Here is a 57671-nt window from a genome sequence, read left to right as displayed (position 1 = left end):
CTCTGTCTTACTCACTGCCTAAAGCTTGGATAGCTAAAGTAGGTGCCGTTAAGGGTGTAGACTTCTCTATTGTTGGCCGTAACCTGTGGATACTCCACAAAAACATGCCCGATGCCGACCCAGAAGATGCAGTTAGCTCCGGCAACCTCGGACAGGGTTATTCTACGGGTGCTTACCCCGCTGTTCGTACTCTCGGTGCCAACATTCGTCTTAGCTTCTAAATCATCATGAAAAAAATCCTTCTTGCTGGTGTGTCTGCCTTAGCGCTGACCGCCTCTTGTGTCGGTTCCTTAGACGACGACTACAACGTAGACCCGAAAAGCCCTACCACAGCGCCTGCTGCCGGCTTCATTGCCAATGCTGAGCGCTCCTTGACTCGGGCAGTGGTGTCGCCTAACGTGAACTCGAACCCGCTGCGCTACTTCACGCAGTATTGGGCAGCTACCGATTATCCTACGGAGGCTCGGTACGATCTTAACACCCGGAACATCCCCACAAATTTCTGGAATTCGCTTTATCGTGACTGCATTCAGGATTTGCGGGCTGCCAAAACGGCTATTCCGAATGATATAACCATTCCGGAAGCTAACAAGGCCAATGCTTTGGCGGTAGCGGAGGTATTGGAGATTTACGCTTGGGCAACGTTGGTTGAAACGTACGGAAACATCCCATACAGCGAGGCACTCGACTTTAATAAGCCGCGCCCAAAGTATGATGATCAGACTACCATCTACAACGACCTGATCAGCCGACTGGATGTTGTTATCCGTGCGTTGGATACGAATGCATCAGTGTCTACTGGCCTTGGCACAAACGATCTGATTAACGGTGGTAGCACCGTGCTGTGGACCAAGTTTGCCTACGCCATGAAATTGCGCATGGCACTCGTAATTGCTGATGTGGACAACACTAAAGCAAAAGCTATGGCCGAATCCACGGTAGCTAGTGCTGGCAAGTTGCTGGCTTCCAATGCCGACAACATCGATCTTACCTTCAACGGTACGTTCCCAAACACCAATCCGCTGTTTGAGGATCTGGTGAGAAGCGGCCGTCAGGACTTTGTGGGTGCTAACTATTTCATTGATCGTCTGAAGGGTGTTGCTGGTCCTGTAAAGGCAGTAGATCCACGCCTGAATGATTACTTCAATGCCGCTACCAGTGCCAGCTTGCCAGCAGGTAGTTTTGTAGGCGGGGTAGTAGGTACTACCAATCCAAAAACGACCATTTCGCAGCCAGGAACCAAGCTTCGGGCTCAGACTCTGCCAGGTGTTCTTATGTCTTACGCACAGGTGGAATTCCTGCTAGCTGAAGCCAGAAGCCGTGGTTATGCTGTTGGTGGCACTGCTGAGTCGCACTACAATGCTGGTGTTACTGCTTCCATTTTAGAATGGGGTGGCACGGCTGCAGAAGCAACGGCCTACCTTGCCAATCCAACGGTAGCCTATACCACTGCGCCGGGTACGGAAAAGCAGAAAATTGCTTATCAGGAATGGGTTGCTCTGTACAACCAGCCTGTAGAGTCTTGGACGACGTGGCGTCGTCTCGACTATCCTAACCTACCAATTGCCGTGCAGGCAGTTACCGATGTTATTCCGGTTCGCTACGTATATCCTGTTGTAGAACAGAATATCAATGGCGCCAACTACAGCGAAGCTGCTGCTGCCATTGGTGGTGACAAAGTAGGTACTAAGCTGTTCTGGGATAAGTTCTAAGAATAGTTGCTGCATAATAAAAAGGGCTACCCAATCGGGTAGCCCTTTTTATTTGGTCTTACAGGTGCAAAGCCAGAGGCAATTTATTACAGCCCGGAGGCAGTATTAGTCTACCTAGCTCTGCATCAGATAGCCTTTGATATACTCTTCCAGGTCGCCGTCAAGTACGTTCTGCACGTCGGTGCGCTCGATGCCGGTGCGCAGGTCCTTGATAAGCTTGTAGGGGTGGAGCACGTAGTTGCGAATCTGGGAGCCGAAGTCGATGCGCTTTTTGCCGGCTTCTACTACGTCGCGAGCAGCGTTACGCTTATCCATCTCAATCTGATAGAGGCGCGATTTGAGCATGCGCAGGGCGTGCTCCTTGTTCATAAGCTGGCTACGCTCAATCTGCACGGCGATGATGATACCGGATGGCGCGTGCGTGAGGCGTACGGCGGTTTCCACCTTGTTCACGTTCTGGCCGCCGGCCCCGCCCGCCCGGAAGGTATCCCAGCTGATGTCGGCGGAGTTGATTTCGATGTTGATGGTATCGTCAATCACTGGGTAGGCGAATACTGAGGCGAACGAGGTGTGGCGGCGGCCGCTGCTGTCGAAGGGCGACATGCGCACGAGCCGGTGCACCCCGATTTCGCTTTTCAGATAGCCATAGGCAAACTGACCGTCGATTTCGAGCGAGGCTGACTTGATGCCGGCACCCTCGCCGGGCTGGTAGCTGAGCTGGCGCACGGTAAAACCCTGCTTTTCGCCCCACATGATGTACATGCGCATGAGCATCTCGGCCCAGTCCTGGCTTTCGGTGCCGCCGGCACCAGGGTTGATGTCGATGACGGCCGAAAGCTGGTCTTCCTCGTCGGAGAGCATGCGCTTGAACTCCAGGCGCTCCACCGACTGCTCGGCGGCGGCGAATTCGCGCTGCATTTCAGCCTCGGGCACGTCGCCTTCGCGGTGGAACTCATAAAGCACCTCCACGTCATCAACCTGCTTTTCTACGGCCTCGTAATCGTCGGTCCAGACCTTTATGCCCTTCAGCTCGCGCATGGTGGCTTCGGCCTGTTTGGAGTCGTCCCAGAAACCGGCCGACGTGGTCTGGGCCTCAATTTCCTCTACCTGTTCTTTGCGGGCATCGTAGTCAAAGATACCTCCTCAGGGCCTCGGCGCGGCCCTTCAATTCCTTCACCTGGTCGTGGGTCATAGGAAAAAAAGTGTGAATTCTGAAATAGGAAAAATGCCGGCACAATGGCTGGGCAAAGGGTAAAGGTCGTGAAAATACCACCGCCGGACGCAACAGAGCCGGTCCCCGCCCGAAAGGCAGGGACCGGCTCTACGCCGAAGTAGTATCCCGGCGGAGAACTACCGAAAAAGCGGATCGGGGTTATACGCGCACCATCCAGCCGTAGGGGTCGGGGGCTTCGCCGTTGCGGATGGCGGCCAGCGCAGCAGTAGCGCGGCGCGAGAAGGCGTCGGCCGGGGGCGTGGGCAGCTCGTAGTCGTGGCCCTGGTAGCCGATAACGGCAATGGTGGCAATGGTGGCGGCCGTGCCTACCCCAAATGCTTCCTGTAGCGTGCCGTTGCGCTGGGCGTCGAGCACTTCAATGGCCGATACCTTGCGCTCCTCTACGGGCATGCCCCAGTCGCGGGCTAGCTGTAGCACGCTGCGGCGGGTGATGCCGTCGAGGATGGAGCTGCTCAGGGCGGGCGTAACCAGGTGGCCGTCGATGATGAACAGGGCGTTCATCGTGCCCGATTCCTCCACGTATTTGTGCTCCGAGGCATCAGTCCAGATGAGCTGGTTGTAGCCTTCCTGCTGGCCCAGCTTGGTGGGGTACATGGCCGCGCCGTAGTTGCCGGCGTTTTTGGCCGCGCCCGCGCCGCCCTCGGCCGAGCGCACGTAAGTTTCTTCGAAGCGCACCCGCAGCGGCTTCTGGTAGTAGAGGCCCACCGGGCAGGTGATAATCATGAAGCGGTACGACTCCGACGGACGCACGCCCAGCATGGCATCGGTGGCGAACATGAAGGGCCGGATGTAGAGGGCGCTGCCAGCGTCGGTGGGGACCCAGCCGCTGTCGAGGCGGATGAGTTGCAGCAGGCCCTGCATGAAGATATCCTCAGGCAACTCGGGCATGCACATGCGGCGGGCCGAGGCGTTGAAGCGGTGGAAATTATCGAGCGGGCGGAACAGCGCTACCTCGCCGTCGTGGTTCTTGTAGGCCTTCATGCCCTCAAAAATCGACTGGCCGTAGTGGATGGCCGAATTGGCCGGACTCACGCTCATATCGCCGTAAGGCACAATATGCGGCTCCTGCCACTGCCCGTCGTGGTAGTCGACTACCAGCATGTGGTCGGCGAAGGTTTTGCCGAATTCGAGCTGGGCAAAGTTTATCCCAGGCAAACGCGGGGCGCTGGTGCGCTGGGTTGGAATGGTGAGCGTATCGAGCATGGGGTGGGATGGATGGGTAGGTGGAGAGAATAAATCGGCCCGCTGACGGAAGCAAGGAGGGCTTCCGGATCCGGCCCGCCGCAAACTTGCGGTGAAAGGCCAGCAAGCCGACCGAACGTTTGGCGGCCAGCAGCTTACCAGCCGGATACGGCCCAAGGGCATTGGCCGGCTGAGTTAAAGATGCGAATTTTCTGCGTAAGCTGCCTAACGCCTGTTAGGCAGCTGCACTACATGCGCGGCTCCCACTTCACTTCCTCGGCACCCAGCTCGTGGGCCATCTGGCGGCTGAGCACGAACAGGTAATCGGACAGACGGTTGAGGTACATTGCCACCAGCTCGGCCACAAACTCGTCTTCGTTCAGGTGAATTACCAGCCGCTCGGCCCGGCGGCACACGCAGCGGGCCAGGTGGGCAAATGACACTGACTGATGGCCACCGGGCAGCACAAACACCCGCAGTTCGGGCAGCGTTTCGTTCATGCGGTCCATTTCCTGCTCCAGCAGCTCCACGTCCTCGGCGTGCAGGTCCGGAATCTTCATCTTCGACTTCTCGGGGTCGGAAGCCAGCGAAGCACCTACCGTAAACAGGCGGTCCTGGATTTCCTTGAGCAGCGTGCGCCGGGCTTCGTTCACGGGCTGGTCGCGCACCAGACCGATGTAGGAATTCAGCTCGTCAACGGTGCCGTAGCACTCGATGCGCAGGCTGGATTTAGGCACGCGCGTGCCGCCGATAAGCGAAGTAAGGCCCTTGTCGCCGGTTTTGGTATAGATTTTCATGCGTTGAGGAGGGGGAAATGTTAAAATGGAACGTCATTCAGAGCGAAGCGAAGAATCTTGCGTGCTGACGTCGGATGGCTATTAACAACATCAGCACGTAAGATTCTTCGCTTCGCTCTGAATGACGTTCTATTTTACCAACAAAAACCTCACTTACCCTTTCGCTAACTGGCCGCTTACCACGTTTTCATTCACCTCGTCGGTTTCCACGAGGCCATCGCGCAGGCGCACAATGCGGTGGGCGTGCATGGCAATATCCTCTTCGTGCGTTACCATGATGATGGTGTTGCCGCGCACGTAGAGGGCCTCGAACAGCTCCATGATTTCGTGGCTGGTGCGGGTGTCGAGGGCACCGGTCGGTTCGTCGGCCAGGATGATGCTGGGATTATTGACCAGGGCGCGGGCAATGGCCACGCGCTGGCGCTGGCCGCCCGACAACTCGTTGGGCTTGTGCAGGGCGCGGTCGGCCAGGCCTACGCTGCGTAGCGCTTCGCGGGCCATTTCGTGCCGCTCGCTTTTGCCGTAGCCAGCATAGATGAGGGGCAAAGCCACGTTATCGAGGGAAGTGGCGCGGGGCAGCAGGTTGAAGCTCTGGAACACGAAGCCAATTTCGCGGTTGCGCACGTCGGCCAGCTGGTTGTCGCTCATGTTGCTCACGTCGTGCCCGTTGAGCACGTAGCTGCCGCCCGAAGGCGTATCGAGGCAGCCGATGATGTTCATGAGCGTTGACTTGCCCGAGCCCGATGGTCCCATGAAGGCCACATACTCGCCCCGCTGAATGGTAATGGATACCGACTGCAGGGCGTGGATTTCCTCAGCCCCCATGCGGTACACCTTGGAAATATCATCGGTCTGGATAATAGGAGGCTGCATAGGATGAGGAGCTAAGGGTTAATTCCAGGAGGTCTTACGGGCCACCAGGGCCGCGTCGTACTCCTTGCGAAAGGTACCATAATCCGCCGCCGAAAGCAACGTGCCGAGACGGTAGAGCGGGGCCTGAGCGTATTCCATCAGGCCCACCGGCACGGCCGCCAGCACGTAGGCTTTCAGTAGCGCCACCGATTCGGGGTTGTACTCCACCCCGCGTAGCAGTACGTCGTAGGCTGCCGGAAACTCGTTGCGGCGGGCGTGGAAGGCAGCGGCGGCGACCAGCCCGTTTTCGGCGAATGGGGCCTGCTGCACCAGCCGGGCATAGAGGCGGCCAGCTTCGGCCGGCTGCTTATCGGCCTCGGCCAGCGCCGCCCGGAAATACAGCCGCTGATACGTCTCGAACCCGGTAAATGTGCCCTTCTGCGCTAGTTCGCGCAGCTGGGGCCACTGCTGCCCGCGTATGTACAGTTCGCCCCGCAACACGTTCCAGGGCGAAGCGCCCGCGGCCCCAATGGGCGGCGCGACCTGCGCCAACGTCTTGCGCACGGCATCGAGCTGGCCGGCCTCCAGCGCGCGGGGCAATTGGGCCAGTAGGGCAGTGCTTTGCAGCGGGCCCGATGTTACGGAAGTAGCCGACGGGAGCAGGGCCGGGGCCGGCAACTCGTCGCCACGTAGCACCAGGTATTGGGTTTTCACTGAATCAGATGCTAGGCTGTAAGTTTCACGCAGCTCGGGCTGCAGGGCCGCTCGTAACAGCTGGGTCGCCGCGCCGGCCGGAGCACGAGCGGCTACCTGCCGGGCCGAATCGGACTGACCGCTCAGGGCCAGTGCGTAGGCCAGGGGCAGCGCCACTAATGGGGCGCCGTTTTCGCGGGCTTCCTGGAGGCGGCTGGCGGCCGGGGCGGGCAGGCCCTGGTCGAGCAGCCACAGGCCCTGCAGCTGCTGGTAGTAAGCCGAGCCGGCTCCCGAGCCGCTGGCCAGCGGCAGCAAGGCTTGTTGAGCAGCCACCGGCCGCCGCCATAGTGTTGCGTAAAGGCCCGTAGCAGCGTTAGCTGGTCAAGAAATGGAGCGTTGTCGGGGTTGGCGGCCAGGGCAGGCAGCAGCGCCAGCAGCGTGGTATCGTGCCGGGTGGCGCGGCCTAGGGCATCGTGATAAAGCCGGGCGAAGCGGGCGTCGTTGAGCGTCCGGGTAGTGTCGGGTAGGGGCGTGGGGGCCGCGGCAGATTTGCCGGTAAGCCGGGCCAGTAGCAGGGCATTGGCCTGTAAAGCAGCATTATCTGGGTCGGTGGTGAGGGCTTCCTGTACCAGCGCGGCGGCGCCGACCCAGTCCTGCTGTCGGATGCGGTAGGCCAGTTCGTTGGCGGCCAGCATGGCATCATCGGAGCCGGTGGCGGCGGTGGCGCGGGCGCGGTAGTGCGCTACCGAATCGGCCAGGGCGGAGCGGGAGTAAAGTTGGGCCAGATCGGCGTTGAGGGCGGCATTGGTGGGATTGGCCCGCAGCCCTTCCTGCAGCACAGCCAGGCGGTCGAAAAAGTCCTGTTGCTCGTTGTAGAGAGCGGCCAGGCGCAGCGAGATGCGGGGCGAGGGCCGCCGCGCCAGTGCCCGGCGCAGGATGTTGATTTCGTTCTGGCGCTGCAAACGGAAGCGGTAGAGCGCCGCCCGGCCCAGGCTGGCTTTGTGGTTGTGCTGGTCGAGCACGTCGCTTTCGGCGTAATAGCGCTCCGCCAGCAGGGCCCGCGACATATCATCGGGCGTCAGCTCACTTTCCAGCCGGGCCAAATCACCCAGGTTATTGTAGGCGCCGGCCTGCACCTGATCGAGCACGAAGAAATTGTTGCGCATGCTCACGCCCACCACGGCCACTATCCCCAGCGCGTACATGGCATAAAACGGAAACCGCCGGGGCTGAAACACCACGCGGTAAACAGCCTTTTTCTGGCGCAGCAGCGGCCCGAAATTCAGCAACACATAGATCAAAAATGCGCCGCCCAAGCCCAGCAACGCCAGAGCCGTGAAGTCGCGACCCGCCTGCAGCAGTGGGTCGTTGGCGGTGGCTAGGGCGTAGCCGAGCGTGCCGGCGGCCAGCAGCACCAGCACCAGTAGCAGGGTGGCCGCAGCCCCCGGCGGTACCCCGGCCGGCAGCGTGGCAGCACGGCGGCTTTGGCCCAGCCAGGCCACGGCCACGGCCGGCAGCAGCAGTAGGTATGGGTCGAGCTGGATGCCGGGCAGCACCAGCAGCTGGTTTTGGTTGAGGTAGTAAAGCAGCAGAATGCTTAGGTACAGGCCGCCGGCCAGCAGGAACGCCCACAGCCCGTAGCGGCCGGCGGGTGTATCGGCCTGCGTATTGACCCAGAGCAGGCCATGTACGTTTTCGAAGGCCACCCAGAGTACCAGCAGCGCAAATGCAACCGCCCCGGCCGTGGTGAAATAGGCGCTCAGGTGCAGGGCCGTATAATCGGCGGGGTTGGGATTTTGCAGAAATACCAGCAGCCCCAGGCCCGTCACCAGGGCAGCAAACGTACCTAGCCGCGTGGTAAAAGCTGTTTCGGGCCGAAAGGCGTGGAAGTAGTAGGCCGGCCCCACCAGCAGCACCAAGCTCAGGAGCAGCACATACTGCCTGCCGGTTTCGAACACGCCCAGCAGGTCGGCGTTGAGCGACATGAGCAGGAAGATAACCAGGGCCATTGCCGCCACAAAGTACAGCCGGCTCAGGGGGCTGACGGCCGCCAGAAGATAGGCCAGCGCTACGCCCAGCACCGCCACCAGCCCCAGCGCTGCCCCGGGTCGCAGAAACGGACCGGCCACGTCGTAGGTCTGGGTAACGAGGTAGCCGTTGGCCTGCACCGGCAGCCGGGCCAGCCCCACGGCCACCTCGGCCACGGTTGTGGGCACTGGCGTCAGCTGGGCTACGGGCTGCAGGGGCTGCACGGCATTCTCGGCCGTGAAGTAGTGCCAGCCGGCCAGCCCCAGGGCCAGCGCGGCGCACAAAGCCAGCAGCAGCAGCGGCCAGGGCCAGCGGCGAGTGCTCGGGGAGGGAACAGGCGAAGTCAAGCGGAGCGGGGGAGTGGGGTGAGGTTTTCAAAACGTCATGCAGAGCGAAGCGAAGCATCTCTGCTGCACGTTGCGGTTTCGTGGGCAACGTCAGCACGCGAGATGCTTCGCTTCGCTCTGCATGACGTTCTCTTAGCTAACAGCTAACGAGGCTACTCCAGCACTTTTGGTACCCGGAAGTAGTCGGAGTCTTTGCGCGGGGCGTTGCTCAGGCCGGCGGCGTGGCCGACGGTGTTGTGGGCTTCGTCGGGGCGCAGCACGTTAATTTCCTGGCTCAGGTGCACCAGTGGCTCCACGTCGGTGGTGTCGAGCTGGCGGAGCTGGTCCACCCAGTCCAGGATCTTGTTCAGGTCGCCGAGCACCTGCTGCTCGTTAGCGGAGTCGAATTCGAGGCGGGCCAGGTGGGCCAGGCCGCGCAGAGTAGCCAGGTCGGTGCTCATGGGAGCGGGGAGTTCAAAGGTGAAAAAAGCAGTTGGTAGCCGCAAGATACGGTCCTTCGGCCGGTTGTGTCCTGCTCAGCCAACCGGTTCGGGCTGGGCGGCGGCGGCGGCAGCAGGAGCCGCTTTGGTCCGGGCCGCCTGGGGGCGCCAGCTGCCGGGGCCGGGAATGCCGCCGGCTTCGGGCCGCAGGCCACTGGTAATAACCTCGAATACGTGCTGCTGCAGGGCGGGCGCATCGGCAGCGGTAAGGCCCGCCGTGCTGATGGGCGCATGCACCACGATGGCCAGCCGGGCCCAGCGCACCCGTAGCCCGCCCACATCGGGCAGAAACCGGTGGTTGAGCGGCATGGTGATGGGCACAATGGGTACGCCCGCAGCAATTGCCAGCTGAAAGGCGCCCTCCTTGAAAGGCTCCAGCTGCCGGCCGGGCTGGCTCGAAATCTGGCCTTCGGGGAAGATGATAACCGATCGGCCGGCCGCCAGCTCCTGGCGGGCCCGCACGATGGCCCGGCCCCGGCTCACGGCACTGTTGCGGTCGACGGTAATATAGGCGCGTCCGAAAATCGGCCCCCAAAGCGGGATTTTAGCCAGCGAGCTTTTGCCCAGCACGTTCGGGCCGCCCGGCAGGGTGCAGAACAGCAGCGGAATATCAATGAGGGAGCTGTGGTTGGCCAAATACAGGCAGGGCTGGCCCGGCGGCACTGTTTCGGTAGCCCGTACGGTTTCAACCGGCACGCCCCACATCAGAATAAAGAACCGCGACCAGGCTTTGTTGAGGGCCCGCAGGTAGGGCCAGCCCGCCGGCCAGTGGCTCAGGCCCCACTGCACCGGGTAGGTAACCACAAATGGCACCATGAACCAGAAGGTAGCCCAGGTGGTGTACAGGCGCTGGCCGATGTAACGAAGCGTATGCATCATAGCCGCGAAATTAAGGCGGATAGGTGGGTAAAGAATGCACGTCATTCAGAGTGCCGCGAAGAACCTCGCTTGCTGATGTCTGTGTACCGTTCCAAGGTCAGCCCGCGAGATTCTTCGCGGCGCTCTGAATGACGTTTTTTGCCAATCCAACCACTAACCACTCTACACGCCCAGCAGGCGGCCGGCTTTCAGCAGGCCGGCCACGCTCACGGCATCGGTAATGCGGCCCTCCATCACCAATTGCACGGCTTCGGCCAGCGGAAGCTTCCACAGGCGCAGGTCTTCGGTTTCTTCGGGCTCGGTGTCGCCCTGCTCCAGTTCCTGGGCCAGAAAAACGAACCCTTCCTCATCGGTTACCGAGTTGGATGTGTGCAAGCGCATGATGTTGGTCCAGCGGCGGGCGAGCAGGCCGGTTTCCTCGCGCAACTCGCGCTGGGCCGATTCGAGTACGTCGAGCTCTACCGGCCCGCCACCCATCGGAATTTCCCAGCTGTACTCGCTTAAGGGGTAGCGGTACTGGCCCACCAGCCAGGTATTGCCCTCGGCATCGACCGGCACAATACCCAATGCCTTATTCTTCATCGTCACGACGCCGTAGATGCCAGCCGTGCCGCCGGGCGTAATCACCTGATCCTCGCGCACCCGGATCCAGGGGTTCTGGTACTTGATTTCGGTGGCCTGCAACTGCCAGGGGTTGTGCGTTTCGTCGAAATCGGCGGCAGGGTTGGCCATAGAGGAAAAGTGAGGGAGCAGAAAGGGGTAAAGATACGACGGTAGAAAAATGTGTGGCCCTCGCTTATAGCCCACCGGGTAAAAACGCTCATTGAGCGGGTGAAACTTTCTATTGGGCCAAAAAATCCATTCTGCCCACGCAGTTCGTATACTTTTGACCTACTAATTATTCAGCGCTGGTAAGGTTTATGGAAAGGAAGGCTCTTACCGCGTAGTATTGGCATCATGGCAGCAATTAGTAGGGTGGATGAATGAAACGCTGCCAGCCAGTATGATCGAAAAGGCCGCTACCCAGGGTAGCGGCTTTTTTATTGCCCTTTTTTCTTGCTGGGCCCGGCCCGGCTGGGGCTTCGGCGCGGAACCGGGGCCAACCTCCCGCCAAAGTGGTGCGTAGGCTAGTACTGTCGGCCGTTCACATTCCGCCCGGCACCATTCCCACGATGGCCAACCAACCCAATAACCAGCCCGATAACAAGCAGCCCGACAAGTCGTTGCAGGAAGGCGACCCGCTATTCAACCTCAAGCATGCCGAAGCCGAGTCGGCGCTGGCCGAGAAAAACGGCGGCCTCGGCCCCGTAACCAACGTGTACATGACGGAGGATGAGGAGTCTAACGTTGATAATGGCCCGCGCGACAGCCAGGGTTCGCGTCGTGGCGAGCAGGACCCCTCCCGCGAGGGCTCCAATGCCGGTACGCACCAGTAGCCAGCGGCTGAGCCCCGGGGCTCCGTAAAACTACACGCCTTCCAGGCGTCAGTAAGGACCTTATTCCGGGGGAACCGGCCATCTTTGCGGCCATTCCCCCGGAACAAGGTTCTTTCTGTGTCAGGAGTAGGGCCGACTTTCCCGTGGCTCTCTGCCAAACTCATCAACGCCCCCTATGCTACTGGTTTCCTATACCGGCGCGCCGCTCGAAGCGGGCCTCGATGAAGCCGGGAGAGGCTGCCTGGCCGGGCCCGTTTTTGCGGCTGCCGTGCTGCTGCCGCCCGATTTTCGGTCGCAATACCTCAACGATTCCAAGCAGCTTACGGCACGGCGGCGCGAGCTGGTACGCACCGAAATCTGCCGCGAAGCCGTAGCCTGGGCCGTGGCCGAAGCCTCGGTGGCCGAAATAGCCACGCTCAATATTGCGCAGGCCAGCTACCTAGCCATGCACCGGGCCACCGACCAGCTGCGGCCCACGCCCGTCCATCTGCTCGTCGATGGCAACCGATTCCGGCCGCATCCTACGCTTCCCCACACCTGCATAGTAGGCGGCGACGGCCTCTACCGCCATATTGCGGCGGCCTCGGTACTGGCTAAAACCTTCCGCGACGACCGGATGCGGGAGCTGGCAGTTGCTCATCCGGCCTATGGCTGGGAGCAGAATGCCGGCTATCCTACGGCCGCTCACCGTGCTGCCATTCGGGAGCATGGCCCCACCGAACACCACCGAATGGGATTCCGGCTTCTGTAAAGCAACGGCTCGTATAAAATTGGGGTTACCAAAAAGCGGCAAAGCGGCTACCAGACGTATCTGATGGCCGCTTTGCCGCTTTTCGGTGGCTTTGGCTGTTAGCTCTTGAGCTTCAGCAGATCCAAAAACAGGCTGAATCCATCGACCGTAGTACCGCCTTCGCCGAACGTATCGAAGCTCAGAGGCTTGATGATGTAGCCGCTTACGGCTAAATGCTGGGCTTTAAGACGGTCGGTTTCCAGATCGGAAGTGGTGGTGATGAACACGTTCAGGTTCTGGAACTCGGGGTCGGCGCGCAGAATTTCCAGTAGCTCCAGTCCATTCATGCGGGGCATATTCAGGTCGAGCATTACTACGTGAGGGAGCGGAATGCGCACTTGGCCGCCTTCACCGCGCAGCAGGTCGAGGGCCTCGCGGCCGTTGCGGGCCACGTGCAGCGGCACGTTCACGTTGTTCTTGCGCAGCTCGCGCTGTACGTTCATGATGTCGAGCTGGTCGTCTTCGACAAGCAGAATGGCAGGTTGTTGGGAGGAGAAAGACATGGGCAGACAGAGCAGATTAAGGCAGTGGATTACTTGGCTATACGGGCAACCGGCTCCGAAGGGGGCATCAGGCGAGTTGGTACCCGCTTTGGCCAGGTGAAAATGAAGCTGGCTCCGGCCCCTTCGGCCGACTCGACGCGGATACTACCGCCCCGCCGCTCCACAATTTTCTTAACGATGGCCAGACCTACGCCGGTGCTTTCCAGCGTGTCGCGCTCGGTCAGGGTCTGGAAGATGATAAAGATTCGCTCATGGTACTCGGGGGCAATGCCCGGCCCGTTGTCGGTTATTGAGAAGGTGTAATAATCGGGCATTTCGACGCAACCGATGGCCACCCGGCCATGAGCCGGGTCGTGGTGGTACTTGGCGGCGTTGCTGATGAGGTTGGTGAATACCTGTTCGAGCTGAATCTGGTTGGTCTGCAGCGTGGGCAGGTAAAAAGGCAGCTCCACTTCGAAACCGGCCGGTAGCTCCAGCGAATCGATGATTTCGCGCAGCAGCTGGCGCACAAATACGGCTTCGTCGGCCTGGGGTGTGCGCGCCACCCGGGCCAGGTCGAGAATGCCGGTAATAAGGTGTTCCATGCGCCGCACCCGCGTGCGCATCAGCACCAGAAACTCGCGAATATGCTCCGGGATATTCTCGCCCAAATCCTCTTCAATCCAGCGCGAGGCCGTTTCGATGCCCCGTAGCGGCGCTTTTAAATCGTGCGATACCACGTAAGCAAACTGGTCGAGCTCCTGGTTGCGGCGCTCCAGCTGTCGGATAGTGGTGTTGATGGTGTCGGTCATGGTATTGAGCGACGTGGCCAGCTTGGTCAGCTCGTCCTGTTCCGTGTCCGGAATATGGGTCGCGTAGTCGCCGCCGGCAATGCGTTGGGCCTGGCCTACCATGCCGCCGATGCGCCGCGAAAGCTGCCGCACCAGATATGCGGCATACAGCAGCCCCAAAGCAATAGTGGCGAGCGTTACGCCCACCGACAGAATGCGGGTTTCGCGGATACTTTTCTGCAGGCGCAGGCGCTGCTGGCGACGCGACAGAGCCTCCGACTGGTCGAATTCGACAAACAGCACCCGAACCTGATCCATGAGCACCTTGCCCGTAAGGTCAGAGGCCAGGTTGGCGTGCTCAAGGCCGCTGATGCCAATCTGGTCGGGGTTGCGGCGCAGGGCTTCGCGCTTCTCACCAATGAGCAGGTGCGAGTAGGAGTTCCACTGCTCGAACAGCCGCTGAGCCTGCTGCAGCCGCCGGAACTGCTGCCCGGCCACCGGCATCTCGTTGCGCAGGCTGGCAAAGCGGCCCAGCAGCCTTCGTTCGCCCTCGTAGTAAGGCGTCAGCAGCACCTCATTGTTGAGCAGCAGGTAGCCCCGAAAGCCCGCCTCCATATCGATGATGTTGCGCAGCAGCGAGGTGGCCTCGTTGGTAATTCGCTGCGAGTTGGCTACCCGCTGCGAATTGCGCAGCACAGCCCGCGAGAGCTGGTAGTTGAGAAATACCACGCCCGCGAAAAGCGCCGAAATTGCCAGAAACCCTGCAAAGAGCTTGGTAGAGAGCTTAAGTTTCATGGGGTGGGGGAGGGAACGAGGACGGGTATCCGGCGGCTTATGCTGCCCGCACCCGGGTTTCTATGGTGTGCAGCAATGCCACAATATCATCGGCGAGCTTGTTGATCTGGCTTAGTCCGGCCGTGGCCGCGTCGGGCTGGCCGGCCAGGCGCAGGTCCATCAGGCGGCTTCCTTCCACATGAATGAGCCGGTGCAGACGGTCGAGCTCGTGAGTTTCGGGCAGGTGGCCGTACGCAGGCAGGGCGCGCAGGGTTATCCACTCGCCCATGGCGCACTGCTCGGGGTCGCGGATGGGGCCCTGGGCCGTGTCGCTGCCATAAAGGAAGGAGCGCAGCTTCGACTTGAAGAGCAGGTGCCGGATGCGGGCTGCATCGAATTCTTGTTTCAGGTCGTCGTTCATTCAGGAAAAGAGGCCGCCAAGTGGTTGAACACCGGCGCGGCAGACCAGCAGCCGGGGCGGCGCTGAGCCAAAGATAGACAACCGGCGACGGACCAGCCGGCCATAATTGGCTACTTTCGCACCACCGTCGGATGGCCCCAATATGCCCCTTCCGGCCGGCTCGTTTCACCTTCCCACCTCACTTTCATGTCCGATACGCTCAAAACCGTTCCGCTCAACGACGTTCACCAGCAGCTCGGGGCCAAAATGGTGCCCTTCGCCGGCTACAACATGCCCGTGCGCTATTCCTCCGACCTCGACGAGCACCACACCGTGCGCCGGGCCGTGGGCATGTTCGACGTTTCGCACATGGGTGAGTTCCGGGTGCGCGGCCCCCAGGCCCTGGCCCTCATCCAGCGTGTTTGCAGCAACGATGCCAGCAAGCTCGTGCCCGGCAAAGCCCAGTACAGCTGCCTGCCCAACCAGACTGGCGGCGTAATCGACGATTTGCTGGTATACATGCTGGCCGAGGAAGACTACCTGCTCGTCGTTAACGCCTCCAATATCGAGAAGGACTGGAACTGGATCAAGCAGTTCAATACCGACGGCGCCGACATGCAGAATGTGTCGGATGAGCTGAGCCTGCTGGCCGTGCAGGGCCCCAAGGCCGCCGCCGCCCTGCAAAGCCTCACCGATGCCGACCTAAGCGCCATTCCGTACTACTCGTTCGTGCAGGGCACGTTTGCCGGCGCGCCGGATGTCATCATTTCGGCCACCGGCTACACTGGCGCGGGCGGCTTCGAGCTGTACGTGCCCAACGCTTACGCCAAGCAGGTGTGGGACGCCGTGATGGAAGCCGGCCAGCCTCACGGCCTGAAGCCCATCGGCCTAGGGGCCCGCGACACGTTGCGCCTCGAAATGGGCTACTGCCTCTACGGCAACGACATCACCGACGAAACCTCGCCCCTGGAAGCCGGCCTGGGCTGGATTACCAAGTTCACCAAGGAGTTCACCAACTCCGAAAACCTAAAGGCCGAAAAAGCCGCCGGCGTGGAGCGCAAGCTGGTCGGCTTCCTGATGGACGGCCCCGGCATCCCGCGCAGCCACTACCCGCTGGTGAATGAGGCCGGCGAAACTATCGGCGAAGTAACCAGCGGCACCCAGTCGCCGAGCCTGAGCAAGGGCGTGGGCCTGGGCTACGTGCAAACCGCGCTGGCCACGCCCGGCACCCCGATTTTCGTGCAGGTACGCGGCAAAAACCTGCCCGCTAAGGTGGTCAAGCTGCCCTTCGTACCCGGCACCGAGGAGGTTTAATAGTTGTCAAGAACGAAGTAGGGGCGGGGCTTGCCCCCGCCCGCCGTTGAACGATTACCGGTGCAGCGGTGCGAACGGCGGGCGGGGGCAAGCCCCGCCCCTACATCGTGCTTATATTTACAGCTGATTCATGCCTACTCTCGACATCTGTTTCTCCCCTGAACTACTGCCGCTCTATAACCTGGAAGGCAAAGTGGCGGTGGTAGTCGATGTGCTGCGGGCCACCTCCAGCATCGTAACGGCGTTGGCCGCGGGCGTAACTTCCGTGGTGCCCTTCAGCGAGCTGGACGAGTGCCGGGCCCAAGCCGCGCACGGCTACCTGACGGCTGCCGAGCGCGACGGCCGCCAAGCCGAGGGCGTGGACCTGGGCAACTCGCCCTTTGGCTATCTCGATGGGAAAGTAGCCGTGCGGGGTCGGGCCGTAGCCCTCACCACCACCAACGGCACCCGTGCCCTGCACCTGTCGGCCGCCGCCGATGAAATCGTGGTTGGCGCCTTCCTCAACCTGGGGGCCGTAGCCAACCATCTGCGCCGCCTGAACAAGGATGTCGTAGTCGTCTGCGCCGGCTGGAAAGGTCTGTTCTGCCTCGAAGACACGTTGTTCGGCGGGGCCCTGGCCGCCCGCCTCCAAGCCGATTTCGATACCACCAGCTCCGACGCCACCCTAGCTGCCCTCGACCTCTGGGCCGCCGCCGAACCCGACCTGGCCGCCTACCTGCTCCGCTCGGCCCATGTGCGCCGCCTCAACGGTCTTGAGGCTCACCAGGACATGGCCTTTTGCATCCGCCAGGACGAATACGACCTTGTGCCAGTGTTCAAAGATGGCCACATTAAATCACTGATTTTCGCTGATTAAGCGTGATTTCGCTGATTTCTGACGTTGATAGGTAAACCAAAGGGCCGCTCCTAGCCAGGAGCGGCCCTTTGGTTTAACAGATGGATTTAGCAGAACGTAAAATCAGAGAAATCACGCTTGATCAGCGAAAATCAGTGATTATTGAATTGCGCTTCCTCGGTGCTGCCGACCAGGGCGCCGGTGCTGCCGCGGCCGGCCGTTACCACGTTCTGCACGGCGTCGAAGTAGCCGGTGCCCACGAAGCTCTGGTGCTTCACGGCCTTGAACCCCTTCTTCTGGAGGGCAAACTCGCGCTCCTGGAGTTCCGAGTAGCCGGCCATGCCCCGCTCGCGGTAGGCTACGGCCAACTCGAACATGCTGGTGTTGAGGGCGTGGAAGCCGGCCAACGTGATGAACTGGAACTTGTAGCCCATGGCGGCCAACTCTTCGCGGTAGGTTTCCATTTCGGCCACGCTGAGCTTGGCGGCCCAGTTGAACGAGGGCGAGCAGTTGTAGGCCAGCAGCTTGCCGGGGAACTGGGCGTGGATGGCCTCGGCAAACTGGCGGGCCTGCTCTAGGTCGGGGTGCGAGGTTTCCATCCAGATCAGGTCGGCGTAGGGGGCGTAGGCCAGGCCGCGGGCAATGCCGGCCTCCAGGCCACAACGCACCCGGAAAAAGCCTTCCGAGGTGCGTTCGGCCTCTTCCAGCACGAAGGGCTGGTCGCGGGGGTCAATGTCGGAGGTGAGCAGGTCGGCGGCGTCGGCGTCGGTGCGGGCCACTACCAGCGTGGGCACGCCCATCACGTCGGCAGCCAGGCGGGCGGCTACCAGCTTGTTGATGGCTTCCTGGGTGGGCACGAGCACTTTGCCGCCAAGGTGGCCGCACTTCTTGGCCGACGACAGCTGATCTTCGAAATGCACGCCGGCAGCCCCGGCATCAATCATCATCTTCATCAGTTCAAACGCGTTCAGATTGCCCCCGAAACCAGCCTCCGCATCGGCCACAATGGGTACCAGCCAGTGCACGTCGCCCTCGCCCGACACACTCTGAATCTGGTCGGCGCGCAGCAGGGCGTTGTTGATGCGGCGCACCACGGCCGGTACCGAGTCGGCGGGGTAGAGGCTCTGGTCGGGGTACATCTGGCCCGAGTTGTTGGCGTCGGCCGCCACCTGCCAGCCGGAGAGGTAGATGGCGTTGAGGCCCGCCTGCACCTCCTGCACGGCTTGGTTGCCGGTGAGAGCCCCCAGCCCGGCCACGTACTGCTCGGAGTGCAGCAGCTGCCACAACCGCTCGGCCCCGTTGCGGGCCAGCGAGTACTCAATAGTAACCGAGCCGCGCAGCTTCAGCACGTCCTCGGCGGTGTAGGGGCGGATGATGCCTTTCCAGCGGGAATTCGTGGCCCAATCCTGTTCAATGGCGGTAATGCGTTGCTGCTTGTTCATGGTAGTAGTGGGTTGGAGGTGAAAAGTATGGGCAAAGCGGGGCCTGGCGGGGCAAAAGCAGTGCTTTGCCCCGGTAAGGGAAACCTGGAGAACTGGAAGAGAATATTAGCCCAGTGTAGGGGCGGGGCTTGCCCCCGCCCGCCGTTGGACGGTGGTCGTTGTTTTAATGTGGTAGTCAACTGTTCAACAGCGGGCGGGGACAAGCCCGCCCCTACACCGTTTTAACTAACCGGCCTGCTATGCCAGCTGCTCGTAGGCTGGCAGGGTCAGGAACTCGATGAACTGCTCGCTCATCACCAGCCGGTCGAAGAGGCGGGCGGCTTCCAGGTATTTGCCCTGGGCGTATATCTCGTCGCCGATTTCCTGCCGGATGGCTTCCAGCTGGGCCGGTAGCAACTCGCGGTACAGCGCCACGGTCAGCGGGCGGCCGTCGGCCAGCTGGGTGCCGGGCGTGTGCAGCCACTGCCACACCTGGGCCCGCGAAATTTCGGCGGTGGCCGCGTCTTCCATCAGGTGATGGATCGGCACGCAGCCGTTGCCCCGCAGCCACGATTCGAGGTAGCGCACGGCCACATCGAGGTTGAGGCGCAGGCCGGCCTCGGTGATGTCGCCCGTCGGAGCCTGCACCAAGTCCTGGGCCGTCACTTGGACGTCGTCGCGCTTATTGTCGATTTGGTTGGGCTGGGGCATCAGCTCGTTGAAGACCTCCAGCGCCACCGGCACCAGGCCAGGGTGGGCCACCCAGGTGCCGTCGTGGCCGGCGCGGGCCTCGCGCACCTTGTCCTGGCGGACTTTCTCGAGAGCCCGCTCGTTGGCTTCGGGGTCGTTTTTGATGGGAATCTGGGCCGCCATACCGCCCATGGCGTGCACGCCGCGGCGGTGGCAGGTTTGCACCACGAGCTGGGAGTAGGCGCTCATGAACGGCACCGTCATGGTCACGGCGGCGCGGTCGGGCAACCGGAATTCGGCCCCCAGCCCCAGCCGCTTGATGTAGCTGAAAATGTAGTCCCAGCGGCCGCAGTTGAGGCCCGCCGAGTGCTCGCGCAACTCCCACAGAATCTCGTTCAGCTCGAAAGCGGCCGGCAGCGTCTCAATCAGCACCGTGGCCTTGATAACGCACTTGGGCATTTTCAGCGACCATTGCGCGAAGCCGAACACGTCGTTCCAGAGGCGGGCTTCGAGGTGGCTCTCGATTTTGGGTAGGTAGAAATAGGGCGCCGTACCGCGGGCGCACAGCTCGTGGGCGTTGTGGAAGAAGTAGAGGCCGAAGTCGAACAGCGAAGCACTTACTGGCTCGCCATCCACGAGCAGGTGCTTTTCGAGCAGGTGCCAGCCGCGGGGGCGCACCATGAGCACGGCGGTTTGCTCATTGAGCTTGTACTCTTTCTGGGGCGTGCTGATGGAAATGGTGCGGCGCACGGCGTCGCGCAGGTTGCGCTGGCCCTCCACCACGTTGGCCCAGGTGGGCGAGGTCGAGTCTTCGAGGTCGGCCATGAACACCTTGGCGCCCGAGTTCAGGGCGTTGATAATCATTTTGCGCTCGGTGGGGCCGGTTATTTCCACTCGCCGGTCGAGCAGGTCGTCGGGCAGCGGGGCTACGGTCCAGGGCTTTTCGCGGAGCATCCGGGTTTCGGGCAGGAAGTCGAACGCCTCGCCGGCTGCCAGCCGCTGCTGCCGCTGCTCGCGACGCTGGAGCAGCGCCCGGCGGGTACCCTCGAAGCGGCGGTGCAGCTCGGCTACGAAAGCCAGCGCCGAGGGCGTCAGGATTTCGGCGTAGGCGGGCGAGTATTCGCCCGTTACCTGCACCCGCTCGGGGGTGCGGTAGGTGGGGGCTAGGATCTGGGGCTCGGCGAAAGGCGACATAAGCGGCGGGGTTGAAGTAGACGACAGGAAAGCTGCCCGGAAGCAGTGCATCAAATGTATAAAAGCGAATTTAATCAAACAAGCGAATATTCGCTAATTTTTAATCGGGTCCGCAAAACCGTAGATTTGTGGGCTTACGGCGTAAAAAAAGGCGGTAGTAAGTGCCACCGAGGTATGGGGCGTCAGCGAATAGGCTCTTTCATCCTCTGTTTCCCGGCTGGCGCAAAGCCCGGTTTTTCTGCTTCACACCAATTTACCAGCTCCTATATGTTAAGCCACGGCCAGGTTGTACGCTTGATTTTTGGGCTGAAGCTGCGCGAACTGCGGCAGGAGCGGGGCCTGACGCCCGCCGAAATGGCCCGCGCCTGCGACGTGTCGGTCTCCTACCTCAACGAGATTGAGAAGGGCAAGAAATACCCCAAGGCTGATAAGATTCTGAGCCTGAGCAAGGTGCTGGGCGTGAGCTACGACCAGCTCGTGTCGCTGACGTTGAGCCGGCGGCTCGAACCCATTTCCGAGCTGCTGCAGTCGGATTTGCTCAAGGAGTTTCCGCTGGAAATGTTCGGCCTCGACCCGCTGCGCATTGTGGAGCTGATTGCCAACGCGCCGGCCAAGATGAACGCCTTCATCAGCACGCTCTTCGAGATTGCGCGCAACTACGAGATGCGCCAGGAAAACTTCTTCCTGGCCGCGCTGCGCTCTTTTCAGGAGATGCACGACAACTACTTCGAGGAGCTGGAGCAGGACGCCCGCACTTTTGTAGTGGAGCACAGCCTAGCTGCTGCCGAGCCGCCCGACCGGACTGAGCTGGAGCGGGTGCTCACCGAGCAGTACGGCTACACCCTCGACCGGGACGGGCTGGCCGGATACGCGCATCTGGGGCGGCTGCGGTCGGTGTTCCAGCCCAAGTCGCGGCGGTTGTTGCTGCGCCAGGGCCTGAGCGGGGCCCAGGAGGGCTTCGTGCTGGGCCGCGAGCTGGCCTTCAACTACCTCAACCTGAAAGACCGGCCCTACGTGAATGCCTCGTTTCCGGTGCGCTCGTTCGACGAGGTGCTCAACAACTTCAAGGCCTCGTACTTTGCCGGGGCGCTGCTGATGGACGAGGAAACGCTGGTGCGCGACCTGACGGCCCTGTTTGCCGCCAAAACCTGGGAGCCGGCCGCGCTGCTGGCTCTGCTCACGCGCTACGACGTGTCGCCGGAGATGTTCATGCAGCGCATCACCAACCTGCTGCCCCGCCATTTTGGGCTGCAGAGCCTGTTTTTCCTGCGCTTCGACCAGGCCAATGCCTCGGCCGACTACCGCCTGACCAAGGAGCTGCACCTCTCGCGCCTGCACAACCCCCACGGCAACGAGTTGCACGAGCATTACTGCCGCCGCTGGATTTCGGTGCGGCTGCTGGCCGAGCTGCGTCAGCAGCCCCTGGCTACCGGGGCGCCGGCCTACACGCTCGGCGCCCAACGCTCGCGCTACCCCAACGGCGACGAGTACCTGTGCTTGACGCTGGCGCGGGCCGGCACGGCCATTGAGCCCGCCGTGAGCGTGACCGTGGGCCTGCTCGCCAACGACACGCTGCGCCAGAAAGTAGGCTTCCTCGATGACCCAGCCATTATTGTCAAGGAAGTCAACGAAACCTGCGAGCGGTGCACTATCCCCGACTGCGAGGTGCGCGCCGCTGCCCCACTTGAAGTGGAGCGCCGCCAGCGCCAGCAGGAGCTGCAGGACGCCATTGCGGCGTTGGTGAACGAGGTGTAGGGAAAGTGAAAAAAACACTGGATTCCGGACCTCATAATCATCACACAATGCGCAGATTCTGGCTTATTTTCCTGCTGGCGTTCAGCACCCTGATTCTGGTGGGGCTGGGCGCGGCGTGGTGGCTGCTGCAGCGGCCCAACGTGCGCGAATCGGCCTTCGGGCCGGCCTACCTGTATATCGGTACGGGGGCGGATTACGGCGCCGTGCTCGATTCGCTGCGCCACCACGAGCTGCTGAAGGATGAGCAGACTTTCGACCGGGTGGCCCGCTGGTACAACTATCCACAGCACGTGCAGCCCGGCCGCTACCAGTTGCGGTCCGAACTGGGCAACCGGGCGCTGGTAGAAATGCTGGCCCGCGGCGAGCAGGACACGGTGGCTTTCACGCTGAACGCGTTCAAGTACAAGCCCCAGCTGGCCCGGCAGCTGGCCCGCACCTTTGAGGCCGATTCGGTGGATCTGCGCCGCCTGCTCAACGACAACGCCTACCTGCAGCGCCGCTACCAGCTCGATACTACCACGATACTCACGCTGTTCCTGCCCGGGCCCTACCGCCTGCTCTGGAACTCCTCGGCCCCGCAGCTGCTCGACTCGGCCGCCGCCACCCACGCCCGGTTCTGGACGCCCGAGCGCCGCCGCCGGGCCGATTCGCTGGGCCTCTCGCCCACCCAGGTGCACGTACTGGCCAGCATCGTGCAGCGCGAAACCGCCAAGCCCACCGACAAACCCATCATTGCCGGGGCCTACCTCAACCGCCTGCGCACCAACATGCGCCTGCAGGCCGACCCGACGCTACTCTGGGCCATTGGCAATTTTGGGGTGAAGCGGGTGCTCAACAAGGACAAGCTGGTGGATTCGCCCTACAACACCTACCGGCACAAAGGCCTGCCGCCCGGCCCCATCACGTCGGCCAACCGCCAGAGCCTCGACGCCGTGCTGCGCCCCACCCGCCACAAGTTCGTGTTCTTCTGCGCCCGCCCCGACGGCAGCGGCTTCTCCGATTTCGCCGAAACCTACGCCGAGCACCTGCAGAACGCCCGCCGCTACCAGCGCCGCCTGGACAGCCTGGGGGTGAAGCGGTAGGTAGTGAGAAGTGAGAGGAGAGAAAAGGCACGTCATTCTGAGCGAAGCCGAAGAATCTCTACTGCAATGCTAACTCGCTTAGCCCCAACGAATCGGTAGATATTCTTCGACTTCGCCTCCGGCTTCGCTCAGAATGACGTGCCTTTTATCACCTTTCACCTCCTCTCACTTCTCACTATCTCATACACCCGCAGCTGGGCCGTGTCTTGGCGGGCTTGCTGCTGCAGGTGCAAGGTTTGCTGGTAGCTGAGGCCGGTGAATTCGGAGTGCTCCAGAAAAAGCAGGGGGGAGGTGAGGGCAGGCTCAGGCCAGGCCGCCAGCGGCGGCTGGCTGCGCAGTGAGTCGAACTGCCGCACGTTGGTCACGCGCCAGTAGGCATCGAGCAGCACGTAGTGGTAGCCCTGGCGGGCCAAGGCGGGCAGGGCCTGCTCGCTTATTATGGAGCGCACGGTATCGGGGTGGAAGGGGGCCAGGGCCAGGCCTACGGTGCTGGCCACGGGGCCGCCGCCGTGGGCCGCAAGCCACGCGGCCACGGCCGGATAGCTGCTGGGCCGGGCGTAGGCGTACACTTCGCGCTGAAGCCGGTAAAGGTTGCCGGCCAGAACCGCCAGCAGCAGCGCCGCCAACGCCGGAGCCGGTAGCTGCCGGCCGCGCCAGGGCCGCGCCAGCATCAGTAGGCCCAGCGCGTACCAGAGCCCGTAGGCCCACAGCAGCCCCCGCGGCGCTTTCAGCAGCAGCGACATGCCCGCCAACAGGCACCAGCCCCACACGGCCAGATACAGCTCGGGCGGCAACGGTTGGCCCCGCTTGAGCCGACCAGCCCGCCATTGCGGCCCCAGCAGCGCCAGCGGCCCCAACAGCCCCACCCACACCAGCCACGATTCAAAATCGAGCAGGAAACGCAGGTAGTACAGCAAATCGAGGTGCAGCGTGGCGGTGCGGCCGGCGGCGTTGGCGGCCCCGGGGAATAGGATGCTGTAGTACACGGCTACCCAGGCGTACCAGCGCAGCCCCGCCAGCCAGCCCACCGCGCTCAGCACTATAAATGGCGCGGCCAGCAGCAAGCCCACGCGCCACCAGCGGCCCCGGTGCAGTAGCAGCCCATCGGCCCGCCACCATTCCAGTACGGCCAGAATAGGCAGCGTCAGCAGAAATTTGTAGTTGAAGCTCAGGCCCAGCAGCAGCCAGATGGCAGCCCGATAAAGCGTGGCTGAGCTGGGCTCCCGGAGCCGCCGGTAGTAGGCGCCCAGCAGCCCGCTGAAACACAGCAGGCTGCCGGAACTCATCGTAAAGTCGCGGCCGCCGTAGGTGAGGAAGGTGGCCGTACCCATGAGCAGCGTGAGCAGACCGGTTTGCCAGCCCGGCAGCCGGGTTTCGCGGGCCACAAAGGCCGCCAGCAGCCCCACGGCCGCCAGGGCCAGCAGTGCATTGAGCACCAGAAACACCCGGTAGTCGGAAGTAAACCAGGCTACCGGCGCGTAGAGCAGCATGAACAGCGGGCTGGCGTGCCGGAACAGGTGGCGCAAGTCGCCGGCCGCCACTTCCTGCACAATCTGCCAGTTGCGCACCGAGTCGAAGTCGGGCAGCGCGCCCTCGGTGAGGCCATGCAGGCGCACCGGCACCAACAGCAGTAGTGCGAAGCCGAGGTAGTAAGACTGTTGCCGTGAGAGGGTGAGCGTGCTGTTCAACGGGCGCTGTTTAAAGCAGGAAAAACCAAGTCAGCAAAGAACGTCATTCAGCGCGAAGCGAAGAATTTCGCGTAGGGGCATATAACGACCGCAACAACGATTCGGGCGTCATTAAGTGCTTCGCGCTGAATGCCGTTCTTTGCTGGCCCGAAAACCGCCCTTCAAGCACTGGCAGCACATAAAACTCACCCCCTCACCGCCCATGCGCCTTGTACTCCAGCGCGTCCGCCACGCCCGTGTTAGCGTGGAGGGCCGCGTTACCGGCCAGATTGGCCCCGGCCTGCTGGTGCTGGCCGGCTTCGCCCCCGACGATAATGCGGCCATTCTCGACCGGCTGGCCCGCAAAATGGTGCAGCTGCGCATCTTCGCCGACGAAGAAGGGAAGATGAATCGCTCGGTGCAGGATGTGGGCGGCGAAGTGCTGGTAGTAAGTCAGTTTACGCTGCTGGCCGATACCCGCAAGGGCAACCGTCCCAGCTACATCGGGGCGGCCCCGCCGCCGGTGGCCGTGCCCCTCTACGAGCAATTCGTGCAGGTAGTAGCCGAGCTGCTGGGCCGCCCCGTGGCCACCGGCGAGTTTGGGGCCGATATGCAGGTGGAGCTGCTCAACGACGGTCCCGTAACCATTGTGCTTGACAGCTGATTATTTTAATGTGCTGATAAGTTGACGATTGCACGCCCATCAGTACATCAATCCACCACTCCAAAAAACCGAACCCATGACCATAGCCGAGGCCCAGCAAACCGTAGACGAGTGGATTAACACCACTGGCGTCCGGTATTTCAACGAGCTGACCAATATGGCCATGCTCACGGAGGAAGTGGGCGAGGTGGCCCGCATCATCGCCCGGCAGTACGGCGAGCAGTCGTTCAAGGAGTCGGACAAGGACAAGGTGCTGGCCGACGAGCTGGCCGATGTGCTGTTCGTGGTCATCTGCCTGGCCAACCAAACTGGTATCGACCTCACTGATGCCCTGAACCGCAACCTGGCTAAGAAAACCCAGCGCGACGCCACCCGCCACCAGCAGAACGAGAAGCTCTTCTGAGAAGTGAGAGGTCATTGGCGATAGTGATTACCTCCGCTGCTTCATTAGTGCTGTAAATTGAGCCTATATATAACCGTTTAGCAAATGGTGAAACCTGCCAGATGAAGCGACGCAGGTTTGCGTTTACTCGTTGAACGACACACTAATTCGGTTCAACTAGTTGATGAATGATATGTGAATTTGCTTGAGTAAAATATTGCTCAACTTGTTCTGTTGATATTATCAGGTCATGATAAAAAAAATTGCTATTCTGCAGTCAAACTATATACCTTGGAAAGGGTATTTTGATTTGATTAATTCCGTAGATGAGTTTATTATGTACGATGAAATGCAGTATACTAAAAATGATTGGCGCAACCGTAACAAAATCAAGATTGGTCAAGAAATATCTTGGTTAACCATTGCGGTGCGGCAAGAGAGGTTAAGCCAAAAAATCAATCAAATACAAGTGTTTGATCCGAAGTGGGCTGTTAAACATTGGCGAACATTGGCGCAAACGTACGCTAAAGCCCCGTATTTCGACCAATATAAAGATGAGTTGGAAGCACTTTACCACACCCCAGGTTTTACCAATTTAAGTCAGATTAACAGCGCCTTTATTCGCGCTATCTGTGGCTGGCTGGGTATCACTACCAAGCTAAGCTGGTCGACCGACTATCAGTTGGGTGAAGGTAAAACGGAACGTTTGGTGCAGCTGGTGCAGGATGCAGGCGGTACTGATTACGTTTCGGGGCCAGCGGCGCGCAACTACCTCGATGCGGCCCTTTTTGCTCAGGCTGGCATCGGGCTGCACTGGATGGATTACAGTGGCTACCCCGAATACCGGCAACTGGGTCGGGGTGCGTTTGAGCATGGAGTTTCGGTGTTGGATTTACTCTTCAACACTGGTCCAGATGCGCCAAAATATATGAAAAGCTTTGTGCAACCAGATGTTGTGTCCGTTGCCTGATGTACGTCCGACTACAGTACTCGGTGGTGGTGCCCACCTACCGCGGGCAGGACACCATCCGCCCACTGACCCAGCAACTAGACCAGTTTTTCTGTGCTGCCGGGCTGAGCTATGAAGTTATTTTTGTGAACGACTGCGGTCCTGACCATTCGTGGTGCGTGATGCAGGAAGTACAGGCCGAGTTTGGTTCCGAACGGGTAAAGATTGTGCGTTTGGCCCGCAACTTCGGTCAGCACAATGCCCTGATTTGCGGCTTTTCACATGCCCAGAGCGATTTTATCGTTACGATGGACGAGGACTTACAACATAGTCCGGCCGACGTTGGGCTGCTGCTTGCCAAGCAGACTGAAGGCGATTATGATGTGGTATATGGCCGCTACGACGCTTTACAACACAGTGGCTTCCGGAATTTTACCTCCCGGATGCTCAAGAAGCTGCTAGCAATAGGTATTCCGGGCCTGCACCCCGATTTTACGGCCTTCCGGCTGATTCGGGCCGCCATTGCCCGTTATTGCCTGGATATGACCAACTCGTATACTTTCTTGGATGGTTACCTGACCTGGATAACCCAAAGTGTGGGCGTGGTTACCGTTGGGCATCACGAACGGGCCGCCAGACAAAGCTCCTACACGGTTGGCAAACTCATTGAGCACTCCATCAATATTTTCGTGACGTTTTCGGACCTGCCGGTGCGGCTGCTTTCGCTCACTTCCGTGGTGGTGTTTGTGCTCATGACAACTTATTCACTATATATTCTGGCTCGCGAGTTATTTTTAAATGATTTGACTCCAGGCTTTCCAAACCTCATCATCATGCTAGGTTTTGGCGTGGGGTTACTTTTACTGGGAATGGGTATTTTGGGCGAATACATTCACCGCATCAATTTGAAAACTACCCGCCGGCCTAATTTTGTAGAGCGAGAAACATTTGTAAATTAAGCCACTATGAAATCAGTCAGGATAGTGTTTTTAATCTCCGGCAACGGCGGAACACTTAAGGTTGTTCATCAGGCCAACCAACGGCTACAACTGGGCTTAGATATAGTAGCCGTGCTAGCAGACCGTCCTTGTGGTGGTCTTGACTATGCCCGGTCGGTTGGTCTGCCGGCAAAACAACTAGCCTATACGCGCAAAAGCCCCTTCGCTTTACGAGAAGCGCTGCTGGAAGCCGCTCCCGATTTTGTCGTAACAAACATTCATAAAATAATTGATGCTGAAACGCTGGCCCTGCTCCCCCCCGGTAGTTTTATCAATCTGCATTATTCGCTGCTGCCGGCATTCAAAGGAGTTATTGGTATGGAAACAGTGGCCCAGGCCAAAGCGTTAAACCTGAGCATTATCGGGGCAACCTGCCACGAAGTGGAGGAAGAAGTTGACAACGGGCGATGCCTGGCTCAATTCGCATTGGGCGTGGACTGGCAGCGTGACACGTTAGAAGAAGTGTACGAGCTGGTATTTCGGGGAGCGGGGCTGGTGCTGCTGCAGGGGCTGCTAACACAGGCTGGAAGGGAGCCGCTACCGCTAATATCGGCAGCAAATTGGCCGCACTCAATCCTGTTTTCTCCAAGACTGTGCTTCAACTCATCGCAGCTAGATGAAGCTTTCTGGCAAGAGATAAAAGGATTGGGGACTGTTCAGCCGGCAGTTGAATAGTTGCGCTCAGCCACTAATCCGTGGTTTTGGGATTGTGCAGTCGAAACGGGCTGTGAGCTATGGCAGCTTGATTGGAGTATATGGGCTCGAACTGGTGCAGTAAGTAGCAGCGGAAGCCAAGACGTCTCGCTGCCCGTCTTAACTAGCCCACTTCAGACGACTTTCTGTTGACTTTTTTGGGTCAACAAAAAGTCGTCTCACCCCTTACTTCTCCTGTCTTACTTCTCGAAGGGTGCCGCAATGCGGGCAAAATCCAGGTTATGCTGCTGGGCGGTTTCGGCGAGTAGCTGGTGCTGCCAGGGGCGCAGGACCTGGTCGGCGCCCTGCTCGATGATGTCGTTGATGAGGCGGTTACTGAGCACGAGGTTGGCCATGATAGGGCTGTGGTCGGCAGCCAGTTGGGTTTTGAGCGTGGTCAGCAGGGCTTCACGGGCGTCGGCCTCGGCGGCTTTGGCCCCGCTCAGGCGGCGGCGCGACGGGAAGCCGCGCCGGTCGGCGGGCAGTGGCGGCTCGGGCGCCCGGTCCTCCTGGCTCAGGGCCACAAGGCGGTCGGCGAAGGTGCCGCGCTTGAGCTCGGGGTGCAGGCCGTTGGCGTTGCGCAGGTGGCCGGTGCTGGTAACGGGCAGGCGCGTGAGCTCGGCCAGCCGGTCGTTGCTGGCAATCATGTACGACGGCCGGTCGATATGGCGGGCTACCTCATCGCGCAGCATAAATAGGTCGCGGAACATGGGCAGCTCGATGGGCTGAATGCGGTATTTGCCGGCCAAGCGCATGTAGGGCCGCTCGTCGCGCGAGTAGCGCACTTCTTCAAGAGCCTCGTTTTCCTGCTCGGCCCAACTCGTGCGGCCCAGGGCGGCCAGCTTGGTGCTGAGCCGGTCAGTTAGCTCGAACAGATACAGCACGTCGTTGGCCGCGTACTGCTTCTGGGCCTCGGTGAGGGGGCGCTTGAGCCAGTTCGATTTCTGCTCGCCTTTGTCCACCTCCAGGCCCAACTCCTCCTGAATGAGGCGGCCCAGCGAGATGTTGTTGTCGGCTTCGGCCAGCAGCGTGTGCTGCACACTGGTATCCACGATGTTGCGCACGTGTACGCCGTAGAGCTCGTCGAGCAGCAGAATATCGGATTTACAGCTGTGAAACACGGTGGTAATGGCCGGGTCACGCAGCACCTGCCAAAGCGGTTCCAGGTCCAGGGCCTCGTTCTCCAGCTCCAGTGGGTCAATCAGGTAAACGGTCTGGCCATCGAACACCTGAATCAGGGCCAGATGGCGGCCGTAGCGGTAGCGCATGTCGTCGAACTCCAGGTCGAGGGCAACGCGGGTGCTTTGGTGCAGGTTGCGGGCCGCGTCGGCCACGGCCGATGCGTCCGTGATAAACTGAATATCGGGCATTAAGTAATCGGCAAGAATGACAGCCCGCACGAGCTGGCGGGCAATGGAAGTAAAGGTAGGTAGCGGGCGGCGTTTGGCCATAAATATGAGTAGTTGAGCCTAAAACAGTTGCGTTTTTGATAAAATATATTGCTTATTGCAGATACCTTGCAGTCCTCTCAGAATCCAGACCACTTCAGTGGTTGGATTTTGGTCTCGGCAGCAGCGCCCGGCATTGCGCCCCGGCCCCGCCCCGATGCTGTGGCTGCTTCACTTTAGCTGCCTCTCTGGGAGGTCCTCCGCATGAGAAAAAACTACTTATTCCCTCTGATGGGAGGATTGCTGCTGACTGCTGGCACGGCCGTTGGACAGACCCGCGCCGTGAGCGGCCGCGTAACAGATGCTACCGGCGCGGGTTTGCCGGGAGTAACGGTTCTGGAGCAGGGCACATCCAACGGTACAAGTACCGATGCTGGTGGCTCTTTTACCTTAGCAGTGCAACCCGGCGCCACGCTAACGGTTAGCTCCATTGGCTTCGAAACTCAAAATGTAGCAGTAGGTAGCCAGTCCAGCGTGGCCGTCACGCTCAAAACCAACGCTACCCAACTCGGCGAAGCCATCATTGTAGGGTACGGTACGCAGGTGAAACGCGAGCTGACTGGGGCAGTAACCCAGCTCGGAAGCAAAGACGTAGAGAACGTACCTGTGGTCAGCTTTGAGCAGGCTATTCAGGGACGTACGCCGGGCGTGCAGATCAACCAGACCAGCGGCAAGCTGGGTGCCGGGGTGCAGATTCGGGTGCGGGGTTCTTCTTCCATCACGGCCTCCAACCAGCCACTTTATGTAATAGACGGTATTCCCGTCACGTCACAGGACGTGGGCTCGGCCTCGGGTGAGCCGCTTAACCCGTTGGCTGACATCAACCCCAGCGACATTGAAAGCATCACGATTCTGAAAGATGCCGCTTCGTCGGCTATTTATGGGTCGCGCGCTTCCAATGGCGTGGTGCTGGTGACCACCAAGCGGGGCCGCGCCGGCGACACGCGCGTGAGTGTGGGAGCCTACTACGGGCGGTCGGAAGCAACCAAGCTGCGCAAGTTTCTGAACGCGGATCAGTACAAGGAGCTATTCGCCGAAGCCGCCACCAACGTGGGCTATACCAACCCGGCCGAGGCGTTTGAGGAGAATGGACTTGACTTCGACTCACCATTCGATACACCTTGGTCAGATCTGGCATTCCGTAAGGGCTCGGTGCAGCAGTATGATGTGAGTGTATCGGGAGGCGACGCTAAAACGCGCTTTTTCCTGAGCGGCTCCTACAGCGACCAGGAAGGTATCATCATCGGCAACCGCTACCGTCGCGGGTCGTTGCGGGCCAATCTCGACCACTCGCTGAGCGAAAAGGTGCGCATCGGACTCAACCTCTCGCTCACCCGCTCCGTCAACGACCGGGTAGCCGACGACAACGCCTTCTCCAACCCGGTGCAGCTCAACGCACTACCGCCCATTCAGTCGAACATCGATGTCACCGATCCAACCGGTCTCAACCGCAACACACTCTACTATAATGCGTTGTTGCAGGTAGATAACGCCGAGAACCGCTCCGGCAACTACCGCTCGTTCGGCAATGTGTCGTTGGCTTACGAACCCATCAAGGGGCTGACTTTCCGGACCGAAAACGGCTACGACTTCCTCAATCTCAACGAGCGGATTTACCAGGGCCTTTATACCGAAGATGGGGCACCAACCGGTTACGGCTACCAAAACCAACTTCAGGGCATCAATTATACCACCAACAACACTGTTACTTGGCTTAAAACCTTGGGCGAAGAGCACACGCTTGAGGCTCTGGGCGGTTTCTCGTTCCAGCGCTTCGACCAGCAGAACAACTCCTCCGAAGGACGGGGCTTTCCCAATGACCAATTCAAGCGTATTGCATCGGCCGCCCGCATCACGGCAGCCAGCAGTGCCGGTACCGGCTATACATTCCTCTCGTACCTGACGCGCGTCAACTACACGTTCCGCAACCGCTACCTGGCCTCGGTCAGCGCCCGCCTTGATGGATCGTCGCGCTTCAGCCCCGGCAACCAGTATGGGGTGTTCCCGGCTGCTTCGCTGGGCTGGATCATTTCGGACGAAGGTTTCCTGCAGGACAATAATGTTCTCTCGTTCCTCAAAATCAGGGGTAGCTATGGTTTAACGGGTAACTCCGAAATCGGCAACTTCTCGTCGCGGCGCTTGTACTCGGCTGTTCCTTATGCTGATGTGGCCGGTATTCAGCCTACTGGCCTGGGCAACCCCGACCTGACTTGGGAAACAACCACCCAGGCAGATATTGGGGTGGAGTTTGGGTTCCTCGACGGCCGTATCTCGGGCGAAGTGGATGTGTACGAGAAAATCACCAACGACCTGCTGCTCGACCTGCAGCTGCCTTACACCGGTGGGTATCCTGTCGTGACGCGCAACATCGGCGATTTGCGTAACCGGGGCATCGAGTTCAGCCTCAACACCCGCAACCTGGACAAGGATTTTAAGTGGCAGACCAACTTTAACCTGAGCATCAACCGCAATGAGATTACCAACCTTAACGGGCAGGAAATTATTGCCGGCGGCCGTAACCTGGGCCGGGTGCGGGAAGGGGAACCGATTGGCGTGTTCTGGGGTAAGAAATTTGCCGGTGCTGACCCAGATAACGGCGACGCCCTCTACTACACGGCCGACGGGGGCACTACCAACGACTACTCGGCTGCGGTTGAGCAGAAGCTGGGCGACCCCAACCCTGACTTCACGGGCGGTCTGACGAATACTTTCAGCTTCAAAGGCTTCGAGCTAAGCATTCTCAACCAATTCGTTTCGGGCAACGACATTTATAATATTGGCGGAGTGTTCCAGTCAGTCAACGGCGACTACTTCGACAACCAGACCCTCGACCAGCTGAAGCGCTGGCAGAATCCTGGCGACATGACCAGTGTCCCACAGGCGCGCCTCTACGACGGAAATGGCACGGCGCCTTCTTCGCGCTGGATTTCGGGCGGCTCCTTCTTCCGGTTCAAAAACGTGACGCTGGGTTACACGCTGCCTGCCAGTCTGCTGAAGGTCGGTGGTGTTCGGTCGGCGCGGGTGTACGTGACGGCCCAAAACCTGTTCACCATCACCAACTATGATGGCTACGACCCAGAAGTAAACACCACGGCGTTCGGCCGCCCCAGCTACTTGCTTGGGCATGACTTCTATACGCCGCCGCTGGCTAAAACCTGGATCATCGGGTTCAACCTGGGATTTTAGGCCTTTCACGTTTTTTGCTTTGACTTTCGACCATGAAAACTATATCCGTTTCATTCCGCCGACTGGTGGCTCCAACGGCCCTTCTGCTCACGCTAGGGCTGCTGGGCTGCGATAAACAACTGGACATTGAGCCCCAGCAGTCTGTTGATGCTGCCACGGCGCTCAGCACGCCTGAGGGCGTACAATCGGCTCTAACTGGCGTTTATGCCCGCCTTGATCTGCCGCAGTCCTATGGTACCAATCTGCTGCTGATGGCTGATTTGCTGGCGGCCGATCTGCCTACGGCTGCCACTTTCACTTACATCGGCTGGCAGGGTACCTTCCAGAGCTACCGCGAGGTATCGCGCAAGCAAATGACCGATGTAAACACGGAGGCCGACCGCACCTGGAACCAGAATTTTCAGACTATTAACTTGGTTAACTTAGTGCTAGATGCGCTGCCCGTGGTAGCCGATGCCGACGATAAGCAGCGCATTGAGGGGGAAGCCCGCATGATACGTGGCATGCTCTACTTTGAGTTGGCCCGCCTCTATGCACAGCCCTACCGCACCACCGGGGCCTTCTCCAACGCGGCGCTGGGCGTGCCCGCGCCCACGGCCACGCCAGGGCTGCCAATCAACCTGAGCGCCAACAAAACGGAGGCTGATGCCGCCCGGCGAATTGCCCGCTCCTCGCTGGAGGAAACCTATACCCAAATTTTGGCCGACCTGACCGCTGCCCAGGACCTGCTGCCCGAGGCCAACGACCGCACCCGCTTCGATCAGTACGATGCCAAAGCGTTTCTGGCGCGCGTGTACCTGCAGCGCGGTGAGTACGCGACAGCCCGCGATTTGGCCAACGAGGTCATCAACGATTCGGGCGCTTCGCTCAATGCCTCGTCGGTTTCCACGTTTACCAACAAGAACTCGTCGGAAGTGCTGTTCGAGATTCAGCAGAACGACCAGAACAACGCTGGTAACTCCAACGATGGTCTGGCTACGTTCTATTCGAGCAACGCAGCCGGCTTCGGTGGCCGTGGCGACGTGCGCATCTATCAGTCGTTTGTGGATCTGTACGGGGCCGACGACCAGCGGGGATTCAACCCCCAAATCGGGGCCTCTCTGATTTATGAAGGTACCGGCCGTCGGGCGGGCTTCCTGCGCACGTACAAATGGAACAACGCGGGGCAGAACATTCCGATTCTACGCCTTTCTGAAATGTACCTTATCCGGGCCGAAACCAACCTGCGACTTGGTACCAGCGTGGGCGCCACGGCGCTGGTCGATGTCAACCGCATCCGCACCCGGGCCCGCGCTACACCCTTAGCCAACGTTACGCTGGCAAGCGTGCTGCAGGAGCGGGACTTAGAGTTTGCCTTTGAGGGCTTCCGGGTGCATGATTACAAGCGTTCGGGCCGTAGCATCGGTGCCGGTACGGCGGCCATTCCGGCCAATGCCCCGGCGCTGGTTATGCCGATTCCGAAATACGAAATCAACCTGGGCAACGCCCTGCCCCAAAACGAAGGATATTAACTGCCGTTGCTATTGTATACAGCAGAAAAGCGTCCCGGAATCCGGGACGGCCTTTTCTGCTGTATACAATAGTGGTTACTTATCTGAAATAAGGACCTATGTGACTTTGCTTCCCCCATGATGATGACTTTGGCGTTGGGCGAAAGAACAATTTCCTTGTTGGCCTTCGGACTGAAAGGCCGACATATTGTAGTTATGGATTTTGGTATCGAAGCGCGTAATGTCAACCAGCGGATTCATCGCGCTCAGGCCACTGAGCAGCGCCCGGGTCTGCACCTGCCCAAACAGCGTCTGCACACCCACCTGCCGGCATTTACCTGAACAATGGTACTCAAAGCCATGCCGAGCAGCACCAGCAACCCGCTGACAACGCTCCACGTTAGGCTCCCAAAGCCGACACATTACGGCGAATCGTCAGGCCAGTAACCAGTAAAATCAGCCCCAGAATAGCAAGTAGCGTAGGGGATTTAGCAGGAAAATCAGTAGGTAATCTTGCTACAGGAATCTGAGAGAGTAGAAGCCAGGACGTATAATTGAGAAACAACATCATTCTCCGCTGCGCGCTGCATGACGTTGTTTTTTAGCTTTCTAGTCTTCGTCCTCCTCCTCGCGGCTGAAATCCAGCGTCGGGGCCAGCTCCAGTGCTTCCCGGATAACATCGTCCATCAGGCGTTGGGTATCGGCGTCGAGGGTGCGCTCGAACAGGTGCAGCACCTGCTCGCCGTCTTCGTTCACGTAGAGGTTAGCGTAAAGGCGGTCGAAGGTGGTGGCACCTTTCTGCATAGCCTTGTCGATGCCGGCTACGGATGGGGCCTGCAGCGCGTTTTTCAGCACATCAAGTACGTGGCGGGCTTCCTCCATGTCGCCCAGCTCAGCCAGCAGCCGCAGCAGCGCCAGGGCCACGCCTAGCCGCACCCGCTCGAAACGGTAAGCAACATCGGCGGGGGCGGCCTGCCCGAAAACGTGGTAGGCCTCGCGGGTGGCCGGGGTGAGGTATTGAGCGGCGGCGGCCGGGTCGGCAAAGGCCAGTTCGAGTAGGCGCTGGTAAGGGGAGTTGGGCATCGGCAGCAGGAGTGGCGCCAGTGGAATCCGGAGAATCTGGCTTGAAAACGGGAACCTTGGGCCGCGAAGGTACGATTACAGGAGCGGCAGTAGCCAAAAAACCGGCCGGCTGGTTATCTTAGCAGCTTCCCGCTCGTTCCGTTCAACTCCGCATCCGTAGCTCTATCATGACGCACAAAGAAAAATGGCTGGCCTTCGCTCCGGCCGGCCTCTTAGCCATCGGCCTGGGTACCTGTCTGGTGCAATGGGCCGCCGACAAAAAACGCCGCCGCGAACCGACTGCCGAATGGGTTTCGGCCGGCACAGCCGCCCTGCTCGTGCTCAACGCCGGCATCAGCCTCTTCGGCCGCGGCGTGGTAGAAAAAGTCAGGCACGACCTGCGCCACCAAATCCCCGAGCCCGACTACGGCAACATCGGAAGGCTGTAAGGGAAAATTTAGAGAACGTCATTCTGAGTGAAGCCGGAGGCGAAGTCGAAGAATCTCTACTGCAATGCTAACCCTTTCGTTGGGTTTACTGGTGCGGTAGAGATTCTTCGACTTCGCCTCCGGCTTCGCTCAGAATGACGTTCTCTCTTTCTCCTAAAGAACCCGCACTTTCAACTGGGAGGCTTTGGCGGGCGAATGGTAGAGGCGGTGGGAGGCGGTTTGGAAGTCCTTCTCGTCGGCCTCGAAGATATTAGGCACGAAGGTCTGGGGGTTGCGGTCGACCATCGGGAACCAGCTGCTCTGCACCTGCACCATTAGGCGGTGGCCCTTGCGGAAGGTGTGGCACAGGTCCTGCACCGTGAAGGGCACGGCCGTTACCTGGTTGGGCACGAAGGCCTCGGGCTGGCTGAAGCTGTTGCGGAACCGGCCGCGCATTACTTCCGAGCGTACCATCTGCTGGTAGCCGCCCAGCTTCACGCTGGGGTTCAGGCGCGGGTTGTTGGGCGTATCGTTCGGGTACACATCGATGATTTTTACCACCCAGTCGGCGTCGGTGCCGGTGGTGGCCACCTGCAATAGCGCCTCAATCGGGCCGGCCAGCGTCAGGTCCTCGGTCAGCACGTCGGTCTGGTAGGTGAGCACGTCGGGGCGGCGCGAGGCAAAGCGCTGGTCGTCGGTCATGTACTCGCGGGTCATGCCCGTGGCCATGCCTTCGTTGGATGGCACCGGCTTGGCCGGGTCGCTGATGTACTGGTCGAACTCGGCCATGCCGCCGGTAGGGGCTTCGAAGCCTATTTTGCCGTCGGCCTGAAAGTACATGGTACGCTCCTGGGCCTGTTTGGGCGGCCAGGCATCGAAGGTGCGCCACTTGTTGGTGCCGCCCTCAAACACGGTGGCTTCGGGCACGTTGGGCCGCTTGTTGTCCTTCAGATAAGCCTTGAAAAACGGTGCTTCTATTTCCTTTTGATAATAAAGTGAGGGCGACTCGCCGTAGGCCACGTTGCCCACCAGCTCGCCGGTGCCGCGGGCCCAGCCGCCGTGCACCCAGGGGCCCATCACGAAGCTGTTCTGCATGCCCGAGTTCTGCTTCTCGATGCTCTCGTAGATTTTGAGCGCTCCGAACAAATCCTCGGCGTCGTTGAAGCCGCCCACGGTGAGCACTGCCGTTTGCTTGTTCAGGTTTTTGAGGTGAGGCCGCAGGTTGCGGGCCTGCCAGAAATCGTCGTAGTTGGGGTGGGCCATCATCTCGTTCCAGAATGCCACCTGCCCCTTGTAGTAGCGGGCATCCGCATTCTTGAGCGGACCCATCTTCATAAAAAAGTCGTAGCCGTCGGGGGTGCCGTGCTTGAAGCCGGGGTTGCCGGTGGGCGTGGGCACGGGTCGGGGCAGTCCGAACGAGGCCAGGAAGTTGAAGGCGTGGGGCAGGAAGAAGGCCCCGTTGTGGTGGAAATCGTCCCAGAACCAGTCGGCAATCGGGGCCTGGGGCGAGGCAGCCTTCAGGGCCGAGTGGCGGCTGAGCAGGCCGGTGGCGGTGTAGAAACCGGGGTAGCTGATGCCCCACTGCCCCACGCGGCCGTTGTTTTTCGGGCCCTTCTTCACCAGCCATTCAATGGTGTCAAACGTGTCGGTGCCCTCGTCGATGTCGTTCTTGCCCTTGGGCGAATCCTTGGCGGGCCGCATGTTCACGAATTCGCCCTCCGACATGTAGCGGCCGCGCACGTCCTGGTAGGCGAAGATGTAGCCCTCGCGCATCATGGTGGAGCTGGGGCCAAGGCTCTTTTTGTACTTGCCGGCCTCGTAGGGCCCCACGGCGTAGGGCGTGCGGCTGAGCATAATTGGGTAGCGCACCTTGTCGGCGTCGTTGGGGGCGTACACCACGGTGTAGAGTTTCACGCCGTCGCGCATGGCAATGCGGTACTCCGTTTTGGTGTAGTGCTGCTGAATATAGAGCGTATCGGACAGCACCTGGGCCATCTGCTGCCGGTCGGCTTCGGAAGCCAGCGGGTACGAAACCGGCTGCTGGGCCTGAACTGCGAAGGAGCCGGCCGTGAACAGGGCCGCCAGCAGGACCGGGCGGAAGTAGGAGTGGGGCATGGGCGTGGGTTGGCGTAGGAATTTGGGTGGAGTGTACTTCGGGAAAGATGCGTCTTGACGGCCACCGTTGCGTCGTTGGCCTGCTCAAATATGCTTTCTTTGAGCCAGAAACTTCCTGCCCTTCCGGTTTACTTCCGCTGCCTGATGAAAAACTGTACTCTGCGGGCCCTAGGCCTATTACTACTAAGCCTATTGATGTGCTTCGGCACCCCGGCCCAGACGCCGGCCCCGGCGGCCTTCCCCAACCCGCTGGCCGGCCCGGCCGATGGCCCGTTGCAGACGCCCGCCCAATTTCTGGGCTACGAGCTGGGCGCCCGCTTCACGCCCCACGCCGAGCTGCTGCGCTACGTGGCCCACGTGGCGGCCCACAGCCCCGACCGCATGAAGCTTGAGCGCTACGGCAGCACCTACGAAAACCGCCCGCTGGAGCTGGTCTACATTGCCTCCGCTGCCAACCTGGCCCGTCTCGACGATATCCGGCGCGACAACCTGCGGCTCGCGGGCCTCGAAACCGGGGCCGTGGAAGGCCCCACGCCGGCCGTGGTCTGGCTCAGCTACAACGTGCATGGCAACGAGGCCGTGTCGTCGGAGGCCGTGATGCAGGTGTTGTACGATTTGGCCAACCCCGCCAATACCACGGCGCAGAGCTACCTGCAGAACCTGGTGGTGATTGTGGACCCTTGCGTGAACCCCGACGGGCGCGACCGGTACGCGCAGTGGTACAACCGCGTGGCCAGCCAGCGGCCCAACGCCTCGCCGCTGAGTTGGGAGCACCGGGAGCCCTGGCCCGGCGGCCGCTACAATCACTACTACTTCGACCTGAACCGCGACTGGGCCTGGCAGACCCAGCAGGAAAGCCGCCAGCGCATTGCCGTGTACAACCAGTGGCTGCCCCAGGTCCACGCCGATTTCCATGAGATGGGCCCCTCGGCTCCCTACTACTTCTCGCCCGCCGCCAAACCCTTCCACGCCGACCTCACGGCCTGGCAGCGGCAGTTCCAGGACATCATCGGCGACTACAACCGCCGCGTGTTCGATAAGAACAACTGGCTCTACTTCACCCGCGAAACCTACGACCTGTTCGCGCCCTTCTACGGCGACACCTGGCCGAGCTTCAACGGCGCCATTGGCGTAACCTACGAGCAGGGCGGCGGCGGCGTGGCCGGCATCGCCTACGCCAAAACCGACGGTGACACGCTCACCCTGAACCAGCGCATCGAGCACCACCACGCCACCAGCCTGGCCACCCTGCAGGCCGCCGCCGAGCGCCACCAGGACCTGACCCGCGAGTTCCGCAAGTTCTACGACGACGCCCGCACCCGCCCGAAAGGCGAGTACAAGTCGTATGTGCTGGCCGGCTCCTCCGACCCCGGCCAGGTCCGGACCCTCACCCAGTACCTCGACCGCCAGAAAATCAGCTACGGCTTTGCGGCCAAGCGCAGCCGCCAGGCCGGCTACAACTACGCCACCGGCAAAACCGAAACCGTGCAGATTGAGCCCCAGGACGTGGTCATCAGCATGTATCAGCCTAAATCGACGCTGGTAAAAGTGCTGTTTGAGCCCCATGCCCAACTCGAAGACTCCCTCACCTACGACCTCACCGCCTGGTCGCTTCCTTATGCTTTCGGCCTGAATGGCTACGCGCTGAAGGGGCAGTTGCCGGTTGTTGGCCGCCAGGTGCCAGTCAGCTCAGTTACCGACAGCAAGCGCACTTCAACCACCAATGATGCTCCCTATGCCTACCTGGCCCGCTGGAACAACCTGCAGGACGTACGTTTCCTGAGCCGGTTGCTGCAGCAGGGCGTGAAGCTGCGGGTGGCCGAGGAGCCATTTGAAACCGAAGGCCAGAAGTACGGCCGCGGCACGCTCATTATCGCGCGCACCGGCAACGAGCGGCTCGGGGCGCGGTTCGACCAGCTGGTGCGGGCCCAGGCCGATTCGGCGGGCGTGCTGGTGCAAGCTGTGCAGTCGGGCCTTTCTACCAGCGGCGGCGACCTGGGCTCGCGCTCGGTGCGGCCGTTGGCCATGCCCAACGTGGCCGTGCTGGCCGGACCGGGCGTCGATGCTACCGCTTTCGGCGAGGTCTGGCACTTCTTTGAGCAGCAGGTGGGCTACCCCATCACGGTACTCGGTACCGACTATTTTGGCAGCGTGCCGCTCAGCAAGTTCGACGTACTCATTCTGCCCGACGGCCGCTACGACGACATTATGACCGAGAAAACCATGGCCGCCGTGAAAACCTGGGTGCGCGGGGGCGGCCGCCTCATTGCCCTCGAAGGTGCCTCCCGCTTCCTGGCCGGCCAGAAGGACCTCCTGCTCAAACCCAAACTCACCGACTCGACGGCTGCCAGCAAAAAAGCGCCCTACGCCGCCCTGCGCCGCTACGCCGACGCCGAGCGCGACGGTATTGCCGGCCGGGTGCAGGGCAGCGTGTTCCGGGTGCAGCTCGACAACACCCACCCGCTGGCCTTTGGCTACGGCAACACCTACTTTGCCCTGCTCCGCGAAGCGCCCAATTATAAGTTTTTGCCCGAAGGCGGCTGGAACGTGGGCGTACTCAAAAAGGACGGCTACGCTTCCGGTTTCGCCGGCCGCAAAACCCGCACTGGCCTCACCGATAGCTTCGTGCTCGGCACCCAAGACTTGGGCCGCGGCCAAATCGTTTATCTGGCCGATAACCCGCTGTTCCGGGCTTTCTGGCAGGGCGGCAAGCTGCTGTTCGGCAACGCCGTATTCATTCTGTAGTATCTGACTTCAACTGAAGTTGCGGTTTTGCTGCAGAAGCACAAAAGAGGAGCTTGCCCATCGGCAAGCTCCTCTTTTGTGTCTGGTTGAAAAGGTAATATGACCGGTTGCCTATTTACGAACCCCCGCTTTCGATAGTATTTTCACGATTTCATCCATTGATCTGTTTTTAGCGTGCTGGAGTGGTGTAACTCCGTCTTTATCGGCAATGCCAACATCCGAACCTGCTTCTACCAGCATCTTCACGATAGCCACCTGGGTTTCTCCCTCTTTGCTCAGAATAATGGCTTCCAGTAAGGCTGTCCAGCCGAGATTATTAATATGGTCGATGGGATAGCCTGGTGTTGCGGTTAATACTTTAACCACTTCCAAATGGCCCTTCTCTGCCGCTGGTATCAGAGCGGACCCTCCGTAACGATTATAAATTTTAAAATCGGCCCCATTGGCAAGGCACATTTTCAAAATTGGTGAATAGCCGCTTGCTCCTGCATACAAGAAAGGGCTATTCAGCATCTCATCCTGCGCGTTTACATTTGAGCCAGCAGAGATAAGCAGTTCTGCAATTCGATTGTCTTCATTGTAAGTGGCAATCATCAAGGCAGTTCTCCCTTTACTGTCCTTGATTTCCAGATTCGGTTTAGTACTTAATATTCTGGCCACAAGATCTGCATCTCTTTTATCAACAGCCTGCAGTAAGGGTGATGGAGAATTTTTGCTTGAGTTCATCACTTTGACATTTTCATTTGGGTGGCTGCAACCTTGCAAAGGCAAACAGCCGAATAATATTAGGATAATAGCTTTGTTGAAATAGTACATACTTATATGATTTAAATTATTATTTGAAAATTATTGTAGATAATTATGCAACTAATCAATTTTGTAAATTGCAAATACTATTGCAATTGGCTATTTAAATAAATGTCCTTAATACAATAAAAATTAACTTGCTTCATAAGAATTATGGAGAACCAAAAAGAGCTTGCCGATGGGCAAGCTCTTTTTTTGTACTGGACGAAAGTTCCCTTAATCAACCACGTCTACGGCTTTGTTCTTGACGGCCTTAGCAGCCTTCTTCGTGGCGCGGGCGGCTTTCTTGGCGGCACGGGCTGTTTTCTTAGCGGCTTTTTCGGCGAAGTTACCAGTGGCCTGGGCACCGGTTTCTATAGCGTTGCCGGTTGCGCGGGCGCCGGTTTCTACCGCGTTGCCCGTCGCTTGGGCAGCCTCCACAGTGCCCTGTTTGGCATCCTGGATTACTTCGCCTGCTTTAGTCCGATCATCGGCAGTAGGAGCGGGGGTAATAGTGGCTGGGGTGCTTTGAGCAAAAGCAGCGGCCGTAGCGAAAACCAGGGCAGCAGCTGTCAGAAATATCTTTTTCATGATGGAAAGCAAGTGGAAAAAAAGGATGTGGGGCCTTATACGGCGAAATGCTGAAGACGGTGGGAAACCAGCCGCACGAAACGGTAAACAGACCACTGTGGCAGTAAAGTTCGCCTGGCTACCTTCTTGGTCTAAAGCCTGCTATGCTTTTCTCCTGAATAAGATGGTACGCGTAGTTTCGTTGCCTGCACCTCTTTCCGGTGGCCTCGTCTGTTGCTTAGGGCAACAGCAGCGACGAGTCGCCGTAGCTGAGGAAGCGGTAATCGTGGGCCAGGGCGTGCTCGTACACGCGCCGCCAATCGGGGCCCAGCAGGGCGGCTACCAGCAGCAGCAGGGTGCTTTCGGGCTGATGGAAGTTGGTGATAAGCCCGCGCACCAGCCGGAAGCGGTAGCCGGGCGCAATGAGCAGCTGGGTGGTGGCGTGCAGCGTATCGGAGGCGGTTAGCGCCAACTGTGCCAGCAGCGCTTCCAATGCCTGTTGGGTAGATACTTCGGCGCCGGGCTCGTAGGGCTGCCACTGGCGCACGTGCCAGGCGGGCAGCTGGGCCGGCTGCTGCACCAGCGCCGCTCCGAGCCAGTACAGGCTTTCGAGGGTGCGCAGGCTGGTGGTGCCCACCGGAATAATCGGGTGGCCCTCTGCCAGGTGCGCCAGCAGCCGCCGCAGCGTGTCGGCCGTTACGCTGAACGGCTCGCCGTGCATGGGGTGGTCGGCCATCTGGTCGGCTTTCACCGGCTGAAACGTGCCCGCGCCAACGTGCAGCGTTACGCGGGCAGCGGCGGTGCGGCGCTCGGCCAGTTCGGCCAGCACGGCTTCCGAGAAGTGTAGCCCGGCCGTGGGGGCGGCCACCGCGCCCTCGTGGGCGGCGTACACCGTCTGGTAGCGCACGGCATCCACTTCCGTATCGGGTCGGTTGAGGTAGGGCGGGAGGGGCAGGTGGCCGGCGGCGCGCAACACTTCGGCAAACGGTAGCTCGGCCGGCTCCCAGCTGAACGCAATCAGGGCGTAGCCGTCGTGCTGCTCGGTGCGCTCGGCCCGCAGCGTGGCGGGCTGGCCGTGGGCTTCAAATTCCAACGTCACGGGGCCGTCCTTCCAGCGGCGGCCGTTGCCCACCAGGCACTTCCATACGCAGGCCCCGGTTTGCTGCATGGCCGGCTCAATAGCGCGATGCGGCGCCACCGGCTCCAGGCAAAATAGCTCGACCATACCGCCCGTGGGCCGCTTGGCAAACAGTCGCGCCCGCACCACTTTGGTGTCGTTGAATACTAGTAGGCTGTCGGGCGGCAGCAGCGCGGGCAGGTCATAGAACGTCCGGTCGCCCAGCAACCCCTGCTGGTACACCAGCAGCCGCGACTGGTCGCGGTTGGCCAGCGGCTCGGGCGCAATGCGTTCGGGCGGCAGCTCGTAGGTGAAATCGTGGATGGAAAGCCGGCGCGGATCAGTCATTAGTTTGAAGCTATAAGCCGCAAGCTACAAGCTGCAAGCCTTTTTCGACCCGCCCGCAGCTCAAAAAGGCTTGCCACAAACTTCCTGTGCCTCCTGAACACGCTCGCAGCTTGCGGCTTGGAGCATGCAGCTCAAAAGCTCATTTTTGAAAGAACAGTAGATGCTGCTGGGGAAGGGTTTCCACCGAGTCAATGAGGCGCAGGCCCACGGCGGCCATTTCGCGGCGGGCCTGGGCCACGCTCATTTTATGGATGCGCTTGATGGGTACGTTGGGGTCTTCGGCCCGGTATTCGACCAGCGCCAGCCGGCCAGTGGGCGAAAGGGCCTGACGAATGGCGCGAGCCATTTCGCGCGGGTAGTCGAACTCATGATAGGCATCCACCAGCAGCACCAAATCGACCTGTCCGGCGGGTAAGTTGGGGTTTTGGGTGGTACCACGTACCGGAATTACGTTGTTGGCTCCCAGCTTTGCCGTAGTTGCGCGCAGGCTGGCCAGCATTTCGGGCTGAATATCGACTGCCAGCACTTTCCCCTGAGGCACCAGCGGGCTCATCTTGAAGGTGAAATAGCCCGTGCCGGCTCCGATGTCGGCCACTACGTCGGAGGGTTTTAGCTTGAGCGCCCGCAGCAACTGGTCGGTGTCTTCCTCGCGGGCGCGATTGGAGCGGTCGAGCCACGAGGCGCCCTCATGGCCCATCACGTGGGCAATCTGGCGACCCATGTAGTACTTGCCGATGCCGTTCATGTCCTGCGGAGCACGCCGTTCGTAGCCGCTGGTATCAGGAGCCGCGTTGGCGCGGCGCTGCTCGGTAAGCTGGACAGCCGTTCCCTCGCTTAGCGACTGGGTGCAGGCACCGATGCCCAGCAGCAGGATTCCCAGCGCGCTGATGGGCAGGAAAAATCTTATTTGGTTGACCATAAACGGAAGGCAAAATAACGGACTTGCTGCTAACAGGAAGGCCGATGGAACGGTTCGGTATGGCCCCAATTTGCGGGCGTTAGCGGCAGTAAACCCTTGGCCGCCTGACTGAAACCCCCGCGCTACCGCGCATAATTGGATAATTTATCTGATTATATAGGCTTATTTTCTAATTTAGCCCGTGCAAAGCGCACTCACATCATCCACTTTTCCTTCTTTTATTATGAAACACTTGTCCAATCTGTTGCGCAAACTTACCGCCGTAGCGGCCGTTGGCATAGCTCTAACGAGCTGCAACCGCGCTGAGTATGCGATGCTGCCCAAAACGGGCTCGGCTTACCACGGCACCCAGCGGTCTACCATCATCAAGCCAGCCCCGGCCCCCGAGGTTGCCGTAGCCCCGCAGGTTACTGCTGAGGCAGTGGTAGCGCCCGAAGCTGTTGTAGCTCCAGTAGCTGCGCCCGCCGCTGTGGCCAAGGCTGCCCCGGCTGCCAAAACCGCGCCGGCCAAGGTTGCCAATGCTGCTAAAGCCGTGAAGTTGAATTTCATGCAGAAGGCGCTGGTGCAGAAAATCACCAAGAACGCCGACAAGCTGGCCGCCAAAGCCGGCATCGTGAAGAAGTCGTCGGAAACGGCGGCTACCAACCGTATCGACGGCAAGCTGCGTCAGGGCCTGATCCTGATGCTGGTAGGCCTGTTGGTGGGCCTGCTGGGCGTATTAGGTGGTACTATTGGTACCATCTTCAGCTTACTGGGTTCCATCATCTTCATCATTGGTGTGGTACTGGTTATCCTGTACCTGCTCGACGAGGTATAAGCACGCCTCAACCCGCAGTAAAAAGACCCGGTTGCCAATTGGCAGCCGGGTCTTTTTTGTAAAGTCTGATTTGTGCGCAGTACGGAGTGCTGTAATCGACTTTACAAAACATCTGAAGCGCTTTTATAAAATCTGGTTCAACAAAAAAAGGACTAGAGACTACCACGCATTGCAGTACTTTTCATCATCCGTTACATAAGGGCCACGGTAGCCCTTTCTCACAGCCACATCTACGCTTGATTTTTATGGTGAGAAGCACTTTACTGACCGCCCTGTTGACCTGCACCTTGCTGGCCGGCTGCCAAAGCGCCCGTTTCTCGCCAGCACTCCCGCGAGTCAGTGAATACGGCGCAGTTCGCCCGCAACCCACCGATGGGTCACAACGGCCGGCGATGTCCGCTGATGAGCCAGTGCTGTTAGCCGCGCTGCCCGGTCCCGACCCGGTCGATGGGGCCCGCCAAGAAGCCCGCATGTTCTCGTCGGTGGTCAGCAAGTCTTTGCGCGTTCAGGCTACGCCGTTACTCGCCACCCCCGATACTGCGGTAAACCGGATGCTAGAGCCACAACCCAAACCCCCAGTCGACCCTTCGACAACAGCGGTAAATATCGTTGGAGGAGCAACGGTTGCTGTTGGTCTAGGTGCAATGGTTGCCAGCGTCTTAGACGACAGGTCAACCGCATCAAGTCTGGCTCCGGCACTCGGAGTTTTAACTGGCTTGGGTCTGCTGGTAGTGGGGGTGGCGTTGATGTTTTTTCAGGGAAAGAACGGCCGCATGCGAAAACTGCGCGAGGCCCGCGAAGCAGCAGTAATTCCAACAGCCGCAACTATCCGGTCCCGAAACTTCAAAACAGGTTTGCGCAAAGTTGGTCGCGGGCTTCTCATTGCAGCAGGAGTACTGCTGCTACTAGGGATACTGGTGCCTTATGGGATATACTTTGTGGTCTTGCCAGTGCTGGTGCTGGGAGTAATCGGGCTACTCATGGTTGCATTCAGCAATTAGGGGCTACCAGTTCGCAAGCGAATCGGAGCTGCCGCTCTACATCGGGTCCACGTCGGCGGCCAGGCGCACCTGCTTGAACTCCTTCTGGTCGCGCACTACGTCCATGGCGGCCATTACGTTGGCTTTGGCGGCTTTGAGTACGGTGTGCTCGCGGCTGAGTTTGATGGTGATTTCCTGGAGGTAGAAGTTGCGGATGCGGAAGATGTAAGGTGCTTCGGGGCCCAGCACGGCCTCGCGGCCCAGCCGGTCTACCAGCTCCTGGGTCAGCAGCAACGCCGCCCGTTCGCCCACCGTCACGTCCACATGTTTCACAACAAGGCGGATGACGCGCATAAACGGCGGGTAGCCATGCTCCCGGCGCTGCGTGATTTCGTACTCATAGAACTCCAGGTAATCGTTGCGCATCACCTTGTCGAAGATAACCTGCTCGGGGTCGGCCGTCTGGATGATCACGCGGCCCTTTTTGCCCTTGCGGCCCGCCCGCCCGCTCACCTGCACAAACATCTGGAACGCCCGCTCGTGGGCCCGGAAGTCGGGGTAGTGAATGATGGAGTCGGCGTTGATGATACCCACCAGGCTCACATTGGCGAAGTCGAGGCCCTTGGTCACCATCTGGGTGCCCACCAGCACGTTGGTCTTCTGCTGCTCGAAGTCGGAAATAATCTGCTGGTAGGAGTTCTTGGCGCGGGTCGTGTCGAGGTCCATGCGCTGCACGCTGGCTTGGGGCAGCATCACTTTCAGGTCATCCTCGATTTTCTCGGTGCCAAAACCCACCGTTTTCACGTTGCGTGAGCCGCAGGCGGGGCACTGGGCCGGCATCCGGTCGTGGTGGCCGCAGTAGTGGCAGCGCAGCTCGTGGGCCTGCTTGTGGTAGCTCAGGCTCACGGCGCAGTTGGTGCACTTGGGAATCCAGCCGCAGTCGAGGCAATTGATGAACGGGGCGTAGCCGCGGCGGTTCTGGAACAGAATCACCTGCTCCTGCTGGGCCAGCTTGCTTTCCATTTCGGCCATCAATTCGGGCGTGAAATGGTTGAGCATGGTTTTCTGCTCCCGGCTTTTACGGGTGTCCACGAGTACTATTTCGGGCAGGCCGGCCTCGCCAAACCGCTTCGTGAGCGACACGAGGCCGTAGCGCCCGGCGCGGGCCTGGTAATAGGTTTCTACGGCCGGGGTGGCCGAGCCGAGCAGGGTTTTGCTGCCCTGGAAGTGCGCCATCATCAGAGCCACCTCGCGGGCGTTGTAGCGCGGGGCCGGGTCGTACTGCTTGTAGCTCGACTCGTGCTCTTCGTCTACAATCGTGAGGGCGAGGTTATCAAAGGGCAGAAACACGGCTGAGCGCACGCCTACCACGACCTGAAACCGGCCCGACAGCACCCCGTTCCATACTTCCACCCGCTCGTTGTCGGAGAACTTGGAGTGGTATACGCCCAGCCGCGAGCCGAATACCCGCATCAGGCGGGTCACAATCTGGGCCGTGAGGGCAATTTCGGGCAGTAGGTACAGCACCTGCCCGCCGCCGTCGAGGGCCTGCTTGATCAGGTCGATGTAGATTTCCGTCTTGCCCGCGCCCGTTACGCCGTGCAGCAGCACGATTTCCTTGGTCTGGAACTCACGCATCACCGCGTCGCGGGCTTCCACCTGCGTATCGCTTAGCGTGAAGTGCATGTTGGCCTGGGCGTCGTCCTCATCGAGCGGGAAACGCGATACAATCTGGTCGAACTGCTCCAGAATGCCGTTTTTGATGAGCGTGTTTACTGCCGAGGGCGACAGGTGCGGGGCCGACGTAAGGGCTGCTTTCTCGAGGCCCCGGTGGTTGGCGTGCTCACTCTGGTACACGGGCACCCGCTGCAGGTAGCGCATCACCACATCAAGCTGCTTGGCCTTGCTGGCCAGCTGCCCGAAAAGCTCCTCCAGGGCCGCTTCGGCCACGTAGCGGTGCGCCAGCCGCACCTTCTTCACCACTTTGGGCGAGAATTTGTCCTTGAGATGCTCAAACAGAAACACCACATCCTTCTGCATCAACGACTTGATGTACTTGTGAAAGGACGCAATGCCCAGCACTTCGCCCACCTCAGTAAACGTCAGCGACTTGCCTACTTCCTCGCCGGTACTCAGCGCGTCCACCACCTTCTGCTCCTGTTCGCCGAGCGGGTAGGAGTGCGTTTCGGGCTCGTAGGCCGGATGCAGCTGCACCCGGCTTTCGGAACTGAGCTTGAGGGCCGAGGGCAACGCCGCGTTTATCACCTCGCCCAAGGTGCAGAGGTAGTACTCGGCAATCCAGGCAAACAGCTTCAGTTGGGGCTGGGTAACCACGGGCGCATCGTCGATAAATTCGAGGATGTACTTAGCCTGGTACGCCGCCGGCGGCGTCTGATGCACGGCCGCCACAATGCAGCTCAGCGTCCGCTTGGCCCCGAACTGCACCAGCACGCGCCCACCAATTACCACTTGGTCGCTCAGTTCGAACGGCACGCGGTAGGTGTAGAGGCGGGGCAGCGGCAGGGGCAAAATCACGTCGGCGAACAGCGTGACGCGGTCGGCCGCCGATTCCGGCGCGGGCTGCACAAAATCAAACGAAAGACTCAACAGAAGGCAAAAACAGAAGGACGAACACCGGCCGGCTGGCAGCAGCCCGCGGCGGCGGAACAGGTAGTAAAGATACAGCACCAGCCGGCCCCGCGGAAGCTGCCGCCGCAAATTCCGCCCGTTGCTACCGTTGGGGTTGGGCGCTTTGCGCAGTGGGGCAGGAGCTTGCCCGAATTGCTAGCCGGTCTTGTCTGCTGATAAGATTTCAGGCCGGGTAACTGGAGTTTCAAGCTGCGCAGTTACAGTGGCATATAGAAGCCTGGGAAGTAGTTCAAACTCCGTATAAACACAAAACCCAGCCGGTCGGGCTGGGTTTTGTGTTTACTGAGCTTCTGGCTTTTCAGGCCCGGCCTTCTTGGCTAACTTGGTGGCTGTTCGGGTTTTAGCCGGAGCCGGCTTAGCAGCGGTCAGCTTTGGATCAGCTGAAGCCTTATCGGCCGCTGCCTTGGGCTTAGCCGCGGCTTTGAGAGTCGTTTTGGTAGTAGTCTTAGGCTTCGCTTTGGCTGGCGCTTTAGGCTTAGCAACCGACTTCGCAGGGGCAGCTGGCTTTGGCGTGGCTGCAGGCATAGGGGCTTCCGCTTCCTTAGGCTTTGCCGCAGCTTTCGTTTTGGCGGCAGTTCGCTTTCGGGCCGGAGCTTTAGCGGGTTCGGTTGCTGGGGCTGGCTGAGCAGCAGCTTCCGGTGTCGCAGCTTCGGCTGCTACAGCGACGGGAGCTGGTTTAGGTTGCGCAGCGGGTTTGCGGCGAGCAGGCCGGGCCGCCGGTTTGGCAGCGGCCGGTTCCGGTGTTGCTGGAGCGGTAACAGCTGGTGCGGCTACCGGAGTCGCTGCTGCTGCCATAGCGTCAACGGGTGCCGGCATGGCCGGAGCAGTTGGCGTAGCTGCCGGCTGCCGAGGCGCTTTCGGCTTTGGGGCGCGCTTCTTTGCAGCTGGTTTCTCGCTCGCATCAATAGAAGCCGGTGCGGCCGGGCTTGGCATCACTGGCTCAGTGGTGCTACTCTCCATGGCCGTATTCTTTGCCTCGGTTGCCGTATCAGCAGCAATAGGTGCGGGCCCTTCGGCATCGATGGCATAAAGCGGCTGGCGGCCGGGGCGGCCACCATAGCGCGGAGCCTGCTCGCGCTTGTTGCCCCGACGATTGTTGCGGCTACGGCGGGCTTCCGGTGTTGTTTCATCGGCTTCCGGCGTGGCCTGCTCAGGGTCGTCGGGGTTGGTTGGCTCAGTTGGGCTGTTAGTGGGTGTAAGGGGGGTGGGCTGCAGGCGAGGCTGGCGTAGCTGAGCTTCTGTTACATATACCACCTCCGAAGCCGGCTCGTCGTCGTTATTGTGCTGGACGGTATCGGCCGGAGTACTGGGCAACTGCGCATCGGGAAATGGAGCGGGCGCGATGGCTACTACGCTGGCTTCGGGCTGGCCTTCAGTGTCGGCCTGCTCAGCGGCCAAGCGGGCGTGCTTGCGCTTGGTGCGCTTGGCTCCGCCCCGCGAGCGGCGCTTTTTACGGCGGGCCGCTTCCTCAGGCGTCTCCGGCTCACCCGATTCCTCGCTTTCGTCAGTTTCGTCGTCCTCGTCGGTTTCGGCCTCGTCCGTCAGGTCGGTGATGGTAGGCGAGTACGCGTGGTCGTAGGCTGATTCGGCCGATACAGTCGAATCAGTGGATTCGGTTGTCTCGGTCGTATCGGTTTCCTCCGTTTCCGTTTCTTCGGCGTCTTCTACCAGCATGCCGGCACCGGGCCGAATGAGGCTGGCCTGGGACGTAAGTCGGGTTTTGGCAAACACAGCCCGATTAATTTTCTTCTTCGCAACTTCCTTCTTGGCGGCGTCCGGCTTGGCGGCGACTAGCTCGGTGGCGTTAGGCTCGGCGGCTGCCGCCGCTACCGGTGCAGCGGTGGCGGGCTGTGCTTTCTGGGGTGCGGCCTGGTCGTCGAACGAACCGATATCGATGCGTTCTTCGCCATCGTCGTACACTTCTTCTTCGACCGGGGCCGCAGTTTTGGGCTCGGGCAGGTTGGCCAGCTCGCGCTCCACGTGCAGCAGCTCCATGCGCACATCAGCTGTGGTGCTGAGCTTGTGCAGGCGTTCGAGCGTGCTTTCCAAGAAAGCGCGGTGCTCGGGGGCAGCCGCGTGCAGGGGCCGGTGGCCCAGGTTCTGCCGGATGCCTTCCCACTCCTTCTTAAAGCGCCCGAAGGCCGTATCGAAGTACGTGCGCGTAAATTTCTCCCAAACGTAGTTTTCGGCCGTTTCCGAGAGGTGCAGCATATCGGCGGCGTAAAAGCGGTAGTCGCGCAAATCGTCTACCAGCAGCTCATAGGCCGGGAAGTAGGTAACGTCGGGCAGCAGCTCGCTCAGGTAATGGCAGGCCACGCGCAGCATCGCCTTGCTGGCCGAGTTCAGGACCAACGTGTCCTTAAGGTGGCGCACGGGGCTAACCGTCAGTATAAAACGCAGCTTGGGATTAACCCGGCGCAGGTAAGCGTGGGTTTCGGCAACGGCTGCAATAATATCATCGGCCGTCAGCAGCTCCTTATCGAACTGCTCAGCCGCAATCTTATGGCAGTTGCTAACCAGCTCATCGGTTTCCCGAAGGCGGTAGGCAAAGGCTGAGCCCAGCGTGAGCACTACTACATCGGCCGTGGCCAGAAACACGCCTACCTCGCGGGTCAGCTGGTTGATGTGCTGCAGCAGCTCTACCGGCGAGTCGGCCCCAATTTCGGCGTGCAGGTCGTAGCTCTGCCAGCGGCCGCGGGCTTCTACCAGGTGCTGCTGCCAATCAACATCCTCGCCGGCCGCCGCGCGCAGCAGCTTGCAGGCCGAAATAGGATTGAACACGGTGCCGAACGGATTAACCAGCGTCGCAACCTTGAACTCGGTCAGGCGCGCGCCGATAGCATCCGAAAAGCAGGACCCCAGCGTGAGCACCCGGGCCGAAGGCGGCAGCTGGTGGGGGAGGGGCGTAAGCGGGATTTCAGTACGAAACATTGGGCTGAATTAGACCCCGATGGGCCAACGGGCAGGCAACCTACTCAACCGCCCGCTTCCGGCCAAACAGGCCGGCCAGCGGGGCGCATCCTCCGTAACGGGACGCGGCTCAGTTGCTGCCTTGAAGATGGGAGAGAGATGTCGCCGGACGCTCCGAAAAGCAGCCGACTGAGCAGTTGTACGAACAAAGGTCGTAATAAGTGCTGCAGTATACGGCGGCGTCGACAAACAAAACGCCCGGCTGCCAAAGCAACCGGGCGTTTTGTTAGCCTCGATGGCGTTTCAACGCTAGCCTACTCGGCTACTACATTGAAGCGAATCTTGTGCTTCACCTCGCGGTGCAGGTCGGCCGAAGCGGTGTACTCGCCTACCGACGTCGGGTCGGTGTCGAACGAGAGACGCTTACGGTCCACATCAATACCTTTCGCCTTGAGGGCGTCGGAGAGCTGCAGCGTAGTTACGCGGCCGAAAATCTTGCCGCTCTCACCCACTTTCGCCGGGATGTCGAGTACCATGTTACCGATCTGGTCGGCCAGGCTCTGGGCATCGCCCTTCACCTTATCGGCCTTGTGAGCGGCCTGACGGACGTTCTCGGCAACGATTTTCTTGTTGGTTTTGTCGGCCAGTACGGCCAGGCCCTGGGGCATCAGGTAATTGCGGCCGTAGCCGGGCTTTACCGTCACGAGGTCGTTCTTGTAGCCGAGGCCCTTAACGTCGTCTTTCAGAAATACTTCCATGATTTTGTTTAGTTGTTAGTGCTTAGTTGGCAGTGCTTAGGCTGTTGATAAAGTCGTTTAGACCAGTCCCAGTTCCTAAGCACTAGACACTAAACACTAAGCCCAACCATCTATTTCAACGAGTCGGTTACGTAAGGCATCAGGGCCAGGTGGCGCGCCTTGGCTACGGCCTGGGCTACTTTACGCTGGAACTTAAGGCTGGTGCCGGTAATGCGACGGGGCAGAATGCGGCCCTGCTCGTTGACGAACTTCAGCAGGAAGTTCGGGTCTTTGTAGTCGACGTACTTGATGCCGGCTTTCTGAAAGCGGCAGTACTTCTTACGGGCGTCCTGCTTGTGCAGACGCTCGTTGGCGAGACTCATTTTACGTTGCTTAGCCAACTGCTTCGGACGTTTTAGGTTTGGGTTGATTCATTTCGCCTTTGCGACGACGGCCAGCGTATTCCAGAGCGTACTTATCCAGTACGGTGGTCAGGAAACGGATGACGCGCTCATCACGACGGAAGGCCAGCTCCAGCACATCTACGATGTTGCCTTCGCCGGTGAACTCCACGAGGAAATAATACCCGGTGTTTTTTTTCTCGATCGGGTAGGCCAGCTTTTTAAGGCCCCACGATTCAAGGTTGATGATGTCGGCGCTATTTTCCTTAAGCACCTGCGAGAACTTCTCGACCGTCTCTTGCACTTGGCTCTCGTTCAACACGGGAGTCAGAATGAAGACCGTCTCGTAATTTCTTACTGCCATTACGACGGGGTGGAATTATGATGTGAAAAAATAAATGAGGGGCAAAGGTATGCTTTTTAGGCGCAATAACCAGCTATATTAAAGTGAATTACACTAAAAGTTTTGTCTTTCAGCTTTTTGGCTGTTTGGTGCCAAACCTTCTCCATATAGTAAGGTTCTTTTGGCTGAGTGGGGCAACAGGCAACCTTAGGGTGGCGGCCGGGCCGGAGCCAGGGCAAACAACCGGACACCGGGCTGGGAGAAAGGGGCAAAACCATAGGTTTAGAATAAGTCTAAGCTTGCCTGTAGGGGCTAATTTTCGCCCCCATTGGTTTGTTCTCTGGCTTTCCCAAGCTACATTTGTGGCCTTGAAGCACCCCCGCGTTTCTTTTTTTTAGCTAATCTGTGCGATGGATAGCATCCGACTACGTTCCCTTCCCCGCCTCTTTCTTGCTCTGCTTCTGTTCTTTGTCAGCTTTGGTTATGCCATGGCGCAGGGAGCCCAGCCAGCAGCCGGTGAGGTAGGCACCTCCAAAAATCCCAGCGAGGCTGGTGTAACGCCCGGTGGTGTAGCCGCCGCGGCGCCAGCCGCCGCCGCTGGTACCACTACCGCCGATCCGGCCGCCATTGCCGCCGGTGATGCCCTGTTCAAAGCCAACTGCGCCCAGTGCCACGCCATCAACGACGTGGTAGTAGGCCCGGCTATGGCCGGCATCACTAAGCGCCGTCCTATGTCGTGGATTATTCCCTGGATCAAGAACTCCAGCAAGATGGTAGCTTCCGGCGACCCCTACGCCGTGGCCCTCTACAACAAGTACCAGAAGCAGCAGATGCCGAGCTTCCAGCTCTCGGATGCTGAAATTACCTCTATTATCGCTTACATCACGGATGCGGAAACCAAAACTGTTGCCGTTGGTACCGGTATTGCTCCGGCTGATGGCTCCAAAGCTTTGGTAGACGGTACGGACGCTGCCAACGATGAAGCCGGCAGCTCCATGAACATCCTGCTGATTGTGCTGGTGGTGGTGCTGATTGTACTGGTAGTAACGCTGGTTATTATCGCCAACATCATGAAGGACGTGCTGCGTGGCCGCAAGGACCTCGACGGCCGCGACCGGGAGCAGATTGAGGAGCGTTTCGACTACAGCCGCATTTACAAGTCGACGGCCGTGCGCGGCATCGTGGGCACCGTGTTCGTGCTGGCCGTGCTCTACGAAACCATTCAGGGCGCCATGGGCGTGGGCCTCAGCCAGGGCTACCAGCCCACCCAGCCCATTGCCTTCTCGCACAAGTTGCACGCCGGCGAAAACCAAATCAACTGCGCCTACTGCCACACATCGGTGTACAAGGGTAAGTCGGCCAACATTCCGTCGCCTAACATCTGTATGAACTGCCACTCGCAGATCAAGACGGAGTCGCCGGAAATCAAGAAAATTTACCGCGCCATTGAGCGCAAACAGCCCATTCAGTGGGTGCGGGTACACAACATCCCGGATCTGGCATACTTCAACCACTCCCAGCACACCCAGGTGGCCGGTCTTGAGTGCGTAACCTGCCATGGTCCTATCGAGAACATGGAGGTGGTTTACCAGTACTCGGCCCTAACCATGGGCTGGTGCATCAACTGCCACCGCGAGACGCCGCTTAACACTAAGGGCAACGGATACTACGACAACCTCGTGAAGCTACACGACTCCAAAAACGGTGCAGTTCCCTTCACGGTATCGTCGAACGGCGGCACCGAGTGCTCCAAGTGCCACTACTAAGCGCTTAGTACGGTAAGCTTGGCGAGCAATGAAAATTGCTCCCCTCAGTACAACAAGACCAACATACAACTTCCCAAGTCAAGACAAGCACCCTCTTGCGGACCGCAGGGCGTCGAATTTAAGACCCCCGGTGCGCAGGACCCCAAGCCCCAACAAATGCAAGAGTCGCCCAAGTACTGGAAGGGAATTGAGGAGCTGGAAAACTCGCCGGAGTTCATCAAGAACGCCATGACCGAGTTTGCCGACTTCATGCCGGTGAAGGAAGGCCACGGTTCGACGGATGCGACAGTTGCCCCGCGCCGCGACTTTCTGAAGCTGATGGGCTTCGGATTGGCCGCCGCGACGCTGGCCAGCTGCGAAGCGCCCGTTCATAAGGCCATTCCTTACCTCAACAAGCCCGAGGAAGTAGACCCCAGCATCGCCAACTTCTACGCTTCCACGTTCTTCAACGGCCAGGACTATAACAGTGTACTGGTAAAAACCCGCGAAGGCCGCCCCATCAAGCTCGAAGGCAACCCCGAGTCGCCTATCACCCGCGGTGGCCTCTCGGCTCGTGGCCAGGCAGCTGTATTGAGCCTCTACGACAGTGCCCGGCTGCAGTTCTTTACCAAAAAGGGCCAGCGTATTGCTACCGATCAGCTCGATCAGGAAGTACGGGCCGCATTGGCCGGTGCCGGCCGCGTGGCCATCGTGTCGCCGACTATCATCAGCCCTTCGACCAAGAAAGTCATCAACGAGTTCACCACTCGCTTCGGCGGGGGTGAGCATGTGATGTACGACGTGAACTCGTCGTCGGCACTGCTCCGAGCCAACGGCGGCGTACTGCCGGCCTATGATTTCAGCAAGGCCGACGTTATTGTAAGCCTCGATGCCGATTTCCTGGGTACTTGGATTTCGCCCGTAGAGTTTGCCCGCCAGTACGTAGAGAACCGCAAGGTATCGAGCGAGCGGCGCACCATGTCGAAGCACTACCAGTTCGAAACCAACCTCTCGCTGACCGGCTCCAACGCCGACGTGCGCGAGTCGTTGAAACCTTCGGCCATGGGTGCGGCAACGGCCGACCTTTACAATGCCGTAGTGGGCGGGGGCGCTGCCCCAGCCTCCAAGAAGCTCGCCGAAGCTGCTGCCGCCCTGCGTCGGGCCGGTTCGCGCGGCCTCGTCGTATCGGGCATCAACGACCCTGGTATCCAGACGCTGGTAGCCGCCATCAACCAGAACCTCGGCTCAGCCGCGGTTGATACGGCTAACCATTCCTACGTGCGTCAGGGCGACGACGCCCGCATGGCTCGTCTGATCAAGGACATCATTGGCGGTCAGATTGGTGCCGTGATATTCTACAATGCCAACCCCGTGTACGACCACCCAATGGGTGCCGAACTGGGTAAGGCACTGCAGGCCGGCAAGGTTAAAACCAGCATCTCGCTCAACGACCGGCTCGACGAAACCGGCAAGCTGTGCCTCTACGCCGCTCCCGACCACCATTTCCTGGAATCGTGGAACGACTATGAGCCCAAGCGCGGCTACCTGAGCCTGGCTCAGCCTGTCATTACGCCACTGTTTGCCACCCGTCAGGCTCAGGATTCGCTCCTGACTTGGGCCGGCAACCCGACCACCTACTACAACTACCTCCGCCAGCAGTGGCAGGGTGTATTGGGTAGCGCCGGCTTCGTAAAAGCCTGGGATAAGGTCGTGCACGACGGCGTAGCCCGCGGATCGGCTCTGCCCGCTCCGGCTGCCCAGTTGGAGCCCGCAATGGATACGAACAGCGCCATGAGCGCGATTCGCGCCAACAAGGGTGCTGGTATTGAGCTGGCTGTCTATGAGAAAGTGGGTCTGGGTAACGGCGCTCAAGCCAATAACCCTTGGCTACAGGAATTGCCCGACCCGATTTCGAAGGCTACCTGGGGCAACTACGTAACTGTTCCCCGCGCTTATGCCGTGGAGCAGAAGTGGGAGCAGGGTGATGTAGTGAAGGTAACGGCCAACGGTAAGAGCATTCAGCTCCCCATCCTGATTCAGCCCGGCCAGGCTGCCGGCACTATCGGCATTGCCATCGGCTACGGCCGTGAGGCCGCCGGTAAAGTAGCCGACCAGGTTGGTGCCAACGTGCTGCCGCTGCTGACGATGCGCAACGGCACCATCAACTACACCACTTCGGTGAAGATTGAGGCCACCGGTACCCAGTCGCCGATTGCTCAGACCCAGACCCACCATACGATTATGGACCGGGAGGAAGTGGTGCAGGTAGCGTCACTGAAACAGTATCAGGAGAACCCCAAAGAGGTAACTGAGTATGTCAAAATCACGACTCCCGACGGGTTGGAGGCTCCTCGT

The 57671-nt window shown here is 60.0% G+C and carries 48 protein-coding genes (2 of these 48 cut by a window edge); 22 read left to right on the top strand and 26 right to left on the bottom strand.

Going from position 1 to position 57671, the window contains the following annotated elements:
* Together D0N36_RS08780 and D0N36_RS08775 are read left to right on the top strand one after the other, a co-directional pair.
* A protein-coding gene (locus D0N36_RS08780) for a SusC/RagA family TonB-linked outer membrane protein (RefSeq protein WP_116941022.1) crosses the window boundary here: on the top strand, positions 1-221 show its final stretch. It extends 3022 nt beyond the left edge of the window; only the last 221 of its 3243 coding nucleotides appear in the window; its start codon lies beyond the left edge, outside the window; its stop codon occupies positions 219-221.
* A gap of 6 nt (positions 222-227) precedes the next feature.
* Positions 228-1712 (top strand): SusD/RagB family nutrient-binding outer membrane lipoprotein, encoded by a 1485-nt coding sequence (locus tag D0N36_RS08775; RefSeq protein WP_116941021.1) that lies wholly within the window; start codon positions 228-230, stop codon positions 1710-1712.
* Between the two features lie 114 nt (positions 1713-1826).
* On the opposite strand, the gene prfB is transcribed toward D0N36_RS08775, so the two are convergent.
* The 8 genes from prfB to D0N36_RS08735 form a co-directional block, all read right to left on the bottom strand.
* Positions 1827-2904 (bottom strand): peptide chain release factor 2 gene (gene prfB / locus D0N36_RS08770; RefSeq protein ID WP_116941020.1). Its coding sequence is split into 2 segments (ribosomal slippage): positions 1827-2843 and positions 2845-2904, totalling 1077 coding nucleotides; the frame shifts between segments, so codons are not numbered across the junction.
* Between the two features lie 180 nt (positions 2905-3084).
* Positions 3085-4149, bottom strand: coding sequence for a branched-chain amino acid aminotransferase (locus D0N36_RS08765; protein WP_116941019.1), 1065 nt, complete (start codon positions 4147-4149; stop codon positions 3085-3087).
* A gap of 227 nt (positions 4150-4376) precedes the next feature.
* Positions 4377-4925 carry a cob(I)yrinic acid a,c-diamide adenosyltransferase gene (locus tag D0N36_RS08760; protein ID WP_116941018.1) on the bottom strand — a complete coding sequence of 183 codons (549 nt, stop codon included), beginning with the start codon at positions 4923-4925 and terminating at the stop codon, positions 4377-4379.
* Between the two features lie 153 nt (positions 4926-5078).
* A complete protein-coding gene (locus D0N36_RS08755; RefSeq protein WP_116941017.1) occupies positions 5079-5798 on the bottom strand; it encodes an ABC transporter ATP-binding protein in 720 nt (239 codons plus the stop codon).
* 848 nt (positions 5799-6646) lie between these two features.
* Positions 6647-8845 (bottom strand): tetratricopeptide repeat protein, encoded by a 2199-nt coding sequence (locus tag D0N36_RS08750; protein ID WP_116941016.1) that lies wholly within the window; start codon positions 8843-8845, stop codon positions 6647-6649.
* Positions 8846-8997: 152 nt separating this feature from the next.
* The gene (gatC, locus tag D0N36_RS08745; protein ID WP_116941015.1) at positions 8998-9285 is read right to left on the bottom strand and encodes an Asp-tRNA(Asn)/Glu-tRNA(Gln) amidotransferase subunit GatC; all 288 of its coding nucleotides are present in this window, start codon (positions 9283-9285) and stop codon (positions 8998-9000) included.
* Between the two features lie 75 nt (positions 9286-9360).
* A complete protein-coding gene (locus D0N36_RS08740) occupies positions 9361-10203 on the bottom strand; it encodes a lysophospholipid acyltransferase family protein (protein ID WP_190242585.1) in 843 nt (280 codons plus the stop codon).
* A gap of 162 nt (positions 10204-10365) precedes the next feature.
* Positions 10366-10935: an NUDIX domain-containing protein gene (locus D0N36_RS08735; RefSeq protein ID WP_116941013.1), complete on the bottom strand. Its 570-nt coding sequence runs from the start codon at positions 10933-10935 to the stop codon at positions 10366-10368.
* Positions 10936-11318: 383 nt separating this feature from the next.
* Between D0N36_RS08735 and D0N36_RS08730 the strand changes: the two genes are divergently transcribed.
* Both D0N36_RS08730 and D0N36_RS08725 read left to right on the top strand, forming a co-directional pair.
* Positions 11319-11639 (top strand): hypothetical protein, encoded by a 321-nt coding sequence (locus tag D0N36_RS08730; protein WP_147320804.1) that lies wholly within the window; start codon positions 11319-11321, stop codon positions 11637-11639.
* A 175-nt stretch (positions 11640-11814) separates the two neighbouring features.
* Positions 11815-12390: a ribonuclease HII gene (locus tag D0N36_RS08725; RefSeq protein WP_116941011.1), complete on the top strand. Its 576-nt coding sequence runs from the start codon at positions 11815-11817 to the stop codon at positions 12388-12390.
* Positions 12391-12488: 98 nt separating this feature from the next.
* Here D0N36_RS08725 and D0N36_RS08720 read toward each other — a convergent pair whose 3' ends face one another.
* Genes D0N36_RS08720 through D0N36_RS08710 form a run of 3 tightly spaced genes read right to left on the bottom strand, consistent with a single transcriptional unit; the run spans position 12489 to position 14897 of the window.
* Entirely contained in the window at positions 12489-12932 is a 444-nt protein-coding gene (locus D0N36_RS08720; protein WP_116941010.1) for a response regulator, read from the bottom strand.
* 29 nt (positions 12933-12961) lie between these two features.
* Positions 12962-14497: a sensor histidine kinase gene (locus tag D0N36_RS08715; RefSeq protein WP_116941009.1), complete on the bottom strand. Its 1536-nt coding sequence runs from the start codon at positions 14495-14497 to the stop codon at positions 12962-12964.
* A 37-nt stretch (positions 14498-14534) separates the two neighbouring features.
* Positions 14535-14897, bottom strand: coding sequence for a CZB domain-containing protein (locus D0N36_RS08710; RefSeq protein ID WP_116941008.1), 363 nt, complete (start codon positions 14895-14897; stop codon positions 14535-14537).
* 186 nt (positions 14898-15083) lie between these two features.
* Here D0N36_RS08710 and gcvT point away from each other — a divergent pair, with 186 nt between their 5' ends.
* Both gcvT and D0N36_RS08700 read left to right on the top strand, forming a co-directional pair.
* The gene (gene gcvT / locus D0N36_RS08705) at positions 15084-16190 is read left to right on the top strand and encodes a glycine cleavage system aminomethyltransferase GcvT (protein ID WP_116941007.1); all 1107 of its coding nucleotides are present in this window, start codon (positions 15084-15086) and stop codon (positions 16188-16190) included.
* 130 nt (positions 16191-16320) lie between these two features.
* Positions 16321-17046 carry a 2-phosphosulfolactate phosphatase gene (locus tag D0N36_RS08700; protein WP_116941006.1) on the top strand — a complete coding sequence of 242 codons (726 nt, stop codon included), beginning with the start codon at positions 16321-16323 and terminating at the stop codon, positions 17044-17046.
* A gap of 131 nt (positions 17047-17177) precedes the next feature.
* Here the strand turns inward: D0N36_RS08700 and aceA are convergent, their stop codons facing one another.
* Complete coding sequence (aceA, locus tag D0N36_RS08695; protein WP_116941005.1) at positions 17178-18467, bottom strand: isocitrate lyase; 1290 nt, start codon at positions 18465-18467, stop codon at positions 17178-17180.
* Positions 18468-18704: 237 nt separating this feature from the next.
* Complete coding sequence (gene aceB, locus D0N36_RS08690) at positions 18705-20330, bottom strand: malate synthase A (protein ID WP_116941004.1); 1626 nt, start codon at positions 20328-20330, stop codon at positions 18705-18707.
* 267 nt (positions 20331-20597) lie between these two features.
* Between aceB and D0N36_RS08685 the strand changes: the two genes are divergently transcribed.
* Both D0N36_RS08685 and mltG read left to right on the top strand, forming a co-directional pair.
* Positions 20598-22085, top strand: a complete 1488-nt coding sequence (locus D0N36_RS08685) for a helix-turn-helix domain-containing protein (protein ID WP_116941003.1) — start codon at positions 20598-20600, stop codon at positions 22083-22085.
* A 47-nt stretch (positions 22086-22132) separates the two neighbouring features.
* On the top strand, positions 22133-23167 hold the full coding sequence (gene mltG / locus D0N36_RS08680) for an endolytic transglycosylase MltG (protein WP_116941002.1): 1035 nt from the start codon (positions 22133-22135) through the stop codon (positions 23165-23167).
* 155 nt (positions 23168-23322) lie between these two features.
* Here the strand turns inward: mltG and D0N36_RS08675 are convergent, their stop codons facing one another.
* The gene (locus D0N36_RS08675; protein WP_116941001.1) at positions 23323-24855 is read right to left on the bottom strand and encodes a hypothetical protein; all 1533 of its coding nucleotides are present in this window, start codon (positions 24853-24855) and stop codon (positions 23323-23325) included.
* 202 nt (positions 24856-25057) lie between these two features.
* Between D0N36_RS08675 and dtd the strand changes: the two genes are divergently transcribed.
* The 5 genes from dtd (at position 25058) to D0N36_RS08650 (ending at position 28502) form a co-directional block, all read left to right on the top strand.
* Positions 25058-25498 (top strand): D-aminoacyl-tRNA deacylase, encoded by a 441-nt coding sequence (gene dtd, locus D0N36_RS08670; protein WP_116941041.1) that lies wholly within the window; start codon positions 25058-25060, stop codon positions 25496-25498.
* A 76-nt stretch (positions 25499-25574) separates the two neighbouring features.
* A complete protein-coding gene (locus D0N36_RS08665) occupies positions 25575-25901 on the top strand; it encodes a nucleotide pyrophosphohydrolase (RefSeq protein ID WP_116941000.1) in 327 nt (108 codons plus the stop codon).
* 229 nt (positions 25902-26130) lie between these two features.
* Positions 26131-26850 (top strand): WbqC family protein, encoded by a 720-nt coding sequence (locus tag D0N36_RS08660; protein ID WP_190242584.1) that lies wholly within the window; start codon positions 26131-26133, stop codon positions 26848-26850.
* Between the two features lie 29 nt (positions 26851-26879).
* Positions 26880-27788, top strand: a complete 909-nt coding sequence (locus D0N36_RS08655; RefSeq protein WP_242478853.1) for a glycosyltransferase family 2 protein — start codon at positions 26880-26882, stop codon at positions 27786-27788.
* Between the two features lie 6 nt (positions 27789-27794).
* On the top strand, positions 27795-28502 hold the full coding sequence (locus D0N36_RS08650) for a formyltransferase family protein (RefSeq protein WP_116940998.1): 708 nt from the start codon (positions 27795-27797) through the stop codon (positions 28500-28502).
* A gap of 218 nt (positions 28503-28720) precedes the next feature.
* On the opposite strand, the gene D0N36_RS08645 is transcribed toward D0N36_RS08650, so the two are convergent.
* Entirely contained in the window at positions 28721-29971 is a 1251-nt protein-coding gene (locus D0N36_RS08645; RefSeq protein ID WP_116940997.1) for a ribonuclease D, read from the bottom strand.
* Between the two features lie 228 nt (positions 29972-30199).
* Here D0N36_RS08645 and D0N36_RS08640 point away from each other — a divergent pair, with 228 nt between their 5' ends.
* The 3 genes from D0N36_RS08640 (at position 30200) to D0N36_RS08630 (ending at position 34986) form a co-directional block, all read left to right on the top strand.
* The gene (locus D0N36_RS08640) at positions 30200-33154 is read left to right on the top strand and encodes a SusC/RagA family TonB-linked outer membrane protein (RefSeq protein ID WP_242478852.1); all 2955 of its coding nucleotides are present in this window, start codon (positions 30200-30202) and stop codon (positions 33152-33154) included.
* Positions 33155-33186: 32 nt separating this feature from the next.
* The gene (locus tag D0N36_RS08635) at positions 33187-34665 is read left to right on the top strand and encodes a RagB/SusD family nutrient uptake outer membrane protein (protein ID WP_116940995.1); all 1479 of its coding nucleotides are present in this window, start codon (positions 33187-33189) and stop codon (positions 34663-34665) included.
* A gap of 117 nt (positions 34666-34782) precedes the next feature.
* On the top strand, positions 34783-34986 hold the full coding sequence (locus D0N36_RS08630; RefSeq protein ID WP_116940994.1) for a hypothetical protein: 204 nt from the start codon (positions 34783-34785) through the stop codon (positions 34984-34986).
* Positions 34987-35253: 267 nt separating this feature from the next.
* On the opposite strand, the gene D0N36_RS08625 is transcribed toward D0N36_RS08630, so the two are convergent.
* A complete protein-coding gene (locus D0N36_RS08625) occupies positions 35254-35727 on the bottom strand; it encodes a hypothetical protein (protein ID WP_116940993.1) in 474 nt (157 codons plus the stop codon).
* Between the two features lie 167 nt (positions 35728-35894).
* Between D0N36_RS08625 and D0N36_RS08620 the strand changes: the two genes are divergently transcribed.
* Entirely contained in the window at positions 35895-36155 is a 261-nt protein-coding gene (locus D0N36_RS08620; RefSeq protein ID WP_116940992.1) for a hypothetical protein, read from the top strand.
* A 153-nt stretch (positions 36156-36308) separates the two neighbouring features.
* Here D0N36_RS08620 and D0N36_RS08615 read toward each other — a convergent pair whose 3' ends face one another.
* Positions 36309-38249 (bottom strand): CocE/NonD family hydrolase, encoded by a 1941-nt coding sequence (locus D0N36_RS08615; protein ID WP_116940991.1) that lies wholly within the window; start codon positions 38247-38249, stop codon positions 36309-36311.
* Positions 38250-38393: 144 nt separating this feature from the next.
* Here D0N36_RS08615 and D0N36_RS08610 point away from each other — a divergent pair, with 144 nt between their 5' ends.
* Positions 38394-40994 (top strand): M14 family metallopeptidase, encoded by a 2601-nt coding sequence (locus tag D0N36_RS08610; RefSeq protein WP_116940990.1) that lies wholly within the window; start codon positions 38394-38396, stop codon positions 40992-40994.
* Positions 40995-41105: 111 nt separating this feature from the next.
* Here the strand turns inward: D0N36_RS08610 and D0N36_RS08605 are convergent, their stop codons facing one another.
* From D0N36_RS08605 to D0N36_RS08590, 4 genes are all read right to left on the bottom strand, one after another.
* Positions 41106-41810, bottom strand: a complete 705-nt coding sequence (locus D0N36_RS08605) for an ankyrin repeat domain-containing protein (protein WP_116940989.1) — start codon at positions 41808-41810, stop codon at positions 41106-41108.
* Between the two features lie 207 nt (positions 41811-42017).
* Positions 42018-42371, bottom strand: coding sequence for a hypothetical protein (locus tag D0N36_RS08600; protein ID WP_116940988.1), 354 nt, complete (start codon positions 42369-42371; stop codon positions 42018-42020).
* 217 nt (positions 42372-42588) lie between these two features.
* Complete coding sequence (locus D0N36_RS08595; protein ID WP_116940987.1) at positions 42589-43815, bottom strand: S-adenosylmethionine:tRNA ribosyltransferase-isomerase; 1227 nt, start codon at positions 43813-43815, stop codon at positions 42589-42591.
* Positions 43816-43954: 139 nt separating this feature from the next.
* The gene (locus D0N36_RS08590; RefSeq protein ID WP_190242583.1) at positions 43955-44734 is read right to left on the bottom strand and encodes a class I SAM-dependent methyltransferase; all 780 of its coding nucleotides are present in this window, start codon (positions 44732-44734) and stop codon (positions 43955-43957) included.
* A 223-nt stretch (positions 44735-44957) separates the two neighbouring features.
* Between D0N36_RS08590 and D0N36_RS08585 the strand changes: the two genes are divergently transcribed.
* A complete protein-coding gene (locus D0N36_RS08585) occupies positions 44958-45551 on the top strand; it encodes a hypothetical protein (RefSeq protein WP_116940986.1) in 594 nt (197 codons plus the stop codon).
* Positions 45552-45787: 236 nt separating this feature from the next.
* Positions 45788-46552 carry a hypothetical protein gene (locus D0N36_RS08580; protein WP_147320803.1) on the top strand — a complete coding sequence of 255 codons (765 nt, stop codon included), beginning with the start codon at positions 45788-45790 and terminating at the stop codon, positions 46550-46552.
* A gap of 36 nt (positions 46553-46588) precedes the next feature.
* Here D0N36_RS08580 and priA read toward each other — a convergent pair whose 3' ends face one another.
* The 5 genes from priA to rpsF form a co-directional block, all read right to left on the bottom strand.
* Positions 46589-49138 (bottom strand): replication restart helicase PriA, encoded by a 2550-nt coding sequence (priA, locus tag D0N36_RS08575; RefSeq protein WP_116941038.1) that lies wholly within the window; start codon positions 49136-49138, stop codon positions 46589-46591.
* Between the two features lie 321 nt (positions 49139-49459).
* The gene (locus tag D0N36_RS08570; protein ID WP_116940984.1) at positions 49460-52111 is read right to left on the bottom strand and encodes a GSCFA domain-containing protein; all 2652 of its coding nucleotides are present in this window, start codon (positions 52109-52111) and stop codon (positions 49460-49462) included.
* Positions 52112-52404: 293 nt separating this feature from the next.
* Complete coding sequence (gene rplI / locus D0N36_RS08565; protein WP_116940983.1) at positions 52405-52848, bottom strand: 50S ribosomal protein L9; 444 nt, start codon at positions 52846-52848, stop codon at positions 52405-52407.
* Between the two features lie 110 nt (positions 52849-52958).
* Positions 52959-53210 (bottom strand): 30S ribosomal protein S18, encoded by a 252-nt coding sequence (rpsR, locus tag D0N36_RS08560; protein WP_019947036.1) that lies wholly within the window; start codon positions 53208-53210, stop codon positions 52959-52961.
* A 10-nt stretch (positions 53211-53220) separates the two neighbouring features.
* Complete coding sequence (gene rpsF, locus D0N36_RS08555) at positions 53221-53592, bottom strand: 30S ribosomal protein S6 (protein WP_092738889.1); 372 nt, start codon at positions 53590-53592, stop codon at positions 53221-53223.
* Positions 53593-54059: 467 nt separating this feature from the next.
* On the opposite strand from rpsF, the gene D0N36_RS08550 reads away from it, so the two are divergent.
* Together D0N36_RS08550 and D0N36_RS08545 are read left to right on the top strand one after the other, a co-directional pair.
* Positions 54060-55337, top strand: coding sequence for a cytochrome c3 family protein (locus D0N36_RS08550; protein ID WP_116940982.1), 1278 nt, complete (start codon positions 54060-54062; stop codon positions 55335-55337).
* A gap of 156 nt (positions 55338-55493) precedes the next feature.
* A protein-coding gene (locus tag D0N36_RS08545; RefSeq protein ID WP_116940981.1) for a TAT-variant-translocated molybdopterin oxidoreductase crosses the window boundary here: on the top strand, positions 55494-57671 show its 5' portion. The gene runs 852 nt beyond the window's last position; the window shows 2178 of its 3030 coding nt (coding positions 1-2178); its start codon is at positions 55494-55496; the stop codon falls past the right edge of the window.

The organism is Hymenobacter lapidiphilus (assembly GCF_003417065.2).
Taxonomy (GTDB): domain Bacteria; phylum Bacteroidota; class Bacteroidia; order Cytophagales; family Hymenobacteraceae; genus Hymenobacter.
The sequence above is the reverse complement of the archived record's forward strand: the minus strand, read 5'-3'. Positions and strand labels throughout refer to the sequence as shown.

Bases quoted from the DNA above. Each gene is read 5' to 3' on its own strand.
- D0N36_RS08660 (WP_190242584.1), top strand. From the start codon at position 26,131: ATGATAAAAAAAATTGCTATTCTGCAGTCAAACTATATACCTTGGAAA.
- rplI (WP_116940983.1), bottom strand. From the start codon at position 52,848: ATGGAAGTATTTCTGAAAGACGACGTTAAGGGCCTCGGCTACAAGAAC.
- D0N36_RS08615 (WP_116940991.1), bottom strand. From the start codon at position 38,249: ATGCCCCACTCCTACTTCCGCCCGGTCCTGCTGGCGGCCCTGTTCACG.
- D0N36_RS08665 (WP_116941000.1), top strand. From the start codon at position 25,575: ATGACCATAGCCGAGGCCCAGCAAACCGTAGACGAGTGGATTAACACC.
- D0N36_RS08760 (WP_116941018.1), bottom strand. From the start codon at position 4,925: ATGAAAATCTATACCAAAACCGGCGACAAGGGCCTTACTTCGCTTATC.
- gatC (WP_116941015.1), bottom strand. From the start codon at position 9,285: ATGAGCACCGACCTGGCTACTCTGCGCGGCCTGGCCCACCTGGCCCGC.
- D0N36_RS08630 (WP_116940994.1), top strand. From the start codon at position 34,783: ATGATGATGACTTTGGCGTTGGGCGAAAGAACAATTTCCTTGTTGGCC.
- gcvT (WP_116941007.1), top strand. From the start codon at position 15,084: ATGTCCGATACGCTCAAAACCGTTCCGCTCAACGACGTTCACCAGCAG.
- D0N36_RS08550 (WP_116940982.1), top strand. From the start codon at position 54,060: ATGGCGCAGGGAGCCCAGCCAGCAGCCGGTGAGGTAGGCACCTCCAAA.
- D0N36_RS08570 (WP_116940984.1), bottom strand. From the start codon at position 52,111: ATGTTTCGTACTGAAATCCCGCTTACGCCCCTCCCCCACCAGCTGCCG.
- D0N36_RS08765 (WP_116941019.1), bottom strand. From the start codon at position 4,149: ATGCTCGATACGCTCACCATTCCAACCCAGCGCACCAGCGCCCCGCGT.
- D0N36_RS08650 (WP_116940998.1), top strand. From the start codon at position 27,795: ATGAAATCAGTCAGGATAGTGTTTTTAATCTCCGGCAACGGCGGAACA.
- D0N36_RS08725 (WP_116941011.1), top strand. From the start codon at position 11,815: ATGCTACTGGTTTCCTATACCGGCGCGCCGCTCGAAGCGGGCCTCGAT.
- D0N36_RS08625 (WP_116940993.1), bottom strand. From the start codon at position 35,727: ATGCCCAACTCCCCTTACCAGCGCCTACTCGAACTGGCCTTTGCCGAC.
- D0N36_RS08715 (WP_116941009.1), bottom strand. From the start codon at position 14,497: ATGAAACTTAAGCTCTCTACCAAGCTCTTTGCAGGGTTTCTGGCAATT.
- D0N36_RS08595 (WP_116940987.1), bottom strand. From the start codon at position 43,815: ATGACTGATCCGCGCCGGCTTTCCATCCACGATTTCACCTACGAGCTG.
- D0N36_RS08685 (WP_116941003.1), top strand. From the start codon at position 20,598: ATGTTAAGCCACGGCCAGGTTGTACGCTTGATTTTTGGGCTGAAGCTG.
- D0N36_RS08635 (WP_116940995.1), top strand. From the start codon at position 33,187: ATGAAAACTATATCCGTTTCATTCCGCCGACTGGTGGCTCCAACGGCC.
- D0N36_RS08755 (WP_116941017.1), bottom strand. From the start codon at position 5,798: ATGCAGCCTCCTATTATCCAGACCGATGATATTTCCAAGGTGTACCGC.
- D0N36_RS08605 (WP_116940989.1), bottom strand. From the start codon at position 41,810: ATGTACTATTTCAACAAAGCTATTATCCTAATATTATTCGGCTGTTTG.
- dtd (WP_116941041.1), top strand. From the start codon at position 25,058: ATGCGCCTTGTACTCCAGCGCGTCCGCCACGCCCGTGTTAGCGTGGAG.
- D0N36_RS08720 (WP_116941010.1), bottom strand. From the start codon at position 12,932: ATGTCTTTCTCCTCCCAACAACCTGCCATTCTGCTTGTCGAAGACGAC.
- D0N36_RS08735 (WP_116941013.1), bottom strand. From the start codon at position 10,935: ATGGCCAACCCTGCCGCCGATTTCGACGAAACGCACAACCCCTGGCAG.
- D0N36_RS08610 (WP_116940990.1), top strand. From the start codon at position 38,394: ATGAAAAACTGTACTCTGCGGGCCCTAGGCCTATTACTACTAAGCCTA.
- D0N36_RS08640 (WP_242478852.1), top strand. From the start codon at position 30,200: ATGGGAGGATTGCTGCTGACTGCTGGCACGGCCGTTGGACAGACCCGC.
- D0N36_RS08585 (WP_116940986.1), top strand. From the start codon at position 44,958: ATGAAACACTTGTCCAATCTGTTGCGCAAACTTACCGCCGTAGCGGCC.
- mltG (WP_116941002.1), top strand. From the start codon at position 22,133: ATGCGCAGATTCTGGCTTATTTTCCTGCTGGCGTTCAGCACCCTGATT.
- D0N36_RS08740 (WP_190242585.1), bottom strand. From the start codon at position 10,203: ATGATGCATACGCTTCGTTACATCGGCCAGCGCCTGTACACCACCTGG.
- rpsF (WP_092738889.1), bottom strand. From the start codon at position 53,592: ATGGCAGTAAGAAATTACGAGACGGTCTTCATTCTGACTCCCGTGTTG.
- D0N36_RS08645 (WP_116940997.1), bottom strand. From the start codon at position 29,971: ATGGCCAAACGCCGCCCGCTACCTACCTTTACTTCCATTGCCCGCCAG.
- D0N36_RS08775 (WP_116941021.1), top strand. From the start codon at position 228: ATGAAAAAAATCCTTCTTGCTGGTGTGTCTGCCTTAGCGCTGACCGCC.
- D0N36_RS08600 (WP_116940988.1), bottom strand. From the start codon at position 42,371: ATGAAAAAGATATTTCTGACAGCTGCTGCCCTGGTTTTCGCTACGGCC.
- aceB (WP_116941004.1), bottom strand. From the start codon at position 20,330: ATGTCGCCTTTCGCCGAGCCCCAGATCCTAGCCCCCACCTACCGCACC.
- D0N36_RS08620 (WP_116940992.1), top strand. From the start codon at position 35,895: ATGACGCACAAAGAAAAATGGCTGGCCTTCGCTCCGGCCGGCCTCTTA.
- D0N36_RS08710 (WP_116941008.1), bottom strand. From the start codon at position 14,897: ATGAACGACGACCTGAAACAAGAATTCGATGCAGCCCGCATCCGGCAC.
- aceA (WP_116941005.1), bottom strand. From the start codon at position 18,467: ATGAACAAGCAGCAACGCATTACCGCCATTGAACAGGATTGGGCCACG.
- D0N36_RS08700 (WP_116941006.1), top strand. From the start codon at position 16,321: ATGCCTACTCTCGACATCTGTTTCTCCCCTGAACTACTGCCGCTCTAT.
- D0N36_RS08590 (WP_190242583.1), bottom strand. From the start codon at position 44,734: ATGGTCAACCAAATAAGATTTTTCCTGCCCATCAGCGCGCTGGGAATC.
- rpsR (WP_019947036.1), bottom strand. From the start codon at position 53,210: ATGAGTCTCGCCAACGAGCGTCTGCACAAGCAGGACGCCCGTAAGAAG.